This is a genomic window from Thioalkalivibrio sp. ALJ2, assembly GCF_000378325.1.
Taxonomy (GTDB): Bacteria; Pseudomonadota; Gammaproteobacteria; order Ectothiorhodospirales; family Ectothiorhodospiraceae; genus Thioalkalivibrio.
Map to the genome: position 1 here is coordinate 1 of NZ_KB899561.1, position 56,190 is coordinate 56,190.

General features: G+C 65.4%; 48 protein-coding genes, 3 tRNA genes, 2 other RNA genes and 3 pseudogenes (1 of these 56 only partly in view). 33 read left to right on the forward strand and 23 right to left on the reverse strand.

Annotated elements, in window-relative coordinates:
- The 6 genes and pseudogenes from F468_RS0113045 to F468_RS13870 all read left to right on the forward strand — a co-directional run.
- Positions 1 to 152 (forward strand): integrase core domain-containing protein (locus F468_RS0113045; RefSeq protein ID WP_018994999.1); only part of this gene is annotated, 152 nt, incomplete at its 5' end.
- 191 nt (positions 153 to 343) lie between these two features.
- Positions 344 to 1,609 (forward strand): O-antigen ligase family protein, encoded by a 1,266-nt coding sequence (locus F468_RS0113050; RefSeq protein ID WP_155997851.1) that lies wholly within the window; start codon positions 344 to 346, stop codon positions 1,607 to 1,609.
- A 3-nt stretch (positions 1,610 to 1,612) separates the two neighbouring features.
- A complete protein-coding gene (locus tag F468_RS14440) occupies positions 1,613 to 2,557 on the forward strand; it encodes a glycosyltransferase family 2 protein (protein WP_018995344.1) in 945 nt (314 codons plus the stop codon).
- Positions 2,554 to 3,627: a glycosyltransferase family 4 protein gene (locus F468_RS0113060; RefSeq protein WP_018995345.1), complete on the forward strand. Its 1,074-nt coding sequence runs from the start codon at positions 2,554 to 2,556 to the stop codon at positions 3,625 to 3,627. Before F468_RS14440 ends, F468_RS0113060 begins: the two co-directional genes overlap by 4 nt.
- 130 nt (positions 3,628 to 3,757) lie before the next feature.
- Positions 3,758 to 4,450: pseudogene (locus F468_RS13865) on the forward strand (transposase).
- A 423-nt stretch (positions 4,451 to 4,873) separates the two neighbouring features.
- Positions 4,874 to 5,398 (forward strand): AlpA family transcriptional regulator, encoded by a 525-nt coding sequence (locus F468_RS13870; RefSeq protein ID WP_018995348.1) that lies wholly within the window; start codon positions 4,874 to 4,876, stop codon positions 5,396 to 5,398.
- Between the two features lie 45 nt (positions 5,399 to 5,443).
- Here the strand turns inward: F468_RS13870 and F468_RS14705 are convergent, their stop codons facing one another.
- From F468_RS14705 to F468_RS14750, 3 genes and pseudogenes are all read right to left on the reverse strand, one after another.
- Positions 5,444 to 5,686 (reverse strand): hypothetical protein, encoded by a 243-nt coding sequence (locus tag F468_RS14705; protein ID WP_018995349.1) that lies wholly within the window; start codon positions 5,684 to 5,686, stop codon positions 5,444 to 5,446.
- A 48-nt stretch (positions 5,687 to 5,734) separates the two neighbouring features.
- Positions 5,735 to 5,848: pseudogene (locus tag F468_RS14745) on the reverse strand (phospholipase effector Tle1 domain-containing protein); the annotation flags it as partial.
- A 122-nt stretch (positions 5,849 to 5,970) separates the two neighbouring features.
- Positions 5,971 to 6,465: pseudogene (locus F468_RS14750) on the reverse strand (DUF2235 domain-containing protein); the annotation flags it as partial.
- A 92-nt stretch (positions 6,466 to 6,557) separates the two neighbouring features.
- Between F468_RS14750 and F468_RS0113080 the strand changes: the two are divergent.
- Both F468_RS0113080 and F468_RS0113085 read left to right on the forward strand, forming a co-directional pair.
- Complete coding sequence (locus F468_RS0113080; protein WP_018995350.1) at positions 6,558 to 7,715, forward strand: glycosyltransferase family 4 protein; 1,158 nt, start codon at positions 6,558 to 6,560, stop codon at positions 7,713 to 7,715.
- Positions 7,712 to 8,665, forward strand: a complete 954-nt coding sequence (locus tag F468_RS0113085; protein ID WP_081616998.1) for an SDR family oxidoreductase — start codon at positions 7,712 to 7,714, stop codon at positions 8,663 to 8,665. Before F468_RS0113080 ends, F468_RS0113085 begins: the two co-directional genes overlap by 4 nt.
- Before the next feature lie 108 nt (positions 8,666 to 8,773).
- Here F468_RS0113085 and nadS read toward each other — a convergent pair whose 3' ends face one another.
- On the reverse strand, positions 8,774 to 9,058 hold the full coding sequence (gene nadS, locus F468_RS0113090; protein WP_018139586.1) for a NadS family protein: 285 nt from the start codon (positions 9,056 to 9,058) through the stop codon (positions 8,774 to 8,776).
- A complete protein-coding gene (locus F468_RS0113095) occupies positions 9,055 to 9,393 on the reverse strand; it encodes a type II toxin-antitoxin system RelE/ParE family toxin (RefSeq protein WP_018139587.1) in 339 nt (112 codons plus the stop codon). The genes nadS and F468_RS0113095 overlap by 4 nt, the downstream gene beginning before the upstream one ends.
- 278 nt (positions 9,394 to 9,671) lie before the next feature.
- Here F468_RS0113095 and F468_RS0113100 point away from each other — a divergent pair, with 278 nt between their 5' ends.
- Positions 9,672 to 10,103, forward strand: coding sequence for a restriction endonuclease (locus F468_RS0113100; RefSeq protein ID WP_018139588.1), 432 nt, complete (start codon positions 9,672 to 9,674; stop codon positions 10,101 to 10,103).
- A 281-nt stretch (positions 10,104 to 10,384) separates the two neighbouring features.
- On the opposite strand, the gene glgB is transcribed toward F468_RS0113100, so the two are convergent.
- Positions 10,385 to 12,595: a 1,4-alpha-glucan branching protein GlgB gene (gene glgB, locus F468_RS0113105; protein WP_018995353.1), complete on the reverse strand. Its 2,211-nt coding sequence runs from the start codon at positions 12,593 to 12,595 to the stop codon at positions 10,385 to 10,387.
- A gap of 68 nt (positions 12,596 to 12,663) precedes the next feature.
- On the opposite strand from glgB, the gene glgC reads away from it, so the two are divergent.
- The 6 genes from glgC (at position 12,664) to F468_RS0113130 (ending at position 17,747) form a co-directional block, all read left to right on the forward strand.
- Entirely contained in the window at positions 12,664 to 13,929 is a 1,266-nt protein-coding gene (gene glgC, locus F468_RS0113110; protein WP_018139590.1) for a glucose-1-phosphate adenylyltransferase, read from the forward strand.
- Between the two features lie 52 nt (positions 13,930 to 13,981).
- On the forward strand, positions 13,982 to 15,661 hold the full coding sequence (locus F468_RS0113115) for a glycoside hydrolase family 57 protein (protein ID WP_018995354.1): 1,680 nt from the start codon (positions 13,982 to 13,984) through the stop codon (positions 15,659 to 15,661).
- Positions 15,661 to 17,130 carry a 4-alpha-glucanotransferase gene (gene malQ, locus F468_RS0113120; protein WP_018139592.1) on the forward strand — a complete coding sequence of 490 codons (1,470 nt, stop codon included), beginning with the start codon at positions 15,661 to 15,663 and terminating at the stop codon, positions 17,128 to 17,130. The genes F468_RS0113115 and malQ overlap by 1 nt, the downstream gene beginning before the upstream one ends.
- A gap of 56 nt (positions 17,131 to 17,186) precedes the next feature.
- Positions 17,187 to 17,276 (forward strand) — tRNA-Ser (locus tag F468_RS0113125).
- 31 nt (positions 17,277 to 17,307) lie between these two features.
- Positions 17,308 to 17,449: non-coding RNA, RtT sRNA (locus F468_RS14450), on the forward strand.
- Between the two features lie 223 nt (positions 17,450 to 17,672).
- Positions 17,673 to 17,747 (forward strand) — tRNA-Val (locus F468_RS0113130).
- Between the two features lie 183 nt (positions 17,748 to 17,930).
- On the opposite strand, the gene F468_RS14455 is transcribed toward F468_RS0113130, so the two are convergent.
- The 3 genes from F468_RS14455 to pdxH form a co-directional block, all read right to left on the reverse strand.
- A non-coding RNA gene (locus tag F468_RS14455) (RtT sRNA) lies at positions 17,931 to 18,061 on the reverse strand.
- Positions 18,062 to 18,114: 53 nt separating this feature from the next.
- Positions 18,115 to 18,204 (reverse strand) — tRNA-Ser (locus F468_RS0113135).
- A gap of 78 nt (positions 18,205 to 18,282) precedes the next feature.
- Entirely contained in the window at positions 18,283 to 18,927 is a 645-nt protein-coding gene (gene pdxH / locus F468_RS0113140) for a pyridoxamine 5'-phosphate oxidase (protein WP_018995355.1), read from the reverse strand.
- 129 nt (positions 18,928 to 19,056) lie between these two features.
- Between pdxH and F468_RS0113145 the strand changes: the two genes are divergently transcribed.
- From F468_RS0113145 to F468_RS0113160, 4 genes are all read left to right on the forward strand, one after another.
- The gene (locus tag F468_RS0113145) at positions 19,057 to 20,613 is read left to right on the forward strand and encodes a glutamate synthase-related protein (RefSeq protein WP_018994252.1); all 1,557 of its coding nucleotides are present in this window, start codon (positions 19,057 to 19,059) and stop codon (positions 20,611 to 20,613) included.
- Between the two features lie 100 nt (positions 20,614 to 20,713).
- Complete coding sequence (locus F468_RS0113150; protein WP_018139595.1) at positions 20,714 to 21,142, forward strand: hypothetical protein; 429 nt, start codon at positions 20,714 to 20,716, stop codon at positions 21,140 to 21,142.
- Positions 21,143 to 21,208: 66 nt separating this feature from the next.
- Positions 21,209 to 21,607: a globin gene (locus F468_RS0113155; RefSeq protein ID WP_018173981.1), complete on the forward strand. Its 399-nt coding sequence runs from the start codon at positions 21,209 to 21,211 to the stop codon at positions 21,605 to 21,607.
- Positions 21,608 to 21,728: 121 nt separating this feature from the next.
- Entirely contained in the window at positions 21,729 to 24,005 is a 2,277-nt protein-coding gene (locus F468_RS0113160) for a YgiQ family radical SAM protein (protein WP_018995356.1), read from the forward strand.
- Positions 24,006 to 24,374: 369 nt separating this feature from the next.
- Here F468_RS0113160 and F468_RS0113165 read toward each other — a convergent pair whose 3' ends face one another.
- The 3 genes from F468_RS0113165 to hpnD are packed head-to-tail and all read right to left on the reverse strand — an operon-like array spanning position 24,375 to position 27,386.
- Positions 24,375 to 25,184 (reverse strand): SDR family NAD(P)-dependent oxidoreductase, encoded by an 810-nt coding sequence (locus tag F468_RS0113165; protein ID WP_018173979.1) that lies wholly within the window; start codon positions 25,182 to 25,184, stop codon positions 24,375 to 24,377.
- Positions 25,181 to 26,515 (reverse strand): hydroxysqualene dehydroxylase HpnE, encoded by a 1,335-nt coding sequence (gene hpnE, locus F468_RS0113170; RefSeq protein WP_018995357.1) that lies wholly within the window; start codon positions 26,513 to 26,515, stop codon positions 25,181 to 25,183. The genes F468_RS0113165 and hpnE overlap by 4 nt, the downstream gene beginning before the upstream one ends.
- A 13-nt stretch (positions 26,516 to 26,528) precedes the next feature.
- Positions 26,529 to 27,386, reverse strand: a complete 858-nt coding sequence (hpnD, locus tag F468_RS0113175; protein WP_018139600.1) for a presqualene diphosphate synthase HpnD — start codon at positions 27,384 to 27,386, stop codon at positions 26,529 to 26,531.
- A gap of 181 nt (positions 27,387 to 27,567) precedes the next feature.
- Between hpnD and hemN the strand changes: the two genes are divergently transcribed.
- Complete coding sequence (gene hemN, locus F468_RS0113180; RefSeq protein ID WP_018995358.1) at positions 27,568 to 28,956, forward strand: oxygen-independent coproporphyrinogen III oxidase; 1,389 nt, start codon at positions 27,568 to 27,570, stop codon at positions 28,954 to 28,956.
- On the opposite strand, the gene hpnC is transcribed toward hemN, so the two are convergent.
- The 9 genes from hpnC to F468_RS0113225 form a co-directional block, all read right to left on the reverse strand.
- Positions 28,953 to 29,831: a squalene synthase HpnC gene (gene hpnC / locus F468_RS0113185; RefSeq protein WP_018995359.1), complete on the reverse strand. Its 879-nt coding sequence runs from the start codon at positions 29,829 to 29,831 to the stop codon at positions 28,953 to 28,955. The two genes, hemN and hpnC, sit on opposite strands and share 4 nt — an antisense overlap.
- 5 nt (positions 29,832 to 29,836) lie before the next feature.
- Positions 29,837 to 31,174, reverse strand: coding sequence for a DNA recombination protein RmuC (gene rmuC / locus F468_RS0113190; protein WP_018995360.1), 1,338 nt, complete (start codon positions 31,172 to 31,174; stop codon positions 29,837 to 29,839).
- The gene (gene gph / locus F468_RS0113195) at positions 31,159 to 31,845 is read right to left on the reverse strand and encodes a phosphoglycolate phosphatase (protein WP_018864517.1); all 687 of its coding nucleotides are present in this window, start codon (positions 31,843 to 31,845) and stop codon (positions 31,159 to 31,161) included. Before gph ends, rmuC begins: the two co-directional genes overlap by 16 nt.
- On the reverse strand, positions 31,842 to 32,585 hold the full coding sequence (gene ubiG, locus F468_RS0113200; RefSeq protein ID WP_018995361.1) for a bifunctional 2-polyprenyl-6-hydroxyphenol methylase/3-demethylubiquinol 3-O-methyltransferase UbiG: 744 nt from the start codon (positions 32,583 to 32,585) through the stop codon (positions 31,842 to 31,844). The genes gph and ubiG overlap by 4 nt, the downstream gene beginning before the upstream one ends.
- An 11-nt stretch (positions 32,586 to 32,596) precedes the next feature.
- The gene (locus F468_RS0113205) at positions 32,597 to 33,934 is read right to left on the reverse strand and encodes a TRZ/ATZ family hydrolase (RefSeq protein WP_018995362.1); all 1,338 of its coding nucleotides are present in this window, start codon (positions 33,932 to 33,934) and stop codon (positions 32,597 to 32,599) included.
- An 84-nt stretch (positions 33,935 to 34,018) separates the two neighbouring features.
- Positions 34,019 to 34,639 (reverse strand): NAD(P)H:quinone oxidoreductase, encoded by a 621-nt coding sequence (wrbA, locus tag F468_RS0113210; RefSeq protein WP_018139607.1) that lies wholly within the window; start codon positions 34,637 to 34,639, stop codon positions 34,019 to 34,021.
- A 99-nt stretch (positions 34,640 to 34,738) separates the two neighbouring features.
- A complete protein-coding gene (locus F468_RS0113215; RefSeq protein WP_018995363.1) occupies positions 34,739 to 37,537 on the reverse strand; it encodes an EAL domain-containing protein in 2,799 nt (932 codons plus the stop codon).
- A gap of 255 nt (positions 37,538 to 37,792) precedes the next feature.
- On the reverse strand, positions 37,793 to 38,185 hold the full coding sequence (locus F468_RS0113220) for a DoxX family protein (protein ID WP_018995364.1): 393 nt from the start codon (positions 38,183 to 38,185) through the stop codon (positions 37,793 to 37,795).
- Between the two features lie 75 nt (positions 38,186 to 38,260).
- Positions 38,261 to 39,118, reverse strand: coding sequence for a phosphate/phosphite/phosphonate ABC transporter substrate-binding protein (locus tag F468_RS0113225; protein ID WP_018995365.1), 858 nt, complete (start codon positions 39,116 to 39,118; stop codon positions 38,261 to 38,263).
- A 276-nt stretch (positions 39,119 to 39,394) separates the two neighbouring features.
- On the opposite strand from F468_RS0113225, the gene F468_RS0113230 reads away from it, so the two are divergent.
- Positions 39,395 to 40,456 (forward strand): hypothetical protein, encoded by a 1,062-nt coding sequence (locus tag F468_RS0113230; protein WP_018995366.1) that lies wholly within the window; start codon positions 39,395 to 39,397, stop codon positions 40,454 to 40,456.
- Positions 40,453 to 41,214, forward strand: coding sequence for an OmpA family protein (locus tag F468_RS0113235; RefSeq protein ID WP_018139612.1), 762 nt, complete (start codon positions 40,453 to 40,455; stop codon positions 41,212 to 41,214). The genes F468_RS0113230 and F468_RS0113235 overlap by 4 nt, the downstream gene beginning before the upstream one ends.
- A gap of 64 nt (positions 41,215 to 41,278) precedes the next feature.
- Here F468_RS0113235 and glnD read toward each other — a convergent pair whose 3' ends face one another.
- Positions 41,279 to 43,960, reverse strand: a complete 2,682-nt coding sequence (gene glnD / locus F468_RS0113240; protein ID WP_018995367.1) for a [protein-PII] uridylyltransferase — start codon at positions 43,958 to 43,960, stop codon at positions 41,279 to 41,281.
- A gap of 10 nt (positions 43,961 to 43,970) precedes the next feature.
- Complete coding sequence (gene map / locus F468_RS0113245; RefSeq protein WP_018139614.1) at positions 43,971 to 44,756, reverse strand: type I methionyl aminopeptidase; 786 nt, start codon at positions 44,754 to 44,756, stop codon at positions 43,971 to 43,973.
- Positions 44,757 to 45,048: 292 nt separating this feature from the next.
- On the opposite strand from map, the gene rpsB reads away from it, so the two are divergent.
- From rpsB to lpxD, 11 genes are all read left to right on the forward strand, one after another.
- Positions 45,049 to 45,831, forward strand: coding sequence for a 30S ribosomal protein S2 (rpsB, locus tag F468_RS0113250; protein ID WP_018139615.1), 783 nt, complete (start codon positions 45,049 to 45,051; stop codon positions 45,829 to 45,831).
- A gap of 113 nt (positions 45,832 to 45,944) precedes the next feature.
- The gene (tsf, locus tag F468_RS0113255) at positions 45,945 to 46,814 is read left to right on the forward strand and encodes a translation elongation factor Ts (protein ID WP_018139616.1); all 870 of its coding nucleotides are present in this window, start codon (positions 45,945 to 45,947) and stop codon (positions 46,812 to 46,814) included.
- A 122-nt stretch (positions 46,815 to 46,936) separates the two neighbouring features.
- Positions 46,937 to 47,674, forward strand: coding sequence for a UMP kinase (pyrH, locus tag F468_RS0113260; RefSeq protein ID WP_018139617.1), 738 nt, complete (start codon positions 46,937 to 46,939; stop codon positions 47,672 to 47,674).
- Positions 47,667 to 48,224 (forward strand): ribosome recycling factor, encoded by a 558-nt coding sequence (frr, locus tag F468_RS0113265; RefSeq protein ID WP_012982883.1) that lies wholly within the window; start codon positions 47,667 to 47,669, stop codon positions 48,222 to 48,224. Before pyrH ends, frr begins: the two co-directional genes overlap by 8 nt.
- Positions 48,225 to 48,238: 14 nt before the next feature.
- Complete coding sequence (gene uppS, locus F468_RS0113270; RefSeq protein ID WP_018995368.1) at positions 48,239 to 48,991, forward strand: polyprenyl diphosphate synthase; 753 nt, start codon at positions 48,239 to 48,241, stop codon at positions 48,989 to 48,991.
- A gap of 10 nt (positions 48,992 to 49,001) precedes the next feature.
- Positions 49,002 to 49,811: a phosphatidate cytidylyltransferase gene (locus tag F468_RS0113275; RefSeq protein WP_018173964.1), complete on the forward strand. Its 810-nt coding sequence runs from the start codon at positions 49,002 to 49,004 to the stop codon at positions 49,809 to 49,811.
- A gap of 20 nt (positions 49,812 to 49,831) precedes the next feature.
- Positions 49,832 to 51,037: a 1-deoxy-D-xylulose-5-phosphate reductoisomerase gene (gene ispC, locus F468_RS0113280; protein ID WP_018995369.1), complete on the forward strand. Its 1,206-nt coding sequence runs from the start codon at positions 49,832 to 49,834 to the stop codon at positions 51,035 to 51,037.
- Entirely contained in the window at positions 51,034 to 52,395 is a 1,362-nt protein-coding gene (rseP, locus tag F468_RS0113285; protein ID WP_018995370.1) for an RIP metalloprotease RseP, read from the forward strand. The genes ispC and rseP overlap by 4 nt, the downstream gene beginning before the upstream one ends.
- A 33-nt stretch (positions 52,396 to 52,428) precedes the next feature.
- Complete coding sequence (bamA, locus tag F468_RS0113290) at positions 52,429 to 54,771, forward strand: outer membrane protein assembly factor BamA (RefSeq protein ID WP_018995371.1); 2,343 nt, start codon at positions 52,429 to 52,431, stop codon at positions 54,769 to 54,771.
- A gap of 17 nt (positions 54,772 to 54,788) precedes the next feature.
- Positions 54,789 to 55,328 carry an OmpH family outer membrane protein gene (locus tag F468_RS0113295; protein WP_018139623.1) on the forward strand — a complete coding sequence of 180 codons (540 nt, stop codon included), beginning with the start codon at positions 54,789 to 54,791 and terminating at the stop codon, positions 55,326 to 55,328.
- Between the two features lie 4 nt (positions 55,329 to 55,332).
- Positions 55,333 to 56,190, forward strand: partial view of a UDP-3-O-(3-hydroxymyristoyl)glucosamine N-acyltransferase gene (gene lpxD / locus F468_RS0113300; protein WP_018995372.1) — the 5' portion only. It continues 144 nt past the right edge of the window; 858 of the gene's 1,002 nt are visible here — the first part of the coding sequence; its start codon is at positions 55,333 to 55,335; its stop codon lies beyond the right edge, outside the window.

A 56,190-nucleotide genomic window follows, 5' to 3' on the forward strand; every position in this document is an offset into this window, starting at 1 on the left:
TCTTCCGAACGCTGACCGAAGTCCGGGAACACACCGAGCAGTGGCTGCAGGACTACAACGAAACCATCCCCCACGAGTCGCTGGGGGATCTCACGCCGGTCGAATACCGGCAGCTACACCACCCGGAAACCTCTAGTTATGCTTGGACCTAATCCGGGGAAGTGGACAGGCTAGTCTCATCCATTAAGCAATAGCATGTCGCGGGCAAGGGGATCTCAACTGATCCCTTCGGCTCGCCTTGCGTTATCGTTGTCTAGTTCGCGGTCATAGCGCTGCGAATCGATTCACCTCGTCGCGCGGATTTCGGCGGCGATCAGGGCGTTAGTGCTTTAGGTGACCAAAGATGGCTTTATTGAGTAACGCAGTGGGTTCTGTAGATAGGCGGTGTGGCTTGCTTGCCGCGTTTTTTATTTTGGTATTGTTGTTTCCCGCAAGGCTGGAACACGGCTGGGCGTTTTTCTCGACGCTCTCGGTTCTCACCCCGGTTCTGTTGGGTCTGTCGGCTTGGGTCTTTCTGGCGTCCATATTGAGGGGCCGCGTCTCGGTTGGAGATCAGCGAGTATTTCTTATTCTAATGCTGCCATTTGTATTTTCCCTATTCTCGCTTGCCTGGACTTTAGATGTATCCGAGACACTGAAGTCTATTGTTATCTATGGTGCTGCGGTGGCCGCATATCTGGTCGCTCTTTCCGTTTTTTCTCAGTGGTCTATTGTGCGACTGGTTAAATTGACTATTGTCCTCGCGTGGCTGCTAGTCTTAACGGCTGTCGTGTCCTACGTTCCTGGGAGCCCCTTGGCGCCGGAGCGCACCTTTGCGTATCAAGGCCTTGATGGAACGGGGTTTTTGCATTCCTATTATGCCAGGTTGAGTCACCCATTCTTAGGTTTATCAAATAGTTTTGCGACCGTCTTGGTTATGCTTATACCATTGGTCTACGCGGGCAAACGGGTAGGTGTCTGGCCCTTAACTGCATCTGCGACGGTGATTGTGCTGGTGGCCGCCGTCGTCGCAACGGGGTCGCGTGGGGTTATCCTTGCGATGTTGCTAGTGTTTGGGGTTCTGGGTCTTTACCGTTTGTATCGAAGGGGGACCCTCTCCAGGGGGCTCTTCGGTGGGGTGTTCGGAGTGGTCGGTCTGTCGGTAGCGTTTTTATGGTTAAGCCCCGAGGCGTTGCAGCACTTCGAAGGGCGGTTGTCTGCGGCTAACGTCGACGCCCGCTTCGCAGCGTTTGGGGCGGCGCTGCAAGTAGGGTTGCAAGGTTATCCATTCGGGATTGGCTCGGGCGTGAGTCTGGGTGCGGTGTCGGACGTAGGCCTGAGGTCTGTGCACAATGCGTACCTGCAAAACATTCTCTGGTTTGGCTTTGCGGGTGGTATGGTTTTGAGTCTGGCCATGTGGCTACTACCGTGGTTGGTTTTCAGGATCAAGACATTAACTGAGGATGGGCGCGTGATGAAGATCGGAGTGGCGACGTCGGTTCTTTTGCTGATGTTTATAAACCTGTCACAGGCGTCTTGGGAAGGATCGGTGCTTCGTGTCTGGATCTATGTAATTGTCGGTCTCGGTATTTTAATGGTTCGAAAGCTTGATGCGAGGGAGGCGGAGTAGGCTTTGGTTTCTAAGGTAGATATTGTCGTGGTCAATTGGAATGCGGGATCGCAGTTGGGGGAATGCATCGCTTCGGTCATGGAAAATGGCGCTGGTATTCTCGGGCAGGTGGTGGTGGTGGATAATGGATCGACGGATGGATCCGCGGACGATGTTGCGGGCATGTCCGGCGTAAAGGTGGTTCGAGCTGGTGAAAATCTTGGGTTTGGTGCGGCGTGCAACCTTGGTGCAGGAAAGGGCGACTCGTCGTATATACTGTTTTTGAATCCGGACACAAGGGTGGATAGGGAGTCGCTGGGGGTTCCTCTCGAGTTTATGGAGCGGCCCGAGAATGCCGATGTGGGGATCTGCGGCATACAGTTGCTGGATGAACCGGGCGGTGTGTCGTGTAGCTGTTCGAGGTTCCCGACTCTTACTCGTCTGGTGTTGGGGGCGTTGGGCGTGGAGAAGTTACCAGCGTTTCGGGCCGCTGGAATGAAGATGGCCGAGTGGGACCATGGAGATACGCGGCCAGTCGATCAGGTGATGGGGGCGTTTTTCCTGATGCGGCGCGATCTCTTTGAAACGCTCGGGGGGTTTGACGAGCGGTTTTTTGTGTATTTCGAAGAGGTTGACCTTTCATATCGGGCCTGCGAAGCCGGGTGGCGGAGCGTCTTTCTGGCCGGCGCGCAGGCGTTTCATGCCGGCGGCGGTACATCCAGTCAGGTTAAAGCGCATCGCCTGTTCTACTCGTTGAGAAGCAGGCTGCTATACGGGTTCAAACACTTCCCCCGAGTGCAGGCCTGGGTGCTGGTGGGAGTCACCGGGGTGATCGAGCCGATAATTCGCACGCTGTGGTGTCTTGGCCGGGGTGATATGGCGGGTGTTCGGCATACCTGGTCGGCGTATAGGATGTTGTGGCGAGGCATGGGCCGGATCGTTCGCGGAGAAGGGCGCTTCGTGCCATGAGGGTGCTGCTGCTTTCGCGCTATGGGGACCTGGGCGCTAGCTCCCGTGTGCGGTATCTGCAATACCTTGGAGACTTCCAGGAACGTGGATGGACGGTAGAGATCAGCCCGCTCTTCTCGAACGCCTATCTGGAAGCGCTCTACGGCGGGACCGGCCGATTCAGGGAAACGGTGGTGGGGTACGTGGGGCGCCTCTATGCGCTGCTACGAGCGCGCAAGTTCGATGTGCTGATTATCGAGAAGGAGCTGTTTCCGTTCCTGCCGGCGTGGTTCGAGCGGGTGTTGTCCGGGCTCGGCGTGCCCTACGTGGTGGACTACGACGACGCCCTGTTTCACCGGTACGACCTGAACAGACGTGCGGTGGTGCGCGCTGTGCTGGGGCGGAAGATCGATGCGGTGATGCGCCATGCAGCGCTGGTGATCGCCGGAAATGAGTACCTCGCGGATCGGGCACGCGCTGCCGGGGCTCGCTCGATCGAAATCATTCCTACGGTGGTGGATACCGAGCGCTATCGTCCAGTCGCAGAGCGCGTCGAAGGACCGCTAGTGGTTGGGTGGATCGGGACCCCCAAGACGAGCTATTACCTGGAAACGCTGCTGCCAATGTTCGCCGAGCTGCACCAAGAGCTGGGCGTACGTTTCGTGGCAGTGGGTGCGCGCGCAACCGATTTCGCCGACACCCCGGTGGAAGTTTGGCCTTGGGCGGAAGAGACGGAGGTGTCGTCAATCCAGCAATTCGATATTGGGATCATGCCGCTCGAAGACTCGCCATGGGAGCGCGGCAAGTGCGGCTACAAGCTGATCCAGTACATGGCTTGCGGCCTCCCGGTCGTTGCGTCGCCCGTTGGCGTGAACAAGGAGATCGTAGAAGACGGGCGTAACGGCTTTCTGGCATCCGGTGAGGATCACTGGGCGGAGGCTCTGAGGGCGCTAGTCGGGGATGGTGAGCAACGCGCGGCCATGGGCGTGCATGGACGGCGGAAGGTGGACACATGGTATAGCAGGGCGGCTCAGGCCCCGCGGGTGATTGAGGCCGTGCGCGCGGTGGCAGATGGTGGGAAGAAACACTAGAAGAGGTGGAAAAATCTGGAAACAGTGGGAAAACTCAGGTGCCGCGATGCGGGCGCAGCGGTGACGATGAAAACGAGGGCAGATTTGTTTTCGCCACTGGGAGCGGGCGAGATGATTCGGGAGGGATGGTATGCCAAGGATGGCGCGAGTGGTGTTGCCGCATATGCCGCACCAAGTGGCACAGCGCGGGCACAACCGGCAAGTGATATTGGCCGGAGGCGAGGTTTACGAGCGGTACTTGGAGGATCTGCGCGAGCTGAGTAGTGCGCTGGACCTTCGAGTGTAGGCGTACTGCCTGATGACCAACCATGTGCACCTGTTGCTGGGGCCGGGCCAAGAGGTCGCGGCGATGGGGCGGCTGATGAAGGCTCCGGCGGCGCGTGCCACGCGGTATCTCAACCGACTGGAGGGGCGATCCGGTACCTTGTGGGAGGGGCGCGATAAGTCCAGCCCGGTGCAGACGGCGACGTATCTGCTGGCCTGCACTCGCTACATCGAGCTGAACCCGGTGCGGGCCCGTGTGGTGGCGGCCGCCGGGGAGTACCCTTGGTCCAGCTACCGCCTGCGCATGGGCGAGACGGAGTGCTGGATCGATCTCGACCCCGTGTATCTCGACCTGGCGGACAATCAAACGGAATGGCGTGAGCATTATGTTCGCTTCGTGGAGCAGGGCGTCCCGCACCAGGAGCTGATGCTGATGCGCGAGGCGCTACAGCGTGGCCAGCTAACGGGCAACCAGCGATTCGTGGACGAGGTGGAGCATATCATCGGCTGCCGCATGGAACGCCGCCGGCCCGGCCGCCCACCGTCGCGGCGAACGTAAGGAAATAAATCTGTCCCCATTCTTAAATTCTTGCGCCCATTTGGGGCCACCCGGTAGTTGGGGCCTGGTGCGGTTCGCGGCCGAGGCCGCTCCTACAGGTTCTTCGGCCGGGCATTGGTTGTCAGTTGACAACTAAGGGCGCCGGGCCTAGCGTGTAAGGACACCCATGGAACGGAGGAAACACCCCAACAAGGATGTGGAAGCCGCGCTGGCTTATGCCGAGGCTCGTGGGTGGCGGGTCAATCAGGCGAGCGGGCATGCCTGGGCACGCATGTATTGTCCGTGGAACGACAACGATTGTCGCTGTGGTGAGTTCTGCATCGTAAGCGTGTGGGGTACGCCGCGAAGTCCGTCCGCTCATGCTCGGCAGATTGTCCGTGTGGTAGACGGTTGTACCGGGGCTGTCGGGGATGAGGAAACATCATGAGCCATTACGAATTTACGCTGAAATTCGCTATTCCGTCCGATTGGAATCGTTCTTTGCTGGAAGCCTGGCTGTTCGAGGGCGGGTGCGATGATGCACTGATGGGAACGGGCCAGGAGGGGCGTCTCGCGCTTTCTTTTTCGCGCGAGGCGGCGTCGGCGTCCGATGCGGTGACGAGTGCGCTCCGCGATGTACGTAATGCGGTCCCCACAGCGGTGCTCGTCGAGGTGGCGCCGGATCTCGTGGGGGTGTCCGACGTGGCCGATCTGTTCGGCTTTTCCCGGCAGAACATGCGCAAGCTGGTGCAGACCCACCGGGACAGCTTCCCGTTGCCTTTGCACGAGGGCCGGTCGGCGCTCTGGCATCTGGCGGATGTGCTGGAGTGGTTCGCCCGGGAGGGGCGATCGTTGGACCCGGCATTGCAGGAGGTCGCGCGCGAGGCCATGCATGTGAATGTTGCCCGCGAAGCGGCTCGGCTGGAGGGTCAGATTCCACCCACGATCGGGTCCCGTGAGCACGCGTAGGTCAATGGGGGCCATCATCCCGATTCGAGAGGGCCGAGTTACGTCCTACGACGGGGTGTGCGGGAAGAGCTCGGGACGGTAGCCGAGGGCCTGGTGGCGGGCATTGACGGAGGCGTGCAGGGAGTCGGGCGACACGTCGCGCGGGCGGTCGCCGAGGTGCAGCAGGCGCAGGGTGCGGCCGGCCCAGGTGTTCCAGGGTTCGTGGATGGGGCCGGCGGGGTCGGGGGTGATGGCGGGTACATGGGTTTCTTCGACGATCAGGCCGGCCTCGGCGGCTTCTTCCAGCATCCATTGCAGGGCGATTTCGGCGAGCTGGCGCTGTTCGTGGCCGCCGCCAACGTCGGCGTGGGCGCCGGGGAACCATAGCTGCTTGTGGGTCTGTCTGGGTTCGGCGCGGCTTTCATCCCACAGCAGGGCCTCGAACTTGGGGCGTCGTTCGTCGATGGCCAGGGCGTGGCGGGCGTGGGTGACTTTTCGGGGCTGAGTCGGGTTTCAAAGAAGGGGCGGTTGCGGTAGAGATACCCGAGTGAGCCGACGGTGTCCCAGGCGCCGATGAAGTGCACCGAGCGGGGCCGGGCGTGCTGTTTGCGAAAGCGGGCGGCTGCATCCTCGTTATCGCGCCCGGTGTAAAGGCGCGAGGCCTCGGCGATGCGGTCCTCGCGGCCGGGGTACAGCAGGCCGCATTTGCGCAGCATGCCCGACAGCGCGCGAACGGCGTACGCGCCGCGCGAGAAGCTGAGCAGGTACACCCGATCTCCTTCCCGGACCTGCTGCATCAGGAAGCGGTAGCCGTTCTCGATGTTGGCGGTGAGGCCGTGGCCGAACAACTTGCCCAGGGTGGTGCCGATGACGTTCTCGCGGCCGAAGCCGAGCGGGGAGAAGGTGCCCACGCCGGGTTCGTAGGCGAGGATCTGCTGGTGCTGGCGGCGGGGCGATTCGGCGCTGTGTGGCTCGCGCGGATTGGGACCATGAGTCGGTATCCGGCGCAGCAGGTGGACGACGTTGGTGTTGACCTTGCCTTTCTGGTTGGCGGTGCCGTCGCAGCAGAAGACGATGTTCCGTTCCATGGAACCCTCCGGGTTGTGCCGTCCGGGGCGATTGTAGTTTAGGGTGCGCTTGCGGACGAGCGGGCGCCTGGGAAATGTTCCGAGAGAGGAAAATGACACGGGAAGGCAAGGGAGTGCGGCTGAAACTGTTGTTCCTGGTCAACGACTTCGGCTTCTTTGTGTCGCATCGGCTGGCCGTCGGCCTGGGTGCCCGGGATGCGGGGTTTGATGTATACGTGGCGGCGCCGGGCGAGCCGCCGCCGATGCTCGGTGAGCTGGGCCTGAAGGCCGTGCCGGTGCCGATGTCGCGACGCGGTGCCAATCCGTTCGCCGAGGCGCACTCGTTGTGGGCGTTGTATCGGCTGTTCCGGCGCCTGCGGCCGGACCTGGTGCATCTGGTGACGATCAAGCCGGTGCTGTATGGCGGGATGATGGCGCGGCTGGCGCGGGTGCCGGCGGTGGTGTCTGCGATTTCCGGCCTGGGTACGGTGTTTACATCCGATGGTCAGCGTGCCGGGATGATGCGGCGCGCTGTTCAGGCGATGTACCGCCTGGCGCTCGGGCACCCGAACCAGGCGGTGATCCTGCAGAACACCGATGATCAGGCCGCGTTGATCCGCTCCGGAGGGCTGCGGGACGAGAAGGCGTTGATGATCCGGGGCTCCGGTGTGGACCTCGCGGATATGCCCTGCCGGGAGGAGGTACCGGGCGTTCCGATCGTGGCGTTTGCGGCGCGCTTGTTGAAGCAAAAGGGTGTGGAGGAGTTCGTGACCGCGGCGCGGTTGCTGCGCGAACGCGGCGTGGTGGCGCGGTTCTGGCTGATCGGAGACCCGGACCCTGGCAACCCCTCCTCCATTACTCCGGAACAGGTGGAGGCGTGGGCGGCGGAAGGTGTGGTCGAGGTGCTGGGGCACCGCCCGGACGTGCCGGAGATTTATGCGCAGGCGCATGTGGTGACCTTGCCTTCGTATTATGGCGAGGGATTGCCGAAGACGCTGATCGAGGCGGCGGCGTGTGGGCGGCCGATCGTGACTACGGACCATCCCGGCTGCCGCGATGCCATCGAGGACGGCGAGACCGGGGTGCTGGTGCCGGTGCGTGATGCGCAGGCGCTGGCCGATGCGCTGCAAGCGCTTGTGGAAGACCCGCAATGGCGGCAGGCCATGGGGCGCGCCGGGCGGGCGCTGGCAGAGCGGGAGTTCGCGATCGAGAAGGTGGTGGGTGCCCACCTGGAGATTTACAGGCGTTTGCATGGAGGCCATGGCGGATGACCCAGCGGGTTCTGGTAACAGGAGCGACGGGCTTCGTGGGCGGCGCCGTGGTGCAAAGGCTGGCGGCTGAGGGCCGCTTGGTTCCGGTCGCGGGGTGTCGGCGCAGTGTCTCGGCGCCGGAGGGCGCGGAGTTGGCGGTAACGTCGTCGCTTGGTCCGGAAGCGGACTGGAGCGGCGTGCTGCAGGGCGTGGAGGCCGTGGTGCATGCGGCGGCCCGCGTGCATGTGATGGAAGACGACGCGGCCGATCCGCTGGCGGAGTATCGACGCGCCAATGTGGAGGGAACGCTGGCGCTGGCGCGGCAAGCGGCGCAGGCGGGTGTGCGGCGGTTTGTTTTCGTCAGCTCAATCAAGGTGAATGGGGAGCAGACCGCGCCCGGCAGTGCGTTTTCCGCGGCGGATGCGCCGGCGCCGGTGGATCCGTATGGCGTTTCCAAGGCGGAGGCGGAAGCGGGGTTGTTCGCACTGGGCCGTGAGACGGGGATGGAGATTGTGGTGGTGCGGCCGCCGCTGGTGTACGGGCCGGGTGTTGGCGGGAATTTCGCACGGATGATGCAGTGGATGGCGCGCGGTGTGCCGCTGCCGCTGGGGGCGGTGGACAATCGGCGTTCGCTGGTGGGGCTGGATAACCTGGTGGATCTGCTGGTGACGTGCCTGGAGCACCCGGCGGCGGCGAACCGGGTGTTTCTCGCCGGGGATGGGGAGGACCTTTCCACCACCGGTCTTCTGCGCCGGGTGGCGGCGGCGATGGATCGGCGGGCGCGGCTGGTGCCGTTCCCGCCGGCGCTGTTGCGTGCCTCAGCGCGTGCAGTGGGGCGCGGCGAGATGGCGCGGCGGTTGCTGGATTCGTTGCAGGTGGATATTTCGCATACGCGGGAGACGCTGGGGTGGGAGCCGCCGGTGAGTGTGGATGAGGGGTTGCGGCGGGCAGTGGCGCCGTTGCGGGGGTGAGCGTTTGGTGTGGGAGGCCAGCCCTCTGGCTGATTGGGCCTGTCCAACATCCAATCGGCCAGGGGGCTGGCCTCCTACACGGGGGGCATTGGTGTTGTGGTGTTGGGGTTAATGGGCGGCGAGTTCGTTGAAGAAGCTGGGGTTGTCGCGGATGGTGGCCAGGACCTTGGCGGCCAGACCGGTGGGGTTTCGTCGTTTGGCTTCCCAGCTCTTGATGGTGTCGACGCTGGTTCCCATGGCCTTGGCGAGCTCGGCTTGCGAAACGTGCAATTGGGCGCGAATGGCCTTCACGTCCGCCACTTCGTGTCGGGTGATACGGCTGGCTGCTTTCCTGCCCTGTTTGATGTCGACCGCTTCTTGCAGTGATGTCTGGAGCTCGTCGTAGATGTTCATTCGAGAACTTCCTCTTTTAGTTGGGCGGTGAGTTTCTTGAGCGCAGCCTTCTCGGTGGCGGTGAGGTCGTCTTTCACATTCTTGGGGTAGGCTAGGATCAGGTAGATCGTCTCTGTGTTCGCGAGAAAGTAGATGACACGGCCGCCGCTACGCTTTCCTTGCCGCCCCAGCCCAATGCGAATCTTGCGTAATCCTCCCGTTCCCTGGATCAGGTCGCCTTTGTCGGGTTGGGCGATCAGGATGCGCTGTAGTTCCTTCAGCTCATCATCGCTGGCGATTGCCTGAAATTGCCGGGTGAATGTTGGCGTTTCAATAAATTCAATGGTATCGGGCACGTGAAGACATGTCCTTATGTCTGCGGTCCTTGGGGTACAGTGTACACCTGTTGGGGTGTGTGTCGAGTTCGATCGGGTTGGGGTGGGGCTGGTGGGGGTGATCGCGTGCGGGCCCCGCCTCTACAACGGGTATTCGGTGTAGGAGGCCAGCCCTCTGGCCGATCACCCACGCCAGTTCAATGCCCCATCGGCCAGAGGGCTGGCCTCCTACAGGGGTGGGTGGTTTTGTGATGGGGTTTGGATTAGCGTGCGGGGGATTGTGAATTGGAGGGGTTGTGATGGACGAGTGGGCCGAGCGTTTGGCGGGGTTGGGGACCGCGAGTATTGGGCGTGTGGTTGAAGGCTTGTTGCGAGGGATGGGGTATGTGCTGGTGGATGCGCCGGCGGATGGTCGCGATGTGTGGCAGGAGTATGTGGTGGCCCCGGCGCGCGGTGGCGACGATGCGCCGCGCTTGATTGTGGGCGTGGCGCGTGATCGTGATAGCGAGGTGGAGCCGCCGGAGCTGGAGGCCTTTGTCTCGGGACGCGAGGGTAGCGATCGCGGGATGTATGTGAGCCTGGCCGGGTTTGCGCCGGAGGCGCGTGAGCAGGCGGCGGAGCTGGCGATGCCGGTGATCTTGCTGGAGCCGGCGGATTTGGCGGAGCGGCTGCGCAGCCACTGGGGTGCGCTGGATGGCGAGACGCAGGCGCTGGTTGAGGGGCGTGGTTAGCGGTTTGTGTTTTCTTGGTCGAGTGTGAAGAGGGCCTTTCCTGTTGGGATGGGCCCTTTTTTGTTGGGCGGGTTTGGTGCGGTATTCGGGCGTGGGTATCGCCGAGGGGGCTCGGCTCCTACAGGGGCGGGTGTTGGCATGTGGATGGGTGGCCTTCTGGCTGATGGGGGTTATGTCTAATGCCGCATCGCGCAGGGGGCTGCGCTCCTACAGACGGGTTGTGGTTGGTGTAGGAGGCCAGCCCTCTGGCCGATCGGGGCCTGTCCGGTAGTAGTGCGCCGTCAGCTGGCAGGCTCCAGGAGGAGCGCGGTGAGGGGGGGCAGGTGGAGGTAGAGCGTGGCGGGGTGGCCGTTGCGCTCGATGGGTTCGGCGTGGGCGTGGGCGGGGCCGCGGGAGTCGCCGCCGTAGGCCTGGGCGTCGGTGTTGAGGACGACGCGCCAGGGGCCGGGGTGCGGCGCGGGGACCGGGTGCGCACCGCGTTCGATGGGGGTGAGGTTGAGCACGACGATGCGTTCCTGGCCGTGGATGTCGCGGCGCAGGAAGCTGAGGGTGGAGTGCGAGGCGTCGTCGCAGTCCAGCCAGGAGAAGCCGTCGGGTTCGAATTCGCGGCCGTGCAGGGCGGCGTGGTCGCGGTAGACCTGGTTAAGGTCGCGCACGAGCTGCTGCAGGCCCTGGTGCAGCGGGTATTGCAGGACGTACCAGTCCAGTTCGCGGTCCTCGGACCACTCCGGGCCCTGGCCGAATTCCTGGCCCATGAACAGGAGCTTCTTGCCGGGGTAGAGCCACTGCCAGGCATAGAGCAGGCGCAGGTTGGCGAACTGTTCCCATTCGTTGCCGGGCATGCGGCCGCGCAGGCTGCGCTTGCCGTGCACGACTTCGTCGTGGGAGAAGGGCAGGACGAAGTTCTCGCTGTAGGCGTAGATCTGGCCGAAGGTGAGCTGGTTGTGATGGTAGTGGCGGTAGATCGGGTCCATGCCGAAGTAGGTCAGGGTGTCGTGCATCCAGCCCATGTTCCATTTCATGGTGAAGCCGAGTCCGCCCATGGACGGTGGGCGGCTGACGCCCGGCCAGGCGGTGGATTCCTCGGCGATCATCACCACGCCGGGGTGCGCGGTCTGCACGGTCTCGTTCAGGTGGCGCAGGAAGTCGATCGCCTCCAGGTTTTCGTTGCCGCCGTGGATGTTGGGCAGCCAGTCATGCGGTTCGCGGTCGTAGTCGCGATAGAGCATGGAGGCGACGGCGTCGACGCGCAGGCCGTCGAGGTGGAAGTCCTCGACCCAGCACAGCGCGCTGGAGAGCAGGAAGTTGCGCACCTCGGGGCGGGAATAGTTGAAGATCAGCGTGCCCCAGCCGCGGTGCTCGCCGATGCGCGGGTCTTCGTGTTCGTACAGTGCGGTGCCGTCGAAGCGGGCGAGGGCGAATTCGTCGCGCGGGAAGTGGCCGGGTACCCAGTCGAGCAGCACGCCGAGCCCGGCCTGGTGGGCCTGGTCGACGAAGTAGCGGAAATCGTCCGGGTCGCCGAAGCGCGAGGTGGGGGCGAAGAAGCCGGTGCTCTGGTAGCCCCACGAGCCGTCGAACGGGTGTTCGGTGATCGGCAGCAGCTCGAGATGGGTGAAACCCATGTCGCGGGCATAGGGCACGAGGCGCTCCGCCAGCTCGCGGTAGTTGGGCCACTGGCCCTCGGGGCTGCGCTGCCAGGAGCCGAGATGCACTTCGTAGATGCTCATCGGGCGGTGCTTCCAGCCCTCGGGGTCGCGGTTTTGCAGCCAGTCGTCATCGCCCCAGGTGTAGTCGCTCTGCGGCTGGATGCGCGCGGCCGTCTCCGGGCGCAGCTGGTAGGCGCGGGCGTAGGGGTCGGTGCGGACGTGGATGGTGCCGTGGTCGCGGTTGCGGATCTCGAATTTGTACAGGGTGTCGCGGTCCAGCCCCGGGATGAACAGTTCCCAGATGCCGCTGCCCGGGTGCACGGTCATCGGGTGGCAACGGCCATCCCAGCGGTTGAAGTCGCCGACGACGGAGGTGCGCTCGGCGTTCGGGGCCCATACGGCGAAGCGCACGCCGTCGATCCCGTCGCGGGTCTCCGGGTGGGCGCCGAGCATGCGGTGGGCGTGCCAGTGCCGGCCTTCGGCGAACAGGTGGCGGTCGAACTCGGGGATGTCCGGAGAGAAGCTCCACGGGTCAACGGTTTGTAATGTCTGCGTGCCACCCTCGGGCTTCCAGCGGAGTTCGGGGTGCGCGGGGAGGGCATTCAGCTTGCCCTGCCAGGTGAAGAGACCCGGGATTTTGGTACTGGGCGTGAGCGGTTCGTCGGATCCGCCCGAAAGTGTGATCGAGGCCTCGCTGGCGTGCGGCAGCCAGGCACGGTAGCAGGCAGTCTCTTGATCCAGCGCATGAAGGCCCAGGACGCTGTGTGGATCATGGAGGCGCGCCTCCGGCAAACGCGCGAGGGTTTCGGCAACGGGTGTGATGCATTTGCTGGAGGCTGTTGTCATACTCGAATCACGCTCGGTGTTTGATCGGGGTCACAGCCCCGGAGAGGTTTAATGGCAAGGATGGGTGCATGAATCCGCAACCGCAACGTTTTGTTAGTCGTCTGACCCGCGAGACCCTGGCTCTGATCCTCGCCGGGGGGCGCGGATCGCGGCTGAAGCAGCTGACGCTCTGGCGGGCCAAGCCGGCCGTACCGTTCGGCGGCAAGTTCCGCATCATCGACTTTCCACTGTCCAACTGTATCAACTCGGGCATCCGTCAGGTGGCGGTGCTGACGCAGTACAAGGCGCATTCGCTGATCCAGCATATCCAGCGCGGCTGGAGCTTCCTGCGCGGGGAGTTCGGCGAGTTTATCGAGCTGTTGCCGGCGCAGCAGCGCATCGAGACGTCCTGGTACCAGGGTACGGCGGACGCGGTGTACCAGAACATCGACATCATCCGTCAGCACGCGCCAAGTTACGTGCTGATCCTGGCCGGGGACCACATCTACAAGATGGACTACGGCCAGATGATCGCCTTCCACGTGGAGAGCGGGGCGGACATGACGGTGGGCTGCCTGGAGGTGGAGCGTGAACGCGCCAAGGCCTTCGGGGTGATGGGCGTCGATGCCGCGAGCCGCATTACCTCGTTTGCGGAGAAGCCGGATGACCCGGCGAGCATCCCGGGCAAGAGCACCCATTCGCTGGCCTCGATGGGGATCTACGTGATCAACACGCAGTTCCTGTTCGAGCAGCTGATCAAGGACGCGGATGACACCTTCTCCACGCACGATTTCGGCAAGGACATCATCCCCGGCATCATCGATCGCTATCAGGTGATGGCCTACCCGTTCCGCGACGAGCAGGGCGTGCGCCAGGGCTACTGGCGTGATGTCGGCACGATCGACTCCTACTGGCAGGCGAACCTGGAACTGATCGGCGTGACCCCCGAACTGAATCTGTACGACTCCGACTGGCCGATCTGGACGTATCAGGAGCAGCTGCCGCCGGCGAAGTTCGTCTTTGACGACGACGATCGCCGCGGCATGGCGATCGACTCCATGGTGTCGGGGGGCTGCATCATCTCGGGCAGCACGATCCGCCACTCGCTGCTGTTCTCCAACGTGCAGGTGAACGCCGGTTCGACGGTGGAAGACTCGGTGATCCTGCCCAGCGTGAAGGTGGGCGAGGACTGCGTAATCCAGAAGGCGGTGATCGACAAGGGTTGCAGGGTGCCCGACGGGACCCAGATTGGTGTGGACGACGAGGCGGATGCCCGCGACTACTACATATCGCCCGAAGGTGTACGGGTGGTAACCCCCGAGATGCTCGGACAGGCCACGCATCATGTGCGCTAGTACTGCACTGGTGCCGATCCCACCCAAACTCGATGTGGTGCTGTGCTGGCACATGCACCAGCCACAGTACTTCGAGAGCGGCGCGGGTGAATACGCGCTGCCCTGGACTTACCTCCATGCGCTGAAGGACTACACGGACATGGCCGCCCACCTGGAGGCCTGCCCGAAGGCGCGCGCGGTGGTCAATTTTGCGCCAATCCTGCTGGAGCAACTGGCGGACTATGGCGAGCGCCTGGACGCCTGCGTGCGCGAGCGCCAGCTTGTTGGCGACCCGGTGCTCGACCTGTTGCACATGGATGCGGTGCCGACGGACCCTGCGCAGCGCGAGGAGATCCTGCGGGTATGCCTGCGGGCGCATGCCCCGCGCATGATCGAGCCGTTCCCGCTGTTCCAGCGCCTCGCCGATATCGCGCGCAAGGCAATGGAGGAGCCGCTGCTGCTGGGGCATCTGGATGACCGCTTTTTCCAGGATCTGGCTACCTGTTACCACCTGGCCTGGCTGGGCGAGACCATTCGCTGGGCCTATCCCGAGGTGCGCGGCTGGCTGAAGGCGGATACGAACTTCGACCCTGCCATGCGTCAGCGTCTGTTGACGCTGATCCGCGACGAGGTCAAGGGCATCCTGCCGCGCTATCGGGAATTGGCGGAGAGTGGTCGGGTCGAGTTGTCGTTTACCCCGTATGCCCACCCGATCATGCCGCTGATGATTGACCTGGCCTCTGCCCGCGAGGCGATGCCGGAGGTGGAACTGCCCAAGGCCCCCGCCTATCCGGATGGGGAGGCCCGGGTGCGCTGGCACATCGATCGGGGGATCGAGGTCTTCGAGAAGCATTTTGGCTTCCGCCCGCGCGGGTGCTGGCCCTCCGAGGGCAGCCTGAGCGAGGCGACCATACGCCTGCTGGACGAATACAAGCTGTGCTGGACGGCCAGCGGCCAGACGGTGCTCGCCAACAGCCTGGCGGCGGCGGGCGAGACGGCCGAGTCCAACACCGGCTCCGCCGAAGAGGAAGGCTGGCTGCACCGCCCCTATCAACTGCAGGGCAGTGACATCGAACTGTTTTTCCGTGACGACGGGCTGTCCGATGCGATCGGGTTTCGCTATGCCGACTGGCATGCGGACGACGCGGTGGGGGACTTCATCCACCACCTGGAGAACATCGCCGCCGTTTCGCCCCAGGGTGGGGTGGTCTCGGTGATCCTGGATGGCGAGAACGCCTGGGAGTACTACCCCGAGAACGGTTATCACTTCCTCAATGCGCTGTACGAGCGCCTGGCGCAGCACGCCACACTGAATCTTTGCACCTTTGCCGACGTCTGCCGGCGCAGCGGCAAGGATCGCGATCGCGGCGAGCTGCCTGGGCTGGTCGCGGGCAGCTGGGTATACGGCACGTTCTCCACCTGGATCGGCGACCCCGACAAGAACCGGGGCTGGGACAGCCTGATTGCGGCCCGCAAGGCGGTAGACCAGGCCGTGGCCGAGGACCCCTCGCTGGATACACCGGAACTGCGCGAGCAACTGGCCATCTGCGAAGGGTCGGACTGGTGCTGGTGGTTCGGGGCGTATAACCCGGCCGGTTCGGTCAGTGACTTCGAGCAGCTTTATCGTCGACATCTGGCGCGGCTTTATCAGCTTGCCAACCTCACGGTCCCCGAATCGCTGGGCGAGGTGCTCTCGGTCGGCGGGGGTGATCCGTCCGCGGGTGGCACGATGCGCAAGGGGCAGGGCGACTGATGGTCGGCGAGGGCCATGCCAACCCGCTGATGCAGCGCCGGCGGGCGGGCGTGCTGCTTCATCCCACCTCCCTGCCCGGCAGCGAGCCGGTCGGGACGCTCGGCGGCGAGGCCTACGCCTTTCTCGACTGGGCTCGTCGGGCAGGCTTCACGCTGTGGCAGATCCTGCCGCTACACCCCCCGCATGAGGATGGCTCGCCCTACGCGTGCATCTCCGCCTTTGCGGGTGATGCGCGCCTGATCGATCCCCGGTTGCTGGCCGAGCGGGTTGGGCTGTCGGCGGACAGCGGCACCGGGGAGGCCATGCTGGCCCGGGCGCATGCCCGATTGAATGACACCCCGGCCGTCTGGCGAGAGGCCTATCAGCGGTTCTGTCAGGAGCAGGGGCCGGTCTGGCTGGACGACTACGCCCGCTTCGTGGTGATCCGCGCACGCGAGCAGGATCGGCCCTGGTGGGAGTGGGACCCGGTGCTGCGCGACCGCGACCCGGACGCGATGGAGCGGATCGAGGACGAGGCGCGCGACGAGCTGGAGCGGGTGCGCTTCGCCCAGTTCGTGTTCTTTGACCAGTGGCAGGACCTGCGTCGTCAGGCGAAGGATCTGGATATCCTCATCCTGGGCGATATGCCGATCTTCGTGGCGCACGACTCGGCCGATGTCTGGGCTCATCGCGACCTGTTCGCCCTGGACGAGACGGGCCATCCGGTCACCGTCGCCGGTGTTCCTCCGGACTACTTCTCCGAGACCGGGCAGCGCTGGGGCAACCCCCAGTACCACTGGGACCGGCTGGAGGCCACCGGCTACCGCTGGTGGGTCGATCGCATGCGCTGGGCATTGGAAACCCTGGATGCCGTCCGCATCGACCATTTCCGTGGCTTCGAGGCGAGCTGGGGGATCCCAGCCGAGGAACCGGACGCGACCAATGGCCGCTGGGTGCCGGGCCCGGGCGAGCCGTTCTTTCGCCGCCTGGAAGACGAGCTGGGCACGCTGCCGCTGCTGGCCGAGGATCTCGGGGTGATCACGCCTGAAGTCACCGCGCTGCGCGAACACTTCGACCTGCCGGGTATGCGTATCCTGCAGTTCGCCTTCGAGGGTGGCGAGGACAACCCGTACCTGCCGAACAACCACAACGAGGCCAGCGCCGTCTACACCGGCACGCACGACAACGACACCACGCTGGGCTGGTTTCAATCGCTTGCCCCCGAGATGCAGGAGCACGTGATCAACACCCTGAACGAGGGCGGGGCCGAGGAGATCCCGTGGCCGTTGATCCGCGCCGCCTACCGCTCCGTGGCACAGCTGGCCATCCTGCCGATGCAGGACGCACTCGGCCTGGACAACCGGGCCCGCATGAACCGACCCGGCACGATGGATGACGGCAACTGGCGCTGGCGCTTCTCCTGGAAGCAGGTACCCGAGGACCGCGCCGCCGAACTGCAGGCCCTGGCGCGCGAAACGGACCGCCTGTAGCGACTTCCCGCCCGCCATTGCCAGCCCGCCCCACATCCCGGAGAATGCCGGCCACCGGAGGGGTGGCAGAGCGGTTGAATGCACCGGTCTTGAAAACCGGCAGGGATTCACGTCCCTCGTGGGTTCAAATCCCACCCCCTCCGCCATTTCTCTAGCTCTTCGTGTCTGTGAGCACGTACTCTCAGGTCCCAGGGGATTTGAACCCACGAGATCGACAAGATGGTTCGACCGGTGGCGCATCGCGACACCGGAACGTCACCGCAGGTGACGGCCCGAAGGGCGAGGCACATCGTGCCGAGTAATCCCACCCCCTCCGCCATTTCCTTGGTTATTCACGCACGCGCCAGCGCGTCGCGGGATCGAGTGCGACACTCGTAGGGTGCGGTTGAGCACCGCGAAACGCACCATCCCCTGCGCCGAGCGAAACCCCGATGCGATTCGCTATGCTCATCGCATCCTACGGTGCTGCGGCGGGTTTACTCTCTTGGTAACTGTTCTCCCTTGACGCGGAACCCCGCTGGACGTAATCTTGCCGCCGTTCTGGGCGGTTAGCTCAGCGGTAGAGCACTGCCTTCACACGGCAGGGGTCACTAGTTCGAACCTAGTACCGCCCACCAGAAAATGACGCAAAAAAGGCGACCCACGGATTCCGGGGTCGCCTTTTTTGTGCGCAGGGGCTTCGCGGGCAAGCCCGCTCCCACAAGTCCCCCTCAAGATACTTCCCACAGGCTTCGGTTTCGAATTCCAGAAGGCTGGGGCCAGACATTCGAAAGGGGCCACTGGGCCCCTTTGCTTGAATCTGGCGGAGAGGGAGGGATTACTCGGCACGATGTGCCTCGCCCTTCGGGTCGTCACCTGCGGTGACGTTCTGGCATCGCTTCGCGCTGCCAGTCGAACCATAGCCTCTAATTCCTCGGGTTCGAGTCCCGATATGTCGGGGGCCAGACATGCGAAAGGGGCCACTTGGGCCCCTTTGCTTGAATCTGGCGGAGAGGGAGGGATTCGAACCCTCGGTACTCGCGAGAGTACAACGGTTTTCGAGACCGCCCCGTTCGACCACTCCGGCACCTCTCCGAATTGTTGCACCGTGCGGGGTCGAGCCGCGACGGCGGAGCGAATCCTAGCAGATTCGGAGGCCGTTGCGGTAGCGCGTCAGGGCATCAGGCGGGTGACGTGCCAGCCGTTGTCCGCGCGGTGGTACTGGAAGCGGTCGTGCAGGCGGCCGGCGCGCCCCTGCCAGAACTCGAACAGCTCGGGCTGCAGGCGGTAGCCGATCCAGGCGGGATCGCGGGGGATCGCGCCTTCGGGGTACTGCGTTTCCAGCGTCTGGACACGGGCCTCGAGCTCGGCGCGGGTGCCGATCGGCTGGCTCTGGATGGAGGCGGCTGCAGCCAGCTGGCTGGCGCGCGGCCGCTGGGCGAAGTATTCGTCCGCGGCCTCGCCGGGCAGGGCGGTTACGCTGCCTTCGACGCGGATCTGGCGCTCGGTCTCGGGCCAGTAGAACAGGAGTGCGGCGCGCGGATTCTCGGTGAGGTCCTGACCCTTGCGGCTGCGGGAGTCGGTGTACCAGCAGAGGTCTTCGCCCTCCACGTGCTTGAGCAGAACCGTGCGCGCGGAGGGCTGGCCGTCGGCGTCGGCCGTGGCGAGGATCATCGCGGTGGGGTCCGGGTTTCCGGCTTCGCGCGCGTCTACCAGCCAGCGGTCCAGCAGGGTCAGGGGGTTGTCGAGCAGGTCGCGGCGGTGGAGCTCGCCCTGGGTGTAGTCGCGGCGGGTGTGGCGGTGGTCGGTGGTGCTCATCGGGTCTCCCGGAGGCCTTTGTGTCCATAATAAAGGCTGCTATCGCGAACGGCACGGGAAATTTGCGGTGGCTTTGTTGTCACAGGGACAGTACACGACCTGTGTGCCCTATACAGCAAGGAGCGGATGATGGCTGGAGCGAAGATCGCGGCAGTGGAGCCCAAGGGTGTCGAGCTCAAGAAGGGGGAGGAGTACTACTTCTGCCGCTGCGGGCGATCCAAGGACCAGCCATTTTGCGACGGCTCGCACGAGGGTACGGGGCTGGAGCCCATCGCCTTTACTCCCGAGGAAGACGGCGAGGCGTTTCTCTGCCAGTGCAAGCAGTCGGGTGATCTGCCGTACTGCGATGGGACGCACCAGCAGTTCGACGAGGACGATATCGGCACGGAGCCGGAGGCGGACAAGGGTTCCAGCGAGGATGATAGTGACGGTGCACCGGACCCGCGTAACACGGAGACAGAGCCGCATGTCGAACTGATCCATCGCATGGCCCGTTCGGGTCTGGACGAGGTGGGCCACTACGGGCCGACAGTCGCCATGGGTGTGCCGCGCAGCCGGCTCCCGATCTGGGACGACCTGCAGCTGCTGGCGGCGCAACTGGCGAGTCGGCCGTTGCCGGATGGCGCTCCGGTCGAGACGGGGCTGGTGATCGGGCCCGAGGCGAAACGCCCGCTGCAGCTGGATATCCCGATGCTGGTATCGGACATGAGCTTTGGCGCGCTTTCGCGCGAGGCGAAGATTGCGCTGGCACGCGGGGCCGAGCAGGCCGGGACGGGAATCTGTTCCGGCGAGGGCGGGATGCTGGATGCCGAACAGGCGGAGAACTCGCGCTATCTGTTCGAGCTGGGGCCGGCGCGGTTTGGCTATTCCGACGAGGTGTTGGAGAAGGTGCAGGCCTTTCATTTCAAGGCCGGCCAGGCGGCCAAGACCGGTGTGGGTGGCGTGCTGCCCGGGGCGAAGGTGAGTGACGAGATCGCCCGGGTGCGGGGGATCGACGCGGGGCAGGACGCCATCTCGCCAGCCAGCCTGGACGGGTTCGAGACGCCTGCGGATTATCGCCGTTTTGCCGACGAGGTACGGGAGAAGACCGGGGGCATCCCCGTTGGCTTCAAGCTGTCGGCCAATCATATCGAGGCGGATCTGGCCTTTGCCCTGGAGGCGGGGGCGGACTACGTGATCCTGGACGGTCGCGGTGGCGGGACCGGGGCCTCGCCTGCGCTGCTGCGCGACCACATCAGTGTGCCCACGATCCCCGCCCTGGGCCGCGCGCGGCGATTCCTGGACGCCAATGGCGCCAGTGGCCGGGTCACGCTGCTGGTGACGGGCGGGCTGCGCACGCCGGCGGACTTTGTGAAAGCCCTGGCGCTGGGGGCGGACGGTATTGCGCTGGCGAATGCCGCGATCCAGGCGGTGGGTTGCGTGGGTGCGCGGATCTGCCACACGAATCGCTGCCCGTCCGGTGTGGCGACACAGGACCCGAAGCTGCGTGCGCGGCTGGATCCCCAGGAGGGCGGGGAGCGGCTGGGCCGCTTCCTGCAGGCCTCGAGCGAGCTGATGTGCGTACTGGCGCGGGCTTGCGGCCACAACCGTCTGGAGGACTTCGGCCCGAACGACCTGACGACGTTCGACCGCGAGCTGGCGGAACTGGCCGGCATTCAGTATGCGGGGGTGTATCCGAAGTCCTGACAGGGAGCACCCCGGCTGGCACGATGGGCCGCGTTAGCATGCGTTATCGCGGGGCATCGGCAGGCTGCGTAGCATCGCGGGTTTTGGAACGGAGTTCCGTATGTTCTTCCCCGATGTTCGCGCGAGCCATGATCGCTGCATGCGAACCGATGCCTTCCTGCGCCATTTCCGGCTGTTGTTGATGGCGGCGGACCCGCGGATCCCCGAAGTATTTGGCGACAGCGAACCCACGCACCAGGAGCATATCCTTAACGAGTCGGTGCTGGCGGCGCTGGATTTTGCCGAGCGTCGCAGCGATGGTCGGGCTCCGGTGCACACCATGGCCATGGTGCACGGCGCACATGGCCGTGTGCCCGTCGCGCCCGCGCTGAACGATTGTTGGGTCGAGGCCCTGATCGAGGCCGCACGGGATACCGACCCCGAGTGGCAAGACGAACTGGCCTCGCGCTGGCGCGCGGCGACGGCGCCGACGGTGGATCTGTTTGCCCAGTTGCACTGGGTGGACGCGACGGCTGCCAGGGAAGCTTGATCTGGCTCAATCGCTCGGTCTCCGAGAGGCTCTATCCTTGCGTCTTCTTACGGCGCAGGGATAGTCATGAATTTCTCCGACGTGCACCAGAGCTACGGGCGATGCCGCCGGGCGGGCGACTTCGTTACGCGTTTCTACGAACACTTCCTCCAGGCCGACCCACGGGTGAAGGCCGCGTTTGGCTCGACGGATCTCTCGCAGCAGAAACGTGCACTCGGGCAGGCCGTCTCGACGGCAATCAGCTATGCCGAGGGCGAGAGCTTCGTGGCTTCCACCATGGAGCGCATGGGCCAGGTCCATTCCCGCGAAGGGCGTGTACCCGTGGAGCCGGATCTGTACCCGATCTGGCTGGACTGCATGGTGCGCACGGCTGCCGAGATCGATCCGCGCTGGGAGCCGGATCTGGAAGAGCGCTGGCGCGGTGCGATGCAGCCGGCGATTGATCTGTTTGTAAAGCTTTACTGAGGCTGGCCGTACGCGATGAGATTTCGGCCCCGCAAGCGCCGGGGCCGTTTGATTTGGCGGCGTTTCCGGCGTGTAATGCGCGGGTTTGAATCCACCGGCCCCGCGCCGGGAGCCCGAGCCCATGTCCGCTGTCCCTGATTTCCCGCCTTCGCTGTTTGCGCACAAGCCCTACTGGGCCAAGCGCTTCGGTACGGCCCCGTTTCTGCCGACCACCCGCGAGGAGATGGACGACCTCGGCTGGGACAGCTGCGACATCGTGCTGGTCACGGGGGACGCCTATGTTGACCACCCGAGCTTCGGCATGGCGATCATCGGGCGGCTGCTGGAGGCACAGGGCTTTCGCGTCGGCATCATCGCGCAGCCGGACTGGACCTCCGCCGAGCCGTTTCGCGCGCTGGGCCGCCCCAATCTGTTCTTCGGCGTCACTGCCGGCAACATGGACTCGATGGTCAACCACTACACGGCTGACCGGAAGATCCGCTCCAACGACGCCTATACCCCCGGGGATGTACACGGCCACCGGCCGGACCGTGCCGTGATTGTCTACGCCCAGCGCGCCCGCGAGGCGTACAAGGACGTGCCGGTGGTCGCCGGCGGCATCGAGGCGAGCCTGCGCCGCATCGCCCACTACGACTACTGGCAAGACAAGGTGCGCCGCTCGGTGCTGCTGGATGCGCGTGCCGACATCCTGCTGTTCGGCAATGCCGAGCGCGCCCTGGTCGAGCTGGCCCATCGCGTGGCCGCCGGCGAGCACCCGCGGGAGATCACCGACCTGCGGGGTACGGCGTTCCTGCGCGATGCGGTGCCGGGCGGCTATGTGGAGCTGGACTCCAGCGAAGTGGATACCCCGGGCCCGGTGGATTCCAACCCCGACCCCTACGCGATGGTCTCGCCGTCGACCTGTGCCGAGGCCGACACGAAGCAGGAATCGAAAGGTGCCGCCGAGGAGGGGGGCGCTCAGGTCGTTCGCTTCCACCGCGACATCCCGCGCGGGACCCCGCGAGACCAGACGGTCATCCGCATCCCGGCCTTTGAACAGGTCAAGGGCGATTCCGTGCTGTACGCCCATGCCTCCCGCGTGCTGCATCTGGAGACCAACCCGGGCAATGCCCGCGCCATCGTCCAGCGCCATGGCGACAAGGAGGTCTGGCTGAACCCGCCGCCGATCCCGCTGACCACCGCGGAGATGGATGCGGTGTTCGACCTGCCGTATGCGCGTGCGCCGCATCCCTCTTATGGCGATGCGCGTATCCCGGCCTGGGAGATGATCCGCTTCTCGGTGAACATCATGCGCGGCTGCTTTGGCGGCTGTACGTTCTGCTCGATCACCGAGCACGAGGGCCGCATCATCCAGAGCCGCTCCGAGGAGAGCGTGCTCAAGGAGATCGAGGAGATCCGCGACAAGGTCGACGGGTTTACTGGCGTGGTCTCCGATCTCGGCGGGCCGACCGCGAACATGTACCGTCTGGCCTGCAAGGACCCGGAGATCGAGCGCAGCTGCCGCCGGCTGTCCTGTGTCTATCCCGGGATCTGCAAGAACCTCGATACCGACCACACGCCGCTGGTGAACCTCTACCGCAAGGCACGGGCGCTGCCCGGGATCAAGAAGATCCTGATTGCCTCGGGCCTGCGCTACGACCTGGCCGTGGAATCACCGGAGTACGTGAAGGAACTGGTTACTCATCATGTGGGAGGTTACCTGAAGATTGCGCCGGAACATACGGAATCCGGGCCGCTTTCTCGCATGATGAAGCCGGGCATGGGCGCCTACGACCGCTTCAAGGCGATGTTCGAGAAATACTCGAAACAAGCGGGCAAGGAGCAGTACCTGATCCCGTATTTCATCGCTGCGCACCCGGGGACGTCCGACGAGGACATGCTGAACCTCGCGCTGTGGCTCAAGCGGCACAACTTCCGCGCCGATCAGGTGCAGGCCTTTCTGCCAAGCCCGATGGCGCTCGCGACCGCGATGTGGCACTCCGGGCGGGACCCGCTGCGGGGTATCAAGCGCAAGGCGGGTGACCGGGTGCCGGTCGCGCGCGGCGCGCGGGCGCGGCGCCTGCACAAGGCATTCCTGCGCTACCACGATCCGAACAACTGGCCGCTGTTGCGCGATGCGCTCAAGCGCATGGGCCGCGCGGATCTGATCGGCAATGGCAAGCATCACCTGATCCCCACCTGGCAGCCCGCCGGCACCGGCAAGGGCACCGGTGGTGCGAGGGCGGCCACCGGCGGCCGTGTGACCCGCGGCGGCAAGGCCCTGCAGAAACGCGGCCAGACCTTCCAGACCCAGCACAAGGGCGTGGAGACCGCCGCCCGCCCGGCCGGGCCCGGGCCGAAGAAGGGCCCGCCCCCGGCCAAATCCCGCCCGGGCAAGCGCCGCCCGCAGCGTCCGTAGAGCTCCACCTCCGCTACCTGAATTGCGTAGGAGGCCAGCCCTCTGGCCGATGGGGCATGTCCGACACCCGATCGGCCAGGGGGCTGGCCTCCTACAGGGGGTGAGGGCCGGGCCGGGGAAATGCGCTTATTCTGGCCGTTGGGGGTGTCCACCCTTGCCATCCTGCCGCCATGACCCGCGGTCCTAGTCATCGTGTTGCTCTGCCTCCCCGGCATCCCGGATAGCCGCTGCACGGTTGTTGGGGCGCCGGGAGAAGCAATGTCTTGTAGGAGGCCAGCCCTCTGGCCGATGGGGTCTGTCCGGCATCCAATCGGCCAGAGGGCTGGCCTCCTACAGGGGGGGGGCGCCCCGGGTTGTCAGGGGCGGTGGTCAGCCCTCCTGGGGCTGGCGGTGCGGGCGGGGCGCCGGCTCGGGTACGTGGCCTTCCAGCGACAGGTGCAGGCCGGTGTGTTCCGGGTCGGTGGTGTCCAGCAGGTAGAGGTACGGGCCGACGACGTCTTCCGGGCGTGGCAGTTTCTCGGCGTTCTCGGCCGGGTAGTGGCCGGCGCGGAAGCGCGAGCGCACGGGGCCGGTATCGATGCCGTTCACATGGATGAAGTGCTTCTCGTTGCGGTGCTCGCGCGCGAGGATGTCGATCATCGCGTCCTGCGCGGCCTTGGCCATGCCGAACGCACCCCAGAAGGCCTTGCGGCAGTCCTGGGTGGAAACGACCAGGCTGCCGTGCGGGCTGTCTTCCAGCAGCGGGAGCACGGCCTGAGAGAGGAAGAACGGGCCGTGCAGGTTGCTGTTGATGACCTTGAACCACAGCTCGGGGTCGTATCCCTTCATCGGCGTCAGCGTCCCGGCCCAGCCGGCGTGCAGCACCAGCCCGTCCAGGCGCCCGAGGGAGTCGCGGATGTTCTCGGCGAGGTCGCCGTAGTCCTTGACCGTGGCGCCCTCCAGATTGAGCGGATAGATGGCGGGCTGCGGGTGGCCTTCCTGCTCGATCAGGTCGTAGGTCTTCTCCAGCCCCTTGATGTCCTTGTCCAGCAGCACGACGATCGCGCCCGCCGCCGCGCAGGCCTGCGCGATCGCACGTCCGATGCCCGCGGCCGCGCCGGTCACCAGGACCACGCGGTCGTTGAAGGCGCCCGCTTCCGGGCGATAGTCCAGCAGGGCGGGGATGTCGAGATCGGTCAAGGCAGCGTCTCCAGTAGCTTGTGGGCTGATTCTAATCCAGACCGCACGGCGGCTTCGAGGGTCGAGGGCAGGCCCGGCGTCACATAGTCGCCGGCCAGGAACAGTCCGGGCCAGGGGGTGCCGGCCACCGGGCGCAGTGCGTCCAGATCGACGCGGGCATCGATCGTGGCGCGTCTCTCGCACACGACATGACCGGTCTGGGGGATTCCCAGTTCGGGGAAGGTCCGTTCCAGTTCTTCCGCGACGCGACGCCAGCGCTCCTCCGCCGTCATCGCCGGCAGGTCGTCCGCGGTGGAGATCACGACGGCCAGCCAGTGCGGCTCGGCGGCCACCCGGCGGGGAATGAGCCATTGTCCGTGCTGGTTGATGAGTCCCTGTAGCGGCGGGCGTTCCAGGACCGGGCCGGGGTAGCGCAGGTACACCGTGCAGATGCTGCGCTCGCCCATGGCCATCAGGGCCCGATGGTGGGGTTGCAGCTCGGGGGCCTCGGGCAGGAGCCGAGCGGCCGCGCTGGGCGCGGTGGCGAGGATCACCGCGTTGGCATGGGTGACGCGGTGGTTGCGGTCACGGAGCTGGTAGCGGGCCTCCGTGCCCCCGGATTCGATGGCCACAATGCGCCGTCCGGTCTCGACCGTGGCGCCGCGCTCGCGCAGTTCGCGCAGGGCCGGTTCCGGATACAGCGATCCCAGCGGCCGGGTCGGGATAAGCAGTCGGGCGTCGTCCGGCCCGTGGTTGAGGGCTAGACGCAGCACGTTCTGGAAGATCTGTGCCGAGGCGCTGCGGATCGGCGTGTTCATGACCGCGAGGCACAGCGGTTCCCAGAGCTGGCGGATCAGCGTGTCCGGCTGATGGCGGGCCTGCAGCCATTCGAGTACGTCGAGGTCCTCGTCCAGCGGCCGATGCAGGATCGAGGCTGCCCCCAAAAGGGCCGGGAGGCGCCTGTGCAGCGGGGTGCCCGCGAGGCTTTGCCACAGGCCACTGGCGAGGGCGGGCAGGCGTGGCGAGCGGGGCTCCAGGGCAAAGGCCGGATGAGGGCGGCCCGGTGCATGCATGCGCAGGCCGAACGGCAGCGCCGCAAAGGCGCGCTCCGGGTCGGTGCCGACCGAGCGCAGTTGTTCCAGGGTGGCGTGACAGGCGCCGACCAGCACGTGCTGGCCGTTGTCCAGTTCGGCGCCATCGCGGTTCAGGCTGCGGGCGCGACCGCCGCCGGTGGCGGCGGCCTCGATCAGGTGGACCGCGATGCCGGCCCGGGCCAGGGTCAGCGCGGCGGTCAGACCGGCCCAGCCGGCGCCGAGCACGACGACCGGATGCGATGCGGGAACGGCAGCCATGGCGCGGGCGCGGTCAGCCCGCGCGGCGGTAGTCGCGCTTCAGTCGGCGCGCAGTGCGCCAGGCGATCCACAGCTTGCGGATCGGGGTCAGCCGCACGCGGTGCTCCAGCACGCGATAGCCATCGTCCTGGATCTCGTCGAGCAGGGTGCGATAGATCGCGGCCATGATCAGGCCCGGGCGCTGGGCGTAGCGGTCCTCGGCGGGCAGGTGCTCCTCCGCGCGCTGGTAGTAGCGTCGGGCCCGTTCGGCCTGCTCGGCGAACAGGGCGCGGTGGCGGTCGTCTGTAACGTTAAGCTGGAATTCCTCGGGCTTTACGCCGTGCTTTTTCAGCTCGTCCAGCGGGATGTAGACCCGGCCGCGCATCGCGTCTTCGTGGACGTCGCGCAGGATGTTGGTCAGCTGCAGGGCCATCCCCAGGTCATGCGCGTATTTCAGCGTGCGCCGGTCCGAGAAGCCGAAGATATGGGCGGACAGGATCCCGACTACGCTGGCCGCGCGGTAGCAGTACAGCGACAGTGTGGTGAAGTCGGGATAGCTGTCGTAGTCGAGATCCATCTGCATGCCGTCGATAATCTCGTCGAAATACTCGCGGCTGAGATCGAACGGCGCCAGATGCGGTTGCAGGGCCTGGGTGATCGGGTGGCGCGGCTGATGGTCGAACAGACGCTCGATCTCCTCGCGCCACCACTGGAGCTTGGTGCGCGCCACGCTCTCCTCGCTGACCTCGTCGACGATGTCGTCCACCTCGCGGCAGAACGCGTACAGCGCGGTGATCGCACGGCGCCGGTCGGGCTCCAGGAACCGGAATGCGTAGTAGAAGCTGGAGCCGCTCTTCGCGGCCTTCTCCTCGCAATATTCGTCGGGGGACATACGCGCTCGGGATCGGGGTTCCGTCTTGGGACGGCAAGGCTAGCACAGCGGGGCCGGGATGCGGATGGCGACGCTGATCGAAGCCACGTTTGACATACATCAACCGTACCCGGCTGGAGGCCGCGTAGGGTGGGGGTGTCAGGGTGGCGCAAGGGCCCGCCCTCCCGTTGCGGAGAGTCGTATGGAACAACGTCTGGTATTCGATCCCGAGGTGCTGCGCCGCTATGACGTGAGCGGACCTCGTTATACGTCCTACCCAACGGCTCCGCAGTTCCATGAGGGGTTTGACGCGCAGGCCTATGCGCGGGTGGCGCGGGAGACGAATGCCGAAGGTGCAGCGCGCCCGTTGTCGCTCTACGTCCACGTGCCCTTCTGCGACACGGTGTGTTTCTACTGTGCCTGCAACAAGGTGATTACCGGCAATTATCGGCGCGCGACGAGCTATCTCGACTCGCTGGAGCAGGAGATCGCCCTGCAGGGCGGGCTGTTCGATCGCGATCGGCCGGTACGCCAGCTGCACTTCGGGGGCGGGACGCCGACGTATCTGTCCGACGAGGACCTGACCCGGGTCATGAAGGCCCTGGGCCGGCATTTCACGCTGGAGACCGGTCCGGAGCGGGAATTCTCGATCGAGATTGATCCGCGTGCCGTGCGCCCCGGCACCCTGCCGCTCCTGGCGTCGCTGGGCTTCAACCGCATCAGTGTCGGGGTGCAGGATGTCGATCCGGCCGTGCAGAAGGCCGTCAACCGCATCCAGCCGTTCGAGGTCACCGAGCAGGCGGTACGCCAGGCGCGCGAGCAAGGCTTTACCTCCACCAACCTGGACCTGATCTACGGGCTGCCCCTGCAGACGGTCGACACGTTCTCCGCGACACTGGACCGCGTGCTGGAACTGCGCCCGGAACGGCTGGCCGTGTACAACTACGCGCACCTGCCGGAGCTGTTCAAGACGCAGCGCCAGATCCGCGACGGCGACCTCCCGCCGGCCACGGAGCGGCTCGCGATCCTTGAGATGACCATCCAGCGACTGACCGACGCGGGGTATGTGTACATCGGCATGGATCACTTTGCGCTGCCCGATGACGAACTCGCGATCGCCCAGCGCGCGGGCACACTGCAGCGAAACTTCCAGGGCTACTCGACGCGCGCGGAGTACGACCTCGTGGCACTGGGGCCGACCGCCATTGGCAAGGTCGGGGACAGCTACAGCCAGAATCTGCGCGAGGTCGATGCCTATCAGGAACGGCTGGCATCCGGCCGGCTGCCCGTGTTCCGCGGCCTGGAGCTGAGCGCGGATGACCGCCTGCGGCGCGCCGTGATCAGCGAGTTGATGTGTCACTCGAGGGTCGACTTCGGCGGCATCGAGGCCGCATTCGGCATCGACTTCCGGGAGACCTTTGGCGATGCCCTGGACCGTCTGGCCGAGATGGAGGCCGACGGCCTCGTCACCATCGGCAGCGACTGCCTGGAGGTCCAGCCACGCGGCCGGCTCCTGCTCCGCAACATCGCCATGGCCTTCGACGCCTACCTGAACCGCGAAGCGCAGCGCCGCTACTCCAAGGTCGTCTAGCTAGTGTTACGCCTGCGGCGGCGGGGGCGGAGGCTGTGGGCGAGGATGATCCAGGCGTCGCGGGCGCGCAGGCGCGGGCGGGCGAAGACGTCGTCCTGCTGGCGCAGGCGCCAGAGTACGCGGGCGCCGCCGTTGATGATTGCGCGGATCTCCAGGCCCATGCGTCCGCGCAGCATGCCGCCGAGCGGTGCCCCGGCGCGCAGCAGGCGATCGGCGCGTGCGTACTGGAACTGCATCAGGTTGCGTAACTGAAAGGTCGTCTGGCCGCCCGTGATCATCTCCTCGCTGACGCCGTACTGTGCCATCTCGTTCTGCGGCAGGTAGATCCGGTTGTTCTCGGTGATGTCCTGGTGCAGATCCTGATAAAAGTTGATCAGTTGCAGGGCCGAGCAGACCGCGTCGGAGTAGCCAATCATCTCCTCGGTCGGGTTGCCGTCGAGGTACAGCATCAGCCGCCCGACCGGGTTGGCGGAGCGGCGGCAGTACTCCATGACCTCGCCAAAGGTCGCGTAGCGCTTCTGTTCCAGGTCCTGGATGAAGGCGTCGACCAGATCGACGAACGGGGCGGCGGGCAGGCTGAAACGCTGCCGCGCATCGGCCAGCGCGATCCATTCCGGCTCGGATTCCGCGGCCGGGTCTTCGAGGATCTGCACGCGTTCCTGCATGGCGATCAGGTCGGCCCGCCGCTCGTCGACCGGGCGCTGGTCCTCGTCGGCGAGGTCGTCGGCATCGCGAGCGAAGCAGTAGATCGCGGCGACCGGCCCGCGCAGGCGCGCGGGCAGCAGCCAGGAGGCGACCGGGAAGTTCTCGTAGTGCTCCGCCGCACGGCGCTGGCAGTGGCGGTACGCGGCGCGGATGTCGGGGCGGCCCGCCATGCGGCTCAGTCTCGCGAGCCCGTGTCCGGAGCGGTGTCGCCGTCCGGGTTGTCGTCCGGGAGGTTCGCGTCGACGGGCTGGCGGGCGCGATTGTTCAGGGTATCCGGCGCCTCCGGGTTCTTGCGCGCGCGGATACCCAGCTCCTGGAACCGTCGGGCGCTCGGCATGACCTGGCGCTCCAGGCTGCCCACGGTCTTGTTGAAGGCGTCGGTGCTCTGGTCCAGCGCCTTGCCGAGGCGCGCCAGGTGCTCGGTCATGGTGCCCAGGCGGTGGGAGAGCTCCGCCCCGAGATCACGAATCTCCAGCGCGTGCTCGGTGAGCTGCGCCTGTTGCCAGCCGTACTCGACCGTGCGCAGCAGGGCGATCAGCGTGCTCGGGGTCGCGAGCAAAACCTGGCGTTCCAGGGCGTATTCCAGGAGACCGGGTTCGTGTTCCAGCGCGGCGGCCAGGAACGGGTCGCCGGGCAGGAACAGGACGGCGAACTCGGGGGACTGCTCGACGCTGGCCCAGTACTGCTTGCTGGAGAGCTCGGTGACGCGCGAGCGCAAGTGCTGGGCATGACGCTTGAAGGCCGCTGCGCGCGGTTCCGGGTCGGCCGCGGCGACGGCGTCGAGATAGGCATCCAGCGGTGTCTTGGCATCCACGACCAGGGCGCGATTGCCGGGCATGTGCACCAGCAGGTCCGGGCGCTGGCGGCCGCCGTCGCCGTCCAGCGGTGGCTGTTCGGTGAAGTCGCAGTGCGCCGAGAGGCCGGCCAGCTCCACCGCACGCTTGAGGGTGAGCTCGCCCCAGCGCCCACGCACGCCGGGACGTGACAGGGCCTGCACCAGGTTGTGCGCCTCACGCTGGAGCGTGGCGTTGTCCGAGCTCAGGCGCTGGATCTGTTCATTCAGTGCGGCGAAGGCCTGTGCCCGCGAGCGCTCCATCGCGTTGATCTCGGCCTCGGTCTTGCCCAGCGTCTCGCGGATGGGCTTGAGCATCGCCTCGACCTTGTTCTCCGAGCGCTCGATCTCGTTCTGACCTTCGCTGAGCTTCTGCGACAGGATTGACTGGGCCAGGCGCAGGAACTGGTTGGAGTTGGCCTCCAGCGCCTCGCTGGCGAGCGCCGAGAAGGAGCGGTCGAGTTCCTGGCGCGCGGTCTCGAAGCTCTGGCGCAGGTCCTCGCGGCGCTGTTCGGCGGCTTCGAGTTCGGCCTCCAGGCGGGCATTGCGCGTCTGCAGATCGCCCACGCGGCGATTGAGGCGCAGACCGGCCAGGGCATAGCCGAGCACAAGGCCGACCAGGAGGGTCGCCCCGAGCGCAGTCCAGGCGGTGAGGGGAAGTGCGGTCAGCTCGCCAGCCATTGCGGGCCTGCCTTGGCCTGGTGCCAGCCCCAGAAGTCGTCCGGTCGATCGAGGGCACCATCGGCGCCCCAGCTGTCGGGATTCTGGCTGGCGTCGATGTAGCCCCAGCGTGCGACCAGTGTCGCCATGCCGGCGGCGCGACCGGCCGCGATATCGCGTTCGGCATCGCCCCAGTAGCAGTGCTGTTCGGGCGGGAGCCCCGTCTGGCGTGCGGCCAGCCACATGGGCTCGGGGGCCGGCTTGCGTTGCGGGAGGGTGTCGCCGCTGACGATCGCGGCCAGCCGAGGCGTCAGGCCCAGGGCATCCAGGAGCGGCTCGGTTAGCCAGGCGGGCTTGTTGGTCACCACACCAAGCGGCCAGCCGCGCTGCTCGCAGGCGTCCAGCACCTGGTCCAGCCCGGGGAAGAGGCTGGTGTCGATGCACAGGTCGCGGGCGTAGATCTCGAGGTAGCGCTGCTTGAGGGCCTCGCGGCGCGCACCCTCGACATCCGGAAAGCCCAGTTGCACGAGGGCCTGGGAGCCGTGCGAGACGTGATTGCGCACGGCCTCGAAGGGCAGTGGCGGGCGATCGTTTTCGGCCAGCAGCACGGTCAGCGCGGCGTGCATGTCCGGGGCCGTGTCGAGCAGGGTCCCGTCCAGGTCGAACAGGACCGAGCGGAGTTCGCGGCTCATGGGGTCTCGCTGTCGCTTTCCGGGCGGCGCGCGGCCATCAGGTAGTTGACGTCCGTGCGCGGGACCAGCCGATAGCGGCCGGACAGCGGCGAGTAGGTGAGCCCGGTCATGTCGATGACCTCGAGGCGGTGCCTGCGCAGGACCGTGCCCAGTTCGGAGGGCCGGATAAAGCGGCTGTACTCGTGTGTGCCGGTGGGCAGCAGGCGCAGGACGTATTCGGCACCGACGATCGCCTCGGCGAACGCGCGGGGGGTGCGGTTGATGGTCGAGAGGAACAGCCAGCCACCCGGCCGCACCAGCTGTACCAGGGCGTCGATGACCGCCTCGGGATCGGGCACGTGCTCCAGCATCTCCAGACAGGTGACCACGTCGTAGTCACCCGCATGATGCTCGGCATGGGCCTCGGCGGTGGTGTGCAGGTAGTGAATCTCCAGCCCGGAGTCATGTGCGTGTTCGCGCGCGACCTCCAGATGCTCGGCCCCGGCATCCAGTGCGGTCACCTGTGCGCCGCGCACCGCCATCGCCTCGGACAGGATGCCCGCGCCACAGCCGACATCCAGCACCTTCTTGCCGGCCAGATCGGCGTGCTGGTCGATCCATTCCAGGCGCAGGGGGTTGATCGCATGGAGGGTGCCAAAGGCGCCGTTCGGGTCCCACCACTCGTGTGCCCGATGCGTGAACTTGTGCAGTTCGGCGTGATCGACGTTGTCGCCAGTGCTGCTTTGGGATTCGCGGGTCATGGTTATCTCGATTACGCGGCCAGTTCGCGCTGGATTTCCAGCACGCGCGCGCCCCATTCGCGGGCCTCGGCCTGGAGCTCGTCCAGGTCCAGCGTAAGCAGTTCCCGGTCCCTGAGCAATGGCCGTCCTGCGACATGGACGTCGGTGACCGCCTCGCGGGTGGCGGCGTAGACGATCTGGGCGGCGGGCTCGTGCATGGGTTGCAGCTCGATGGCGCGAAGATCGATGCTGACCACGTCGGCCTGCTTGCCCGGTTCCAGGCTGCCGATGCGGTCAGCCAGGCCCAGCGCACGGGCGCTGCCCAGCGTGGCCATCTCCAGCGCGGCGGTGGCGGGCAGGGCCGAGGCGTCGCCACTGACGCCCTTGGCCAGCAGCGCGGCCGTGCGCATCTCCCCGATCATGTCGAGATCGTTGTTGGAGGCGGTACCATCGGTGCCCAGCCCCACGGTCACGCCGGCGCCCAGCAGTTCCGCGACCGGACAGAAGCCCGAGGCGAGCTTGAGATTGGATTCCGGGCAGTGTGCGACCGACACCGGACGCCCTTGCAACAACTCGCGGTCCTGTGCGCTGACCTGGGTCATATGCACGGCGATGAACGGCTGGTCCAGCAGGCCCAGGCGTGCCAGCCGGGCCAGCGGCCGCTCCCCGTGGTCGCGTTCGGCATCGGCGATCTCGCCGGCGGTCTCGTGCACATGCATGTGGATGGGGACGGCCAGCTCGCGGGCACGCTCCGCCACGCGCTGCAGGCTCTCGTCGCCGACGGTGTAGGGCGCATGCGGTGCCACGGTGTAGTGGATGCGGTCGTGGTGCTGCCAGTTCTCCACGACCTCGGCGCCCCGCTGGAAGTACTCGTCCGTGGTCTGGGCCCAGGGCGTGGGGAAGTCGAACACGGTCAGCCCCAGTGCGGCACGGATGCCGGATTCGTCGACCACGCGCGCGGCATTGTCGACGAACAGGTACATGTCACTGAAGCAGGTAGTGCCGCCGCGCAGCATCTCGGCGACCGAGAGGCGCGTGCCCGCGCGCACGAACTCGGGTGACAACAGGCGCCCTTCGGCCGGCCAGATGTAGCGCTTGAGCCAGTCCATCAGCGGGCGGTCGCTGCCTACACCGCGCAGCAGACTCATGCCGGAGTGGGTATGTACGTTGACCAGGCCGGGGGTCAGGGCATGGCCCTCGCGGTGCAGATGTTCGGCATCGGGGTACTGCGCGAGGGCTTCTTCGCGCGGCAGCAGGGTCTCGATGATGCCGTCGCGAATCACCAGTGCGTGATCGACGAGCACCGTGTCGCGCGGGATCACCGGCAGAATCTGCGAGGCACTGAGAACCAGAGTTCGGGTTGTCGACATGGGAGGCCAGACCGAGGGAATTCGGCCGCGCATGGTACCGCAAAGGGGCGGCGAAGGCCGCCCCTTTGGGCAGGCCGATACCGGTTAGCTGGCCTGGCGTCCCAGGACCTGGGCGCGTGTGACCTCGGCGACATGTCGGCCCTGGGAGGCGGCCATCGCAAGTTCGTTCTCGCTCGGCTGACGCGAGCCGTCGCCATCGGCCAGGGTGGTGGCACCGTAGGGTGTGCCGCCGCTGATTTCGCTCATATCCAGCAGCCGCTTCTCGGTGTAGGGCAGCCCGACAATGGTCATGCCGTAGTGCATCAGGTTGACGATGGTCGAGACCAGCGTGGTCTCCTGGCCCCCGTGCTGCGAGGCGGTGGAACCGAATACAGAGCCAATCTTGCCGACCAGTTTGTCGCCAAACCACAGCGCACCGGTCTGATCGAGGAAATTGGCCATTTGCGCGGACATGCGGCCAAAGCGGGTCGGGGTGCCGATGATGACCGCGTCATAGTCCGCCAGTTCTTCCGGTCTGGCGATGGGGGCGGCCTGGTCCAGCTTGGCCCCGGCCTGCTTTGCGACATCCTCGGGCATTAGTTCCGGGACACGCTTGATCGTGACCTCGGTGCCAGGGATCTCGCGGGCGCCACGGGCGACCGCCTCGGCCATCTGCTCGATATGGCCCCAGGTGGAGTAGTACAGGATCAGGACTTTGGTGCTCATGGGAAGGACCTCCGGGTTTAATCGAGGTCCAGCTTAATTCGCAGTAAACCGAACAAAAATGGCCTTTTAATGGCTTTATTGTTCGATTAAATAGAACCGTTAATGGGGTGACTGCGCGGCGCTTTGTTGCGCGGGTGATGTCCCGAGTACCGCCCTTTCCAGGTCCGACAAGTCACCCGGGTAGCCGTACAGGAAGCCCTGGAAGTGGCGGCAGCCCAGTCCGAACAGGAAGGCCCGCTGCTCGGCCGTTTCGACCCCTTCGGCAATCACGTCCAGGTCCAGCGTGTGGGCCAGATTGACGACCATCTGCGCAATCGCGGCGTCGTTGGGGTCGTCCAGCACATCGCGCACGAAGGACTGGTCGATCTTCAGCTGTGCCAGTGGGAGCTGTTTCAGGTAGGCGAGGGACGAGTAGCCGGTGCCGAAGTCATCCAGGGCGAATTCCACGCCCAGTGTGCGCAGTTCGTCGATGTGGACGACGACGGTGTCGATCTCCTCGAGCAGCATGCTCTCGGTCAGCTCGAGTTTCAGCCGGTTGCCCGGGGCGCCGGTCTCCTGGAGGATCTCGCGCAGCTGCTGGACGAAGTGCTTGTTGCGGAACTGCCGGGCGCTGATATTGACCGAGAGGGTCAGTTCCCGGAAGGCGGCGATGTGCTGCCAGGCAGCGAGCTGGGCGCAGGCGGTGCGCAGCACCTTGCGCCCGATGGGCACGATGAGGCCGGTCTGCTCGGCGATGGGGATGAACTCGCCGGGGGAGATCGCGCCGCGCTGCGGATGCGGCCAGCGCAACAACAGCTCGGCGCCGATCACTCGGCCGTCGGCTTCGACCTGGGGTTGATAGACGATGGTAAATCGATCCTCGTCCAGGGCGTGGCGCAGCTCGTTTTCGAGTTCGAAGCGGGCCTCCACCGCGCGATGCAGCCCGGGGTCGTAGAAACGCACGGTATTGCGCCCGGCGTTCTTGGCCCGATACATGGCGAGGTCAGCCTGCTTCAGCACCTCTTCCACGCCGAGGCTGTGGCCGCTGAACAGGGTTGCACCAATACTGGGGGTGACGTGGCGGTTCTGGCCGGCCAGCTCGAAGGGCTCGCGCAATAGATTGATCAGCTTGCGTCCTACCGCCTCGGCCTCGGTGGCAGCGCGGGCCGGATCCGGGTGGAGGTCGTTGAGGATGACCACGAACTCATCGCCGCCCAGGCGGGCGAGCGTATCGGCCTCACGCACGGAGTCCTCCATGCGGCGGGCGACCTGGCGCAGCAGATCATCTCCAACCGCGTGTCCCAGGGTGTCGTTGATGTCCTTGAAGTTGTCCAGATCGATGAACAGGACCGCGCCGTGGTGGCGCGAGCGCGCCGTGTTGGCGAGGGCCTGACCCAGACGGTCGTGCAGGAGCGTGCGATTGGGCAGCCCGGTCAGGCCATCGAAGAAGGCCAGGCGACGGATTTCCTCTTCGGCTTCCTTGCGGTCGGAGATGTCCATCATGGTGCCGAAGGTCGCCATGATCTGGCCGTCTTCATCGAAGCGCGCACTGGCGTAGATGCTGACCCAGCGATGACTGCCGTCGTGCGTGCGCAGGCGGATTTCCTCGGACTGCGCGTGGGTGCCCCCTTCTAGCAGGGTGTCACAGAAGTTCTGTGCGTCGTCTTGGTCCTCGGGATCCACGAAGGCACACATCGGTTTGCCGAGGGTCTCTTCGACCGGGAATCCTGTCAGGCTCTCCCAGGCTGGATTGAGCAGCGTCCAGCGGCCCTCGGCATCGGTGCGGAAGATCACCTCGGAAATGTGGTTGACGACATCCTGGTAGCGGTTCTCGCTCTCCTTCAGGGCCGCGGTGGCCCGTCGGTGGGCGGTGACGTCGAGGGTCAGGCCGCGCAGGCTGCGAGGGCTGCCCGTGCCCTCGGCCCAGGAAAGGATGTCGCGCAGCCAGATCCACTGCCCGTTGCGGTGCGCGAAGCGGTAGTCGACGACCTTGGGTTCGTTGCCGGGCTCGCGCGCAGCATCGCGTACACGGGGCAGATCGTCCGGGTGAATATGCCGGGCACGCAGTTCCCCCCGCCCCAGGTTGCGCGAGGGGAAGCCCAGCAGCTTGCGGGTGTCTCCGGCGACGAACTCCCATTCATGGTTTTCGGGGTTCGCCTCCCAAAGGATGGCATTGGCCCCGCCCAGCATGGACTCCAGGCGGGCGACGGAGCGATTCAACTGCAGGTTTTGCTGGATCAGTGTGGACTGTGTGGTGCCCAGGTGGGCCGCCATGTCGTTGAAGGTCCGCGCCAGGTCGCCGAACTCGTCGCGGGAATCGATCCGTACCCGATGGTCGAGCTGCCCGGCCTCCAGGGCCCTGCCCCCTTGCAGGAGCAGACGCAGGCGGCGGGTCGTCATCAGGGCGAACAAAATGGCCGCGAGGATCGAGAGCCCCAGCACGCCCAGGGCCAGCAAGACATTGCGTTCCAGCAGGTTGGTCGAGAGCTGGTCGATGGCATCGGTCGAGTAGCCAACGGCGACGGTCCCCAGGGACTGACCGGAAAGCTCGATCTGCCGGGCAATCTCGACCTGGCCGGATTCACTGCGCACGCCCGCTTCGGCGGCCGGGAGGGTGTCCGGGGCGACACCGACCGAGGCCATGGGGCGCTCGCTAGCGTCGAGTACGACCGCGTACAGGACGTTGGAGTCGTCCCCCAGCAGGTCGAGGAGATCCTGGAGCATCGCGGGGTCGGCGTAGGCCAGGCCGGGCGTCAGGGCGGAGCCCAGCAGCCGGCTTTGTTGTTCGGCTGTGCGCTCCAGAACCTCCTGTTGGTTCTGCTGGACCTGGGTGATCCCGCTAAAGAGCAGCGCCGCGACCATCACGACCTGAATCGCGACGGTGCCGATGATGATCTGCCAGGCGACGTTCAGGCGCATGAAAGCGCCACAGGCCGGCCAGAGCGGGCAAGGAACGGCGGGACGCGGTGCGGCTTTGATGCGAGCAAGAGACGAAACATTGGCGTCCGGGGCAACCCGCGCCGAGCGGGATCATCGTAAAAAAGTCTTGCTACTCTACCTTAACGGGGGGTTGGTTTCTTCAATGCGAGACGGCGGACACGCTTTAGGTCGAGCGCCTCAATCGCCGCACCGCAGTGGGCTCGTGCCGCAAGGTCGGCACGAGCCTTGGCGACTCTAATAGCGGTTGATCGCGAGGCGACCCGGGCCGGTAAGGGCGAGAGCGATCGCCGAGAACAGGAACATGGCCTGCAGTTCGATGGCCCAGCCGCCGTGCTGGGTCAGCTGGACGACCTCGTCGGCATGCGCCAGGCCAATGGCGAACAGCATGTTGACCGCGATGAGTACGGCGCCAATCCGAGCATACAGGCCAATGATCAACAGGACGGGTGCCAGGACCTCCCCGATATACGCGCCATAGGCCAGCACGCCGGGTAGCCCGGCCCCGGCCAGCATCCCCTCGATATGTCCCACGCCTCCGGAGACCTTGTCGATCCCGTGCAGCAGGATCATGACGCCTAGCGCCAGTCGCAGGATCAGCTTCCCGGTGTCGTCCAGCATGTTATCCATATCGTTTTCTCCTGGTTCCCTGGTCAAGGGGAGGGTGTAGTTGATCGGTGTGGCCAACCTGTCGAGCGATCACATTCATAGGTCGTCCATAAGACTCTTGAAGGCCTGATAGTCCTCGGGGCTCGCCGGTTCAAAGCCACGGGGGTGGCCAAAGGTTCTGAGCCGTTGTTGCCCCTGAGTGGTGTCGGAGAGCTGCAGGAACAGCGTCTCCAATTCTAGAACATCCCTCTGCACGCGTTCGTGCAACACGATGGTCATGCCGGGGAAGGGGTCCGACTGGGCCAGGATGCGGGCCAGGCTGCCATCGGCAAGAGCGATGGTGCGGGGTTCGTCCCGGAGCGGGCGAGGAGGGTCGAGGGCGCGGGCATCGATCACGAGCACGGCGGCTTCGGCAAGCCCCCGCTGCATGGCCGACACGGCGGCATTGTGGTGCGGGAACTCGAGGAATCGGACGGGTGGATCTTCGCTGTCGAACACCGCGCCGACTCGCTCTCGAGCCAGCCGGGTGCCCAGACTGTGACGGGCGGGGGTTGCCAGCGTCGTGTCCTCCAGGTCCGCCAGTTGCCGGGGGGAGGTGTCCATGGGCACCACGATGATCATGGCCAGTTCGTCGCGTGAGCGTACGAGCGGACGGTACGGGCTGTTCTCTCCAAGCGCGGGCACGACATGCGGGGCGACAATCGCCACGTCGTAGCGCTCAGTCTGCAGGCGTTCGAGAAAATGCAGGAAGTCCCGTGAGGCCTCCAGACGAACGGGCGCTTGCCGTACCTCCGCGAACCAGTCGCGTAGTGGTGCGTATCGCTGAAAGAGGTCGTGAGGGCTCGCGAATGGCTGCAGCCCAAGCTCCCAGGTGTCGTCCGCGAGCGCATGCCCGGTGAGTAGGGCGAGAGCCAGTATCAGTCCCGGCGTCCATCGGTGCGGCCGGCGACTCATGGCGGCTGGAGGGGGCGCTCCGGCACTGGCTTGGTCCATCGGGTGGGATCCCGGCGGCAGGGCTTACAGGTGTCTATAGTCAACCGCACTCGGTGTGTCCATGCGTCAATAAATCGGCGCCGCAGCCGGACGTTCCGTTCGTGCTGCTGTCGGGAATCCGTTGAATCCGCTCGTGCGCGTCTCATTGGGCGGGTTGCGAGGGAGCTGGCGTCGAATTTGCATGAAGCGGTCTCGCATGCAGATGACCGCGTCGACGGGCGCGCCGGAGGAATCAAGATGACCATTTTCGACCGGGTAGCCGAGGCGTTGCTCGCCACTTTACAGGGGCTGACCCCGCTCACCGTTATCGGGGCCTTTTCGCTGTTGCTGTTCGCGCTCTTTCTGGTGGCCCTGATGGCGCTGACGCTTCGCCGGGCGAACGCGTTTCAGGGTGCCGCGCCGGCGCTGCTGACCACGCTCGGGGTTCTGGGTACGTTCCTCGGGGTGGCGATCGGCCTGATCGACTTCGATGCGGCGCGGGTAGAGGCGAGCATTCCGGCGTTGCTGGAGGGGCTGAAGCTCGCGTTCGTGACCAGCATCGTCGGCATCCTGCTGGCGTCGGTATTGCGCGTACTGCAGGTGATGATGCCGGCGCCGGTGATGGCAACGGATGACGGGGGCGATCCCCAGGTCAGCGGTGATCCCGAGCGCGTGCTGGCCGAGCAGCGTGATGTGACGCGAGCCCTGCTGCAGGCGGTGCAGCAGATGGACCGTCGCCTGGACCAGCGTCTCGAGACCCAGCACCACGAACTGAAGCAGAGCCTGGAGGGGCTGGCGGATCGTATGAGCGAGCTCAGCAGCGGGCATCTAGTGGCCGCGCTGGAACAGGTCATTCGCGACTTCAATGATCGCCTGGGCGAACAGTTTGGCGAGAACTTTCGTCGGCTGGATGACTCGGTGGCGCGGCTGGTGGACTGGCAGGATCGCTATCGCGAGCAGATGGATACCCTGCACCGGGCGTTCGATCAGGCACGCGAGGGCGTCGAGCAGAGCGAGGGTGCCCTGGAGCGTCTGACCGGGCAGGCGCTGAAGATTACGCGGCATGTTGAGGAGCAGGATGCGACGCTGGCCAGTCTGCGCCGGGAGACGGTGGAGCTGGAAGCCCTGCTAGGTGCGATCGCCGCGCTGCGTGATCGAGCCACCGAGGCCTTCCCGGCCATGGATGCGCGGCTCGAGGCGATGCTGGAGAGCATCGAGAACGCCGTGCAGTCCGGGCGCGCGGCCGAGTCGCGCTGGCGGGGTGACGCGTTCGCAGTGGGGGTTGCGACGCCGGCGGATACCGTGGGAGCGCGGTCGTGATCCTGCGCTGGTTGCTGCGACGCCGTGCACGCACCGGCGGCGCAGCGCACGAGGCGGATCAGGGGTCGCACTGGCTGGCAGTGGCGGACCTCATGGCCGCGTTGATGATGATCTTCCTGTTCCTGGCGCTCTTGCATATGGTCCAGGTCGAACGCTCGAGCGCGGCGCATGTCGAGGTGCGTAACGAGGCCGCCGCGTTGCGGGCGGCAATCTACTCGGTGCTGGAGGAGGAGTTTCGCGAGGATCTGCCCCGCTGGAATGCGGAACTCGACCGCGACACCCTGACGCTGCGCTTTCGCGAGCCGGAGGTCCTGTTCGAGCGGAGTTCCGCGAGCATCCGCCCGCGCTTCGAGGCGATCCTGGACGATTTCATGCCGCGTTACGCCGAGCAGCTGCGCCCATTTGCGGACGTGATACGCGAGGTGCGTATCGAGGGGCATACCTCCAGCGAGTGGGCCGGAAGCGACGATGCGATCGATGCCTATTTTGGCAACATGGACCTGAGCCAGCGCCGCACCCGAGCAGTGCTGGAGCATGCCTACCGGCTTGAGCCCCTGCAGGAGGACGACTGGTTCCGCTCGCGCGTGGCTGCGGTCGGCTTGTCCTCGTCGCGGCGGGTGCTGGATGCCGATGGGCAAGAGGACCGCGAGGCCTCGCGGCGAGTGGAGTTCAGCGTACTGACGGACTTCGAGGCGCGGCTGCTGGGCAACGCCGAGGCCCGCCCGTCACCGGAACCGTTGGAGGCGCGTTCACCCTGATCGATGCACTGCGGACTTTTGACGCCGGTGGCCGTTAGGGAAACGCTGATTGTTCGGCGCTTCCTTAGATGCGTTCCAACAGGGCATCGCGCAGGCGGTCCTGCTGGTCTTCCGTGAGGGGGCCGCCGGCGTTGCATTCCAGCAGAAAGCTGTCTTCCACCTGCTCGCCGGCTGTGGCGATTCGGGCCGTGCGTACGTCGATGGTGTGCTCGGCCAGGATGTGGCCGATGGTCGACAGGAGTCCGGGGCGGTCGAGCGCGCGCAGCCGCATGCGTGTCGCCTGCCCACCGGAGGCGGGTTCGAATTCGATTCGCGTATCGACATCGAAGTGCTTCAGGCGGCGTGGTAACTGGCGGCTTACCGGGGACTTTTCGCCATCGGTGCGGGTGAGTTCGTTGGCAAGGTACTGGCGAATCTCGTCGCTGCGGTAGCCGGCATCCACAGTCTGGCCGCCGCCGCTCTCCAGCACCATGAAAGTGTCCAGCGTACGTCCCCCCGCGGTGGTGATGATGCGGGCATCGACGATGTCGAGACCCAGCTGGGTCAACGCGCTGGTGATGCGGGCGAACAGGTAGGGGTGGTCTTCCGCATAGACGAAGATCTCGGTGCTGCCACGCGAGGTCTTGGGCCTCACGAGAATCAGCGGCAGTTCGTCAGCCTTCAGTGGCAGCAGGGCCTGTCCGTGCCAGGCGACCTCGTCGGCGGAGTGGCGCAGGAAGTACTCGTCGTCGAGTTCGTCCCACAGGGCCTCGGCGTCGTGGGCCCCAAAGCCGCGCCCCTGGAGCAACTGCAGGGCCTCGCCGCGAGTCTCGCGGATCTGTGTGTCCATATTCGGGGCCGCGTCGAGCCCGCGTTCGAGGAGGTTGCGCGTGGCGTGATAGAGCGTCTGCAGCAGCGAGTCCTTCCAGCTGTTCCATAGCTCCGGGTTGGTGCCGCGGATATCGGCGATGGTCAGCAGGTACAGGAAGTCGAGGCGTTCGCGGGTGCGCACCTCGCGGGTGAAGGCCAGCACGACATCGGGATCGGAGATGTCCTTGCGCTGGGCGGTCAGCGACATCAGCAGGTGGGAGCTCACCAGCCAGGCCACCAGGCCGGCGTCTTCGTCCGACAGGCCGTGCTGCTGGCAGAAGTGCAGGGCATCGTGGGCGCCCAGCTCCGAGTGGTCGCCGCCGCGACCCTTGGCGATGTCATGGAACAGGGCCCCCAGTACGAGCCGTTCCGGGCGTTCCAGCTCGGTGTAGATGCGGTGAGCGAGCGGCTGTTCGTGGGCGAATTCGGGCAGGGCCAGCCGGCGCGCGTTGCGCACGACGTTGAGGGTGTGCTCGTCGACCGTGTAGGCATGGAACAGGTCGTACTGCATGCGCCCGATGATGCGCCCAAAGGCCGGCAGGTAGTTGCCCAGCACGCCGTAGCGGTTCATGCGGCGCAGCTGGCTGGTAATGCCGCGGGGCGCGCGCAGGATGTCCATGAACAGGGTGCGGCAGACGGGGGTGCGGCGGAAGTGGCCGTCGATCAGATGGCGGTGGGCGCGGATCAGGCGGATGGTCGAGGCGCGGATGCCCTGGATCTCCGGGTGCTCCTGCAACAGGCGAGAGACCTCCAGCAGGGCCGGCGGGTAGATCATGAAGACCTGGTCGTGTGCCACTTCCAGATAACCGCCACGAACCTGGAAGCGCTGATGGATGCGCACTGGATCCTGCAGGGCCTCCGGGTCGTCGAGGATGGCCTCGTTGAAGTGCTGCAGCAGGAGTTCGTTGAGCCGCTCCAGATCGCTGATCGTGCGGAAATAGCGCTGCATGAACTGCTCGACCGCGCGATTGTGGTTCTGGTCCACGAAGCCGAATGTGTTGGCCAGCTGGCGCTGGAGGTCGAACAGCAACCGATCCTCGCGGCGCCCGGCGAGCATGTGCAGGGCGAAGCGCACGCGCCAGAGAAAGCTCTGGCCCTCCAGCATCTCGTGAAGCTCGCCCTCGCGAAGGAAGCCCAGCGAGACCAGCTCCTCGATACGTTCCGCGCCGTAGTGGCGCTTGGTCACCCAGCCGATCATCTGGATGTCGCGCAGCCCGCCGGGGCCTTCCTTCACGTTGGGTTCCAGGCGGTAGCCGGTCTCGCCGAAGCGGCGGTGCCGGGCCTGTTGTTCCGCGAGCTTGGCCGCGTAGAAGCTACGCGAGTCCCAGATGCGATCGGAGTCGATCGCGGATCGAAAATCGTTGAAAAGACTTAAATTGCCACTCAAATAGCGCGACTCGATCAGGTTCGTCGCGACCGTGATGTCGTCGCGGGCCTCGCGGGTGCAGTCCTCGATGCTGCGCACGCTGTGCCCGACCTCGATCCCGATATCCCAGAGGAAGGTGACGAAAGCGCTGATCCGGTCGAACACCTCTCGGTCCGCCGTGCCATCGATCACGATCTGGAGGTCGATGTCGGAGGCCGGGTGCAGCTCGCCGCGTCCGTAGCCGCCCACCGCGACCAGGCACAGGCGGTCGTCGTCGGCCAGGCCCTGCTGGGCCCAGATCAGCTTGAGCATTTCGTCGATGCGCCGGGCGTGACCGAGGATCAGGTCCTCGATCGGCATGCCGTCGCGAAAGCCCTGGTATTGCTGTTCGAGGATCGCATGCCGACGGTCGCGGAACAGGGCGATATTCCCGGGATTGCGGCTCAGACGCTGGTAGTCCTCGCCCCAGTCGGGCGAGAACGCGGGCGCGTCGGCCTCGCTGGGCGTGCCGCCGGCGGGCAGGGTGCTCATGGGCACCTCCTCAGGCCGCGAGTTCCTGGGGCGGTGTCTCGTCCTTGCGCAGGGTCAGGATCTCGTAGCCGTCGGCCGTGACCAGCAGGGTGTGCTCCCACTGTGCGGACGGACTGTGGTCCTTGGTGACGGCGGTCCAGCCGTCGGCGAGGATCCGGGTATGCCGGCGCCCGGCATTGATCATCGGCTCGATGGTGAAGCACATGCCTTCCTCGAGCTTGAGGCCGGTACCCGGCTTGCCGTAGTGGAGCACCTGCGGGTCTTCGTGGAAGCCCCGCCCGATGCCGTGGCCGCAGAATTCGCGCACCACCGAGCAGCGCTGACCCTCGGCGTACTGCTGAATCGCGTGCCCGATGTCGCCGAGGGTCGCGCCGGGGCGTACCTGCTGGATGCCGAGATACATGCTGGTGCGCGCGACGTCGATCACGCGCTGGGCCTGGATGCTGGGCTTGCCGATCACGAACATGCGGCTGGTGTCGCCGTGAAAGCCGTTCTTGATCACGGTGATGTCGATATTGAGGATGTCGCCGTTCTTCAGCTTGCGATCGCCCGGGATGCCGTGGCACACCTGATGGTTGACCGAGGTGCAGATCGACTTGGGGAAGCCGCGGTAGTTGAGCGGCGCGGGGATCGCGTCCTGGGTCTTCACGATGTAGTCGTGGCAGATGCGGTCCAGCTCGCCGGTGGTGACCCCGGCCTGCACATGCGGCTCGATCATCTCCAGGACCTCGGCGGCCAGGCGGCCGGCGACGCGCATGTGTTCGATCTCTTCGGGGGTCTTGATGGTTACGGACATGGGGGCTCCGGTCGAGACCTGTGATGGCTCGCGCGACGGGTTTCGGGAGCCCGCGACACGGCGCCAATCAGGGCCCGGATAGTTGGTTCAAGTCAGCGTCCTATGCTATAAAGCGCGCGCCTCGCTGGCAATTCGGCGGGGCCGGGAGGCGGCCAACAGCCGGCGGTCTCGCGAACTTAAATCCACACACGCATCGACACGGTCTGTCGGGTGCCCGCCAGGAGGCTACGGTCTCGTGCTCGGGTTTCAGATCGGGATGCGTGGAGGCTCAACCCGTTACAGGAGAAACCTCATGTCCCTCGTGACTATGCGACAGATGCTGGAAGCCGGTGTGCATTTCGGCCACCAGACGCGTTACTGGCATCCCAAAATGGCCCCGTACATCTTCGGGGAACGCAACAAGATTCATATCATCAACCTCGAGAAGTCCCTGCCGATGTTCAACGACGCGTTGAACTTCCTCGGCAAGATTGCCGCGGACGGCGGCAAGATCATGTTCGTGGGCACCAAGCGCTCGGCGCGTGAAGTGGTGGGTGAAGAGGCGCGCCGTTGCGGCATGCCGTTCGTGTCCCATCGCTGGCTGGGCGGCATGCTGACCAACTTCAGCACGGTCAAGCAGTCGATCAAGCGCCTGAAGGACCTGGAGACCATGGACGCCGATGGTAGCTTCGAGGTGCTGAACAAGCGCGAAGCGCTGACCCGCCGCCGCGAGAAGGACAAGCTCGAGCGCAGTCTGGGTGGCATCAAGGACATGAACCGCATGCCGGATGCGATGTTCGTGATCGATGTCGGCTACGAGAAGATCGCGGTGGCCGAGGCCAAGAAGCGCGGTATTCCGGTCGTGGCGGTGGTCGATTCCAACCACTCGCCGGAAGGCGTGGACTACGTGATCCCGGGCAACGATGACGCGATGCGTGCGATCCAGCTCTACGTGGCTGCGATCGCCGACACGATCATCGAGGCCAAGGGCGCGGTGACCACGGGCGGCGTGTCCGAGGACGAGTTCGCTGGTGCGGACGCCGCTGCTGGTGGCAGTGCCGAATCCAGCGAGGCGGCCCCGGCCAACCCGGCCTGAGTCGGCATCGGGCCCGGTGCGCGATACCGCGCCCGGGCCACTTGAACCAAAGAGCCGGCCCCGGTTTGTTGCGTGGCCGGCTCGATTGACGAAATTTTCAGGAGTACTTCCCGATGCAGATTACTGCTGCCCAAGTGAAAGAACTGCGCGAGCGCACTGGCGCCGGCATGATGGAGTGCAAGAAGGCACTGACCGAGACCGGGGGCGACCTGGAAGCCGCCGTGGAGGCCATGCGCAAGTCCGGCATGGCCAAGGCCGACAAGAAGGCCGGTCGTGTGGCGGCCGAAGGTCGCGTCGAGATCGTCAGCGAGGGCAACAAGGCCGTGCTGGTCGAGATCAACTGCGAGACTGACTTTGTTGGTAACGACGACAACTTCCGTGCCTTTTCCGCGCAGTGCGCCCAGATTGCCCTGAGCTCCGGCGCGGGCGACGTGGAAGGCCTGATGGCCGAGACCGTCGATGGCCAGACCCTCGAGGAGCAACGCACCCAGCTGATCGCGAAGGTTGGCGAGAACGTGCAGGTCCGCCGCTTCGATCGCCTGCAGGCCGAAGACGCGCTGGGTTTCTACCAGCACGGCACGCGTATTGGCGTGGTGGTCAGCCTGAAGGGGGGCGACGAGGCCCTCGCGAAGGACGTTGCCATGCATATCGCGGCTTCGAAGCCGGTATGCGTGGACGAGTCCGGCGTGCCGCAGGAGCTGCTCGACAAGGAGCGCGCGATCTTCAAGGCGCAGGCCGAGGAGTCCGGCAAGCCGGAGAACATCATCGAGAAGATGATCGAAGGCCGCATTCGCAAGTACCTCGCCGAGATCACCCTGGTGGGTCAGCCGTTTGTGAAGGACCCGGATCAGACCGTTGCCCAGCTGCTGGAAGCGAAGGGCGCCTCGGTCACCGGTTTCCTGCGCTACGAGGTGGGTGAAGGGATCGAGAAGAAAAAAGAGAACTTCGCCGAAGAAGTGATGGCCCAGGCCCGCGGGGCCTGATTCGCCGAGTCGCTTTGGCGTAGACTCCCGATGCGGGCGCAGGACGCGCCCGCATCGCTCGCCGGCCGGCATTCACGGCCATTGATGACAGGTGCAGGACCCGAGCCCGATAAAGGAGCCCAATGAGTCAGGACAGGCAGCCCGCGTACAGGCGCATCCTTCTGAAGTTGAGTGGGGAGGCCCTGATGGGCCAGCAATCCTATGGGGTGGACCCGGATGTCCTGGCGCAGGTCGCCGAAGAGGTGTCGGAGCTTTCGAGCATGGGTGTCGAGGTCGGCATCGTGATCGGAGGGGGCAACATCTTTCGTGGCGCCGGTCTCGCCCAGGGTGGCATGGACCGGGTTACGGGCGACCACATGGGCATGCTGGCAACGGTCATCAATGCCCTGGCCATTCAGGATGCGATCGAACGCGCAGGCCGCTTCTCCCGCGTGATGTCGGCCATCCGCATCAATCAGGTCTGCGAAGACTACATTCGCCGCCGCGCTGTGCGGCATCTGGAAAAGGGCCGGATCGTGGTGTTCGCCGCGGGAACCGGCAACCCATTCTTTACCACCGACTCCGCCGCCTCGCTGCGCGCCATCGAGATCAATGCCGAGTTGATGATCAAGGCCACCAAGGTGGACGGGGTCTATGATTCGGACCCGATGAAGAGCAAGGATGCCCGCCGTTATGAACGCCTGACGTTCGACGAGGCGTTGGAGCGCCGCCTGGGTGTAATGGATACGACCGCGCTGGTGATGTGCCGTGACAACGGCCTGCCAATCCGCGTGATGAACATGTTTGCAAAAGGGGACCTCCGTCGGCTGGTGATGGGCGAGCCGGTGGGGACCCTGGTCGAGGGATCCCGAGATGACTGACGCCACGATCAAGGACGCGCGCCAGCGCATGGACAAGAGCATCGAGGCCCTGCGCAACGAGCTGGCCAAGATTCGCACGGGTCGCGCGCACCCCAGTCTGCTCGAGCATGTGCATGTCGACTACTACGGCATGGAAGTGCCGATCAATCAGGTCGCGAACATCAACGCAGAGGACTCGCGCACCCTGGCCGTGGTGCCGTACGAAAAGGACATGGTCGCGAAGGTAGAGAAGGCGATCATGACCTCGGATCTGGGGCTGAACCCGGCGAGCATGGGCACCGTGATCCGGGTGCCGCTGCCGGCGCTGACGGAAGAACGCCGCCGCGACCTGGTCAAGGTGGTTAGGGCGGAGGCCGAAAATGCGCGTGTTGCAGTGCGCAATATCCGGCGCGATGCCAACAATACCTTCAAGCAGGCGGTGAAGGACAAGGAGGTCTCGGAAGACGAAGAGCGCAAGGCACAGGAACAGGTGCAAAAGCTCACCGACGACCACATCGCCAAGATCGATGCATTGCTCGAGGACAAGGAAGCCGAGTTGATGGAAGTCTGACCGGCCACCCCTGTATGCCGGTTTCCTCCGCCACCGACCCCGCGCTGCCCGGCCACGTTGCCATCATCATGGATGGCAACGGACGCTGGGCCCAGGCCCGTGGCTTGGAGCGCTCCGAAGGCCACCGCGAGGGTCTGGAGGCGACTCGCCGGGCTGTGCGTTTCTACGCCGAACACGGCATTCAGTCCCTCACGGTATTTGCCTTCAGCAGTGAGAACTGGGGGCGCCCCCGTTCCGAGGTCGAGGCGCTCTTTGAACTCTTCGTCACAGCCATCGAGGGAGAGCTCCCCGAGCTGGTCGAGCGCGGCATTCGCCTGAGATTCATCGGCGATCGCGCCACTTTTCCCCCAACGCTACAAACCCGCATGTGCGAGGCCGAAGAGGCCACGGCCGGCAATGAGGGGATGTGCCTGGTGGTGGCGCTGGGGTATGGCGGCCGCTGGGACATCCTGCAGGCGGCCAGGAAGTGGGTGGCCAAGGGGGGTTCGGAGGCCGATGGTGATGCCGAGTCCGCCTTTGCGGCCGAGTTGAGTACGGCCGGTCTGGCCGATGTGGACCTGCTGATCCGCACCGGTGGCGAACAACGCATCAGCAACTTCCTGCTGTGGCAGGCGGCCTACGCCGAAATACTGTTCATCGAGACCTACTGGCCGGATGTTGGCGAGAAGGATTTCGAGCGCAGCCTGGCCTGGTATGCCCAGCGCCAGCGGCGTTTTGGGCGAGTGTCGGCCGGGGCCTATTCAGCGACCGAGGTCCCCGGTGCTTAGAACCCGTGTAATGACCGCCGCGGCAATCGGGCTGCCCGCGCTGGCACTGATCGCGTTCGGGCCCAACTGGGCGGTGCTGGCGTTGATGGCATTGGGAATTGGGCTGGCCACCTGGGAGTGGGGCGAGCTGACCGGACTGCACGTCGCCTGGGAACGTGCGGTGCTGGTCGTGCTGGTGCTGGTGCCACTGGTGGCCCTGGGGCTGACGCTGGCGCAGCCCGTGCATTTATTGGTTCTCCTGTTTGCGGTTGTCTGGTGGCTGCTGATTGTGCTGGCGCTACCGTTTTATCGCTCGGGGATCGATGGGCGTGGTCCGCGCCCCAAGCTGCTCACCGTCGCGGCGGTGTTGACGCTGGTGCCCGCGGGGATGGCCGTCGTCTGGCTGCATGCGCTGGCGCCCTGGCTCGTGGTGTACCTGATCGTTCTGGTGGGCTTTGCCGATACCGGTGCCTATTTCGCCGGAAAGGCCTTCGGGCGTACCGCACTGGCTCCGCATATCAGTCCGGGGAAGACCCGCGAAGGGCTGCTCGGCGGTCTGGGCGCGGTGTTCGCTCTGGCCGTAGTGGTGGCCGGTGTCTGGGGGCTGGTGCCCATGGATGCGCTGGTGTTCGTGCTGCTGTCGATCCTGATTGCGCTGGTGTCGGTGGTGGGCGATCTGTTCGAGAGCATCCTCAAGCGCCAGGCGGGAGCCAAGGACAGCGGTTCCTTGCTACCCGGTCACGGGGGTATTCTGGATCGCATCGACAGCCTGATCGCGGCGGCCCCGATCTTTCTGGCCGGCTTGCTCTGGCTGGCCTTGTTGCCCGTCCCCGGGGCATGAGAATTCGCAGGTAACACGTTATGAGCCCCACGCGGATCACCATTCTCGGTTCCACCGGCAGTATTGGCGTCAGCACGCTGGATGTGGTGTCGCGCCAGCCGGATCGCTTTCACGTCTATGCGCTGACCGCGCATCGCAATGTCGAACGTCTGAAGGCGCAATGTCTGGAGGCGCGACCGCGCGTGGCCGTCGTTGCCGAGGAGGCGGCCGCGGACGCGCTTCAGCGCGAACTGGAGGCGGCGGGTTGTCCCACGGAGGTGCGAGCGGGGCCGGAAGCACTGGCCGAGGTGGCGGAGGCGCCGGAGGTGGATGCCGTGATGGCCGCCATTGTCGGTGCGGCCGGGCTCCTGCCGACCCTGGCGGCGGCTGAGGCCGGCAAGCGCGTGCTCCTGGCCAACAAGGAGGCACTGGTCATGTCCGGGGCACTATTGATTGATGCCGTGCGTCGTTCCGGGGCCTGCCTGTTGCCGATCGACAGCGAACACAACGCCATTTTCCAGTGTCTGCCGACGGGGTACGTCTGCGCGGACGAGGTGGCGCCGCATGGCGTCGAGCGCATCTGGCTGACCGCCTCGGGTGGCCCGTTCCGTGACCGGCCTCTCGATACCTTTGGCGACATCTCGCCGGACGAGGCCTGTGCCCACCCGAACTGGGACATGGGGCGCAAGATTTCGGTCGATTCCGCGACGATGATGAACAAGGGGCTGGAGGTGATCGAGGCCTGCTGGCTGTTCGCGGTGAAGCCCTCGGCCATCCAGGTCGTTCTGCACCCGCAAAGCATCGTGCACTCGATGGTGGCGTACAACGACGGCTCGGTGCTTGCCCAGATGGGCAATCCCGATATGCGTACGCCGATCGCGCATGCGCTGGCCTGGCCCGATCGGGTGGCGTCCGGAGTGGCGCCACTGGATCTTCTGGGTGTGGGGCCGCTGGAGTTTCGCGAGCCGGAGGCCGAACGGTTCCCGGCTTTGGGGCTGGCCTATCGCGCCATGGAGCAGGGCGGTACCGCTACCGCCGTGCTGAACGCGGCGAACGAGGTCGCGGTGGAGGCGTTCCTCTCGGGTGGCCTGGCCTTCAGCGACATCGCGGTGGTTATCGAGCGGACGCTGGACGCTCTGCCGACGCAGGCCGCCGATTCCCTGGAGCGTGTGCTGGCGGCGGATGCCGAGGCGCGCGCTCATGCCGGTAGCGAGATCGGGCGTCTGCAGCGCCGGGCGGTGTCATGACGCTGTTGACCAGTCTGCTGGCGTTTGCCGTGGCCATCGGTGTGCTGGTGACGGTGCACGAGTACGGGCACTACCTGGCGGCGCGCGCGATGGGAGTCAAGGTACTGCGGTTCTCGGTCGGGTTTGGGCGGCCGTTGCTGAGCCGCCGGATCGGGCGGGATCGGACGGAGTTCGTCGTGGCGGCTCTGCCGCTTGGCGGGTACGTGAAGATGCTCGACGAGCGCGAGGGCGATGTCGCGCCTGAAGAACTGGATCGGGCCTTCAACAACAAGGGTCTGAAGGCGCGCACGTTCATCGTGTCCGCCGGCCCGCTCGCGAATTTCCTGTTCGCGATCGTCGCTTATGGTGCGATGTTCATGATTGGCGTTGGCGGGGTGCGACCGGTGGTGGGCGACATCACCGCGGACAGCCCGGCGGCGGTCGCGGGCCTGGAGCGTGGCGAAGAGATTCTTGCGGTGGACGGGCGTGCCGTACGGGACTGGGAGCAAACGAACCTTCGGCTCCTTGACCATGCCGTACGGGGTGATACGGTGCCGGTTCTCGTGCGCGACCGCGATGGCCGCGAGGTGGAGCGCACGCTGGATCTGCGCGATCGTCAGGCGATCCTGGGCGAGGGGCAATTCCTGGAGCAGGTGGGGCTCGCGCCTTATCGCCCGGCACTGGTGCCGCGCATCGGCCAGGTCGAGTCGGGCAGTCCCGCGGCGGCGGCCGGGCTTGAGCCTGGCGACCGTGTTCTTGCCGTGGACGGTGATGCGATCGACGACTGGAACGACTGGGTCCGCCGCATTCAGGCGAGCCCGGAGCGTGAACAGGTCGTGCAGGTGGAACGTGGTGACCAAACGGTCGAGCTGAGGGTTAAGCCGGAGGCAATCGCCACCAATGGCGAGACCATCGGGCGCATCGGTGCCGGGGTGGATCCGGACCAGCCCGCGGCGCGCGAGATGGCGGTACTGGTGCGCCAGGGCCCCGTGGAGGCGCTGGTTTCCGGGGCGGCCCGTACCTGGGATGTCTCGATACTGACGGTCGGCATCCTCTGGCGCATGGTCACCGGCGAGGCCTCGGTCAAAAACATCAGCGGACCGGTTACCATAGCCGAGTTTGCGGGCACCACAGCGGTGATCGGGATCTCGGCCTTCCTCGGGTTCCTGGCGCTGGTGAGTGTGTCGCTGGGGATCATCAATCTGTTGCCGATCCCGCTGCTGGATGGTGGCCACCTGCTGTATTACGCGGTGGAGGCGGTTAAAGGGAGTCCGGTGTCCGAGCGCGCCCAGATCATCGGGCAGCAGTTCGGCATCCTCGCGATCGCCGGGTTGATGTTGCTGGCCCTCTACAACGATTTGACACGTCTGTTCGGGTAAGCCCGAAACAGCCCTTCTGAATTGGCGGAAAGCATGTCGCGAAACAGCTTGAGAGCAATAGCCCTGGTCGGTCTCCTGGGTCTGGCAGGTACGGCCTGGGGACAGACCTACCAGATCGAAGATATCGAGATCGAGGGGCTGGAACGGATTACCGCGGGTACGGCGCTCAGCTATCTGCCAGTCGAAGTGGGCGACACCTTCGACGAAAGCCAGAGCCCGGACATCATCCGCGAGATGTTCCAGACGGGGTTTTTCGACGACGTGGAGATTGCCCGGCGCGGGAATGTGCTGGTGGTGATTGTCTCCGAGCGTCCGGCGATCAACGAGATCAATTTTTCCGGGAATCGTGACATCCCGGACGATGGCCTGCGCGAGGCGCTTGAAGCGGCCGGACTGCGCAGCGGTCGCGTGTTCAACCGCACGATGCTCGACCGGATCGAGAGCGAACTGCGACAGCAGTACTTCGCTCGCGGCCGCTACAACGTCGAGGTGGATGTCGAGATTATCGACCTCCCGCGCAACCGCGTGGATATCGAGATCGATATCGCCGAAGGCCCTGTGGCGCGTATCCAGCAGGTCAATGTGGTGGGCAACGAGACCTTCACCGACCGCGAACTGACCCGCCGGTTTGATTCGGGCGTACCCCGCTGGTGGGCCTTCTTCAGTCGGCGGGACCACTATTCCCGCGAGAAGCTGTCGGGCGACCTTGAGCAGTTGCGTTCGTACTACCTGGACGAGGGCTTTCTCGAGTTCGATATCGATTCCACCCAGGTGACCCTGACGCCGGACCGCCGCGATCTGTTCATCACGATTAACGTGGATGAGGGTGAGCGCTATACCGTCACCGGATTCGACCTGGCGGGTGATTTCGTGGTGTCGCGGGACGAGTTGGAAGAGCTGGTCGAGATTGATGTGGGCGAACCCTTCTCGCGCAGCCAGGTGACGCAATCCGCCGAGCGGATCACCAATCGCCTGATGCAGGACGGCTATGCATTCGCCAACGTGAATCCCGTGCCGGATGTCGATGAGGACAGCCGCGAGGTCGATATCACCTTCTTTATCGACCCAGGCCCGCGTGTATACGTTCGGCGCATCCAGATCACTGGTAACGAGAATACGGAGGAGCGCGTCTATCGCCGCGAGCTGCGGCAGATGGAGAGCTCCTGGTACAACGGGGCCCTGATCGAGCGCTCCCGCGTGCGGCTGCAGCGTCTGCCATTCGTGCAGAGCGTGAACGTGGAGACGCAGCGAGTCCCCGGTACTGACGACGAGGTGGATCTGAACATCACGGTGACCGAGCAGCAATCCGGCGCGTTGACGCTTGGGGCGGGCTTCTCGCAGAACCAGGGCTTGTTGTTGACCGCGGGGTTGCAGCAGGACAACTTCCTGGGTACGGGTAACCGCTTTAATGCGGAGGTCAGTACCAGCCGAGTGAACCAGATCTTCCGCATGAGCGTGACCAACCCGCACTACACCCCCGCCGGGGCCAGCCGTGGGTTCTCTGTCTTCTACCGCAAGATCGACGCCGAAGAGGCGAACATCTCGCGCTACTCCTCGAACCGCTATGGGTTTGACGTGAGCTACGGGATCCCGCTGTCGGAGTTCGACCGTGTTCGCATCGTACCCGGATTCGAACACATTGATATCGACACGGTCGAACGTGACGGCCGGCGGGGCAGCCCGGACGAGATCTTTGACGAGGTCGACGAGTTCGGTAGTTCGGCAAATTTCTACAAGATCGAGACGAGTTATATCCACGACACGCGCGATCGCACGACCTTCGCCACCCAGGGGCGACGCCACCGCATTGGTCTGGAACTGGCCGTGCCCGGCAGTGATCGGGAGTTCTACAAGCTGACCTATTCGGGCGAGGAGATCTTCCGCCTGTCGGATCGTTATTCCTTCAGTATCTCGGGTGGGATTGCCTACGCGGATGGCTATGGCGGCTCCGAGCTGCCGTTCTATGAACGGCTGTTTGCCGGTGGTATTCGTTCGGTGCGTGGTTACGAGGACAACCGCCTCGGGGATCAGCGCGAGCTGCGCGAATTCCGGGACGAGAATGTTCCTGCGACGCGCGACTCCAATGACGACCCGTATGGTGGCCGCTTCCGTACCACGATCTCAGGGGAGTTGTTCTACCCGCTGCCGTTCGCCGCCGATAACGACGCGGTGCGGATGAGCACCTTTGTCGATGCCGGTAATGTGTTCAACGATCCGGGCGACTGGGACGTCGGCGAGTTGCGGGCGTCCGCTGGCTTCGCGATAACCTGGTTCTCGCCGGTGGGGCCGCTGAGCTTTAGCGTGGCCGAGCCGCTGAACGACCAGCCGGAAGACGATATTCAGCGCTTCCAGTTCCTGCTGGGGGCGTCCTTCTGAGCGCGAGGAGCAAGAACATGAGTCAGCGCAGTGGGACCATGAAGGGCGGCGTCTCCCTGGCGCTGTCCGCCGTGCTGTTGTTGGCGGGCTGGCTGGCCCTCCCGGCCCAGGCCGGGGCTCAGAACGTGGCATTCGTGACGATGAACCGCATCCTGGAGGACTCGCCGCAGGCCGAGCAGGCCATGCGCGAGCTGGAGCGTGAGTTCTCCCCGCGTGACGCCGAGCTGGTGGCCGAACGCGAAGAACTCCAGCGCATGCGTGACCGGCTGGAGCGCGACGGCGACATGATGAATCCCTCCGAGCGGGCCGATCTGGAGCGGGAGTTTTCCCAGCGGTCGCGTGAGTTCCGGCGCGCCCAGGAGAGCTTTAGCGAGGACCTGAACGTTCGCCGTAACGAAGAGCTGTCCCGACTGCAGCGGCGGATCAACGACGCGATTGTGGAACTGGCGCGCGAACGCGAGATCGACGTCATCCTGACCGAACGCAACGTGCTCTACGCCAGCGACCGGGTCGACATCACGGACGATATCCTTGCCGCAATGCAGCGCGACGACTGAGCGGGTGATCACCGCCGGAGACCTCGCCGTACATCTGGGCGGCGAGCTCACCGGGCCGGCCGAGATCCCGTTGCAAGGGCTGGCGACGCTTGCCCGGGCCGGGCCGGCGGATGTGTCCTTTGTTACGAATCCCGATCGCTATCGCGATGCCCTGGACTCTACCGAAGCGGGCTGTGTGTTGGTCCCCAGGGTGGGTGCCAAGTCGGTGAGCACGACAGCGCGTGCCTGGATTGCCGTCGATGATCCCTACCGCGCCTATGGGCAGGCGTCCCGCTGGTTTGGTGCCGGGCGCCGATGCGGTACTCCCGGTGTTGACCCAAGCGCGCGAGTGCATCCTGACGCACGCCTGGCCGCTGATGCGGAGGTTGGACCGGGCGTGGTGATTGGCGCCGGTTGCCGTATTGGTGCCGGTGTGGTGATTGGCGCACACAGCGTTCTGGGCGCGCGAGTTGAGGTAGGGGAGGAGAGCTATCTCTATCCTCGGGTCAGCCTGCTGAACGGAGTGCAAATCGGCAGACGTGCCATCATCCATAGTGGCGCGGTACTGGGTGCCGATGGGTTTGGATTCGCAAGCGGTCCGGATTCCACCTGGGAGAAGATCGAGCAGTTGGGGGATGTGCGCGTGGGCGATGATGTGGAGATTGGTGCCAACTCCACTATCGATCGCGGATCGCTGGAGTCCACGCGGATTGGCAACGGGGTCAAGATCGACAACCTCGTCCATGTTGCCCATAACGTTCAGATTGGCGACCATACGGCCATTGCGGGTTGTGTGGGGATTGCGGGCAGCGCACGCATCGGGGCGCATTGCGCCATTGGGGGCGGGGTCGGGATTCTCGGCCACCTGGCGATAGCCGATCGG

Bases quoted from the DNA above. Each gene is read 5' to 3' on its own strand.
- F468_RS0113050 (WP_155997851.1), top strand. From the start codon at position 344: ATGGCTTTATTGAGTAACGCAGTGGGTTCTGTAGATAGGCGGTGTGGC.
- F468_RS0113060 (WP_018995345.1), top strand. From the start codon at position 2,554: ATGAGGGTGCTGCTGCTTTCGCGCTATGGGGACCTGGGCGCTAGCTCC.
- F468_RS13870 (WP_018995348.1), top strand. From the start codon at position 4,874: ATGAGCCATTACGAATTTACGCTGAAATTCGCTATTCCGTCCGATTGG.
- F468_RS14705 (WP_018995349.1), bottom strand. From the start codon at position 5,686: ATGCTGGAAGAAGCCGCCGAGGCCGGCCTGATCGTCGAAGAAACCCAT.
- F468_RS0113080 (WP_018995350.1), top strand. From the start codon at position 6,558: ATGACACGGGAAGGCAAGGGAGTGCGGCTGAAACTGTTGTTCCTGGTC.
- F468_RS0113085 (WP_081616998.1), top strand. From the start codon at position 7,712: ATGACCCAGCGGGTTCTGGTAACAGGAGCGACGGGCTTCGTGGGCGGC.
- nadS (WP_018139586.1), bottom strand. From the start codon at position 9,058: ATGAACATCTACGACGAGCTCCAGACATCACTGCAAGAAGCGGTCGAC.
- F468_RS0113100 (WP_018139588.1), top strand. From the start codon at position 9,672: ATGGACGAGTGGGCCGAGCGTTTGGCGGGGTTGGGGACCGCGAGTATT.
- glgB (WP_018995353.1), bottom strand. From the start codon at position 12,595: ATGACAACAGCCTCCAGCAAATGCATCACACCCGTTGCCGAAACCCTC.
- glgC (WP_018139590.1), top strand. From the start codon at position 12,664: ATGAATCCGCAACCGCAACGTTTTGTTAGTCGTCTGACCCGCGAGACC.
- F468_RS0113115 (WP_018995354.1), top strand. From the start codon at position 13,982: ATGCACCAGCCACAGTACTTCGAGAGCGGCGCGGGTGAATACGCGCTG.
- malQ (WP_018139592.1), top strand. From the start codon at position 15,661: ATGGTCGGCGAGGGCCATGCCAACCCGCTGATGCAGCGCCGGCGGGCG.
- pdxH (WP_018995355.1), bottom strand. From the start codon at position 18,927: ATGAGCACCACCGACCACCGCCACACCCGCCGCGACTACACCCAGGGC.
- F468_RS0113145 (WP_018994252.1), top strand. From the start codon at position 19,057: ATGGCTGGAGCGAAGATCGCGGCAGTGGAGCCCAAGGGTGTCGAGCTC.
- F468_RS0113150 (WP_018139595.1), top strand. From the start codon at position 20,714: ATGTTCTTCCCCGATGTTCGCGCGAGCCATGATCGCTGCATGCGAACC.
- F468_RS0113155 (WP_018173981.1), top strand. From the start codon at position 21,209: ATGAATTTCTCCGACGTGCACCAGAGCTACGGGCGATGCCGCCGGGCG.
- F468_RS0113160 (WP_018995356.1), top strand. From the start codon at position 21,729: ATGTCCGCTGTCCCTGATTTCCCGCCTTCGCTGTTTGCGCACAAGCCC.
- hpnE (WP_018995357.1), bottom strand. From the start codon at position 26,515: ATGGCTGCCGTTCCCGCATCGCATCCGGTCGTCGTGCTCGGCGCCGGC.
- hpnD (WP_018139600.1), bottom strand. From the start codon at position 27,386: ATGTCCCCCGACGAATATTGCGAGGAGAAGGCCGCGAAGAGCGGCTCC.
- hemN (WP_018995358.1), top strand. From the start codon at position 27,568: ATGGAACAACGTCTGGTATTCGATCCCGAGGTGCTGCGCCGCTATGAC.
- hpnC (WP_018995359.1), bottom strand. From the start codon at position 29,831: ATGGCGGGCCGCCCCGACATCCGCGCCGCGTACCGCCACTGCCAGCGC.
- rmuC (WP_018995360.1), bottom strand. From the start codon at position 31,174: ATGGCTGGCGAGCTGACCGCACTTCCCCTCACCGCCTGGACTGCGCTC.
- gph (WP_018864517.1), bottom strand. From the start codon at position 31,845: ATGAGCCGCGAACTCCGCTCGGTCCTGTTCGACCTGGACGGGACCCTG.
- ubiG (WP_018995361.1), bottom strand. From the start codon at position 32,585: ATGACCCGCGAATCCCAAAGCAGCACTGGCGACAACGTCGATCACGCC.
- F468_RS0113205 (WP_018995362.1), bottom strand. From the start codon at position 33,934: ATGTCGACAACCCGAACTCTGGTTCTCAGTGCCTCGCAGATTCTGCCG.
- wrbA (WP_018139607.1), bottom strand. From the start codon at position 34,639: ATGAGCACCAAAGTCCTGATCCTGTACTACTCCACCTGGGGCCATATC.
- F468_RS0113215 (WP_018995363.1), bottom strand. From the start codon at position 37,537: ATGCGCCTGAACGTCGCCTGGCAGATCATCATCGGCACCGTCGCGATT.
- F468_RS0113220 (WP_018995364.1), bottom strand. From the start codon at position 38,185: ATGGATAACATGCTGGACGACACCGGGAAGCTGATCCTGCGACTGGCG.
- F468_RS0113225 (WP_018995365.1), bottom strand. From the start codon at position 39,118: ATGAGTCGCCGGCCGCACCGATGGACGCCGGGACTGATACTGGCTCTC.
- F468_RS0113230 (WP_018995366.1), top strand. From the start codon at position 39,395: ATGACCATTTTCGACCGGGTAGCCGAGGCGTTGCTCGCCACTTTACAG.
- glnD (WP_018995367.1), bottom strand. From the start codon at position 43,960: ATGAGCACCCTGCCCGCCGGCGGCACGCCCAGCGAGGCCGACGCGCCC.
- map (WP_018139614.1), bottom strand. From the start codon at position 44,756: ATGTCCGTAACCATCAAGACCCCCGAAGAGATCGAACACATGCGCGTC.
- rpsB (WP_018139615.1), top strand. From the start codon at position 45,049: ATGTCCCTCGTGACTATGCGACAGATGCTGGAAGCCGGTGTGCATTTC.
- tsf (WP_018139616.1), top strand. From the start codon at position 45,945: ATGCAGATTACTGCTGCCCAAGTGAAAGAACTGCGCGAGCGCACTGGC.
- pyrH (WP_018139617.1), top strand. From the start codon at position 46,937: ATGAGTCAGGACAGGCAGCCCGCGTACAGGCGCATCCTTCTGAAGTTG.
- frr (WP_012982883.1), top strand. From the start codon at position 47,667: ATGACTGACGCCACGATCAAGGACGCGCGCCAGCGCATGGACAAGAGC.
- uppS (WP_018995368.1), top strand. From the start codon at position 48,239: ATGCCGGTTTCCTCCGCCACCGACCCCGCGCTGCCCGGCCACGTTGCC.
- F468_RS0113275 (WP_018173964.1), top strand. From the start codon at position 49,002: ATGACCGCCGCGGCAATCGGGCTGCCCGCGCTGGCACTGATCGCGTTC.
- ispC (WP_018995369.1), top strand. From the start codon at position 49,832: ATGAGCCCCACGCGGATCACCATTCTCGGTTCCACCGGCAGTATTGGC.
- rseP (WP_018995370.1), top strand. From the start codon at position 51,034: ATGACGCTGTTGACCAGTCTGCTGGCGTTTGCCGTGGCCATCGGTGTG.
- bamA (WP_018995371.1), top strand. From the start codon at position 52,429: ATGTCGCGAAACAGCTTGAGAGCAATAGCCCTGGTCGGTCTCCTGGGT.
- F468_RS0113295 (WP_018139623.1), top strand. From the start codon at position 54,789: ATGAGTCAGCGCAGTGGGACCATGAAGGGCGGCGTCTCCCTGGCGCTG.